The organism is Asticcacaulis sp. P4_H10 (genome assembly GCF_056400965.1).
Genome location: NZ_JBFUKH010000011.1, coordinates 111,550 through 167,170, shown reverse-complemented (window position 1 = coordinate 167,170; position 55,621 = coordinate 111,550). Strand labels below are relative to the sequence as shown.

Genomic DNA, 55,621 nt, shown 5'->3' with positions numbered 1-55,621 from the left:
GGCGATCAACAAGAAGATCAGCGCACTTTCAAAAGGCATGTCGCAGAAGGTGCAACTGATCTCCTGTCTGGTTCACGAACCCGAACTGGTCATCCTCGATGAGCCGTTTTCAGGCCTCGATCCGGTCAACCAGCAGAGCCTGGAAGAGGTTATCAAGGACATCGCCAAACGTGGCGGGACGGTCCTGTTCTCGACCCACGTCATGGCCCACGCCGAACGCCTGTGCCAGGACGTCGTCATGCTGTCCAAGGGGCGCAAGGTGTTCGATGGCACGCTGAAACAGGCGCGCGGCGCGGCACTCCGGTCGCTGGAACTGGAAGGCCACGTGTCGGAAGCCGACGTTCGCGCGCTTCCCGGCATTCGCCATGTCGAAGTGGCCGGGCCGGGCGAAGCGGGGGCCACGCTCTGGCACTGCGAACTCGAGCCGGGGGCCAGTCCCCACGCCGCACTCAAGGCCGCCTTTCAGAAGGGGCTCGACATCACCCGTTTCGAAGCGCGCGAACCCAGCCTGCATGACGCCTTCATCGTCCTGACCGGAGGCAGCCATGTCTAAAACCTTCCTGATTGCCCGGCGCGAATACCTGGCCTTTGTGCGGACGGTCGGCTTCTGGCTGTCGCTGTTCACCCTGCCGACCATCTTCGCCGCCAGCGTCTTCATTCCAATGATGATGCGCCAGTCCGAACCGGTGCAGACCGTGGCCGTGCTCGACCTCAGCGGCGACAATATTCGCAGCGACATGGAGGCGCTGATCACTGCCCGCGCGCCCAAGGGCAAGGACCGCGGCATGTTCGACAGCGGCGGGCTCAAGCTGGTTGCCACGCCACCGCAGCTGAGCGGCGTCACGACGCTTGCCGAGGCCGAGGCGAAGATGCCTGAGGTGCTGGCGTCCGGCCGCGCCGACACGGTGCTGATCGCCAGCGACACCGGCGACAGGCTGACCTTCCGTATCTGGTCGATCAGCGCCCGCAAGGGCAGCGTTCAGGACCAGCTGCAATGGGACCTGCACGGCCTGCAATATTATAAGATGGCGCGGACGAACGGCATCGACCCGAAGCTGGCGCACGATATGCGTGAGTCGCGCGCCGAACTGGTCAGCCTGACGCCGCAAAGCGCCGCAGAGCCTAAGAAAAAGGACAGCCTGGCCGAAGGTTTCCGCGACAATGGCGGCAAGTTCATCGGCATCGCCTTCAGCTACATCACCTGGATTTCGATCTTCTCGTCGTCGATGATCCTGCTGGGCTCGGTCATCGAGGAAAAGTCGAGCAAGGTGCTTGAGGTCCTTCTGTCCTCGGCCTCGGCCGAAGCGATCCTGCTGGGCAAGGTGCTGGGCGTGGCCGGCGTCATGCTGACGGTGGCGGCGCTGTGGGCGGCGACGGCCGCGACGCTCAGCTATTATGGCTTCAGCGTCATGCCGGCGGAAACGGCAAAGGAGGTCTCGGCAGTGCTGACGGGCCTGTTCTCTCCGGCCCATATCGTCCTGCTGCTGGCCTATTTCTTCGGCGGCTACCTGATGTTCGGTGTCTTCTTCGCCGCGGTTGGCGCCTTCTGTGAGACGCAGAAGGACGCCCAGGCGATCATTGGCCCGGTGACCATCGTACTGATGATCCCGATGATGACCATGCAGGTCGCCTTTACCTCGCCGGACCTGCCCATGCTGAAATACATGTCGTGGTTCCCGCTGTTTACGCCCTTCCTGATGCCGCTGCGCTTAAGCCAGCCCCTGCCGTGGTGGGAAATCGCCGCGACGCTGGCCGGCATGGGCGTAGTCGGGCTGTTCATGATCAATATGGGCCGCCGCGCCTTCCGCCATGGCGCACTGTCGGGCGCCAAGCTGTCGTGGGGCAACCTGCTGGGGCTGGGCAAGCGGGAGGTTTAAGGCCGAGTGCTTTCCAAAAAGTGTGAAGCAGTTTTTGGATTAAAGGCGCGACAAGGCTTAAGGCAAGCGTCTCGCCGCTACGCCTTCCTTTGTCATCACCACCGGTTTGATCGTTCCATCGGCGTTGAAATAAAGGTGCTCGATCGCGACTTCGCGGTGGTTGCCGTTGTCGGTGCCAAGCGGGCGGCGGTGGTAGACGATGTACCAGTCGTCGGTGCCGGGAATATTGACGACCGAATGGTGGCCGGCGCCCCTGGCGATGTGCGTATCCTGCTCCAGGATCGTGCCGATCCGCTTGAACGGGCCGAATGGTGACGGGCTCATGGCGTAGGCGACCTTGTAATCCGGCCCCGTCCATTCGCCTTCCGACCACATCAGGTAATAGACGCCCTTGCGCTTGACCATGAAAGAGCCTTCGACATAGGCCGGGTCGGGCGTGATCTCCTTGTAGGTCTCGCCATCGGGAAAGGGGACAACGCTGAGCAGGTCGGGCGCCAGGCGGACGACATTGGCGTGCTTCCAGCCGCCGTAATACATGTAGATTTCGCCGTCATCGTCCTTGAAGACCATCTGGTCGATCGGCTGGGCGCCATTGTGTATCTGGCCGATCAGGGGGCGACCGAGCGCATCCTTGAACGGCCCTTGCGGCGTATCGCTGACCGCCACGCCGATGCCACCCAGTTGGTTGTTGGTCTTGATGTCGTTGGCGCCGAAGAACAGATAGTATTTGCCATTGTGCGCGATGGCCGACGGCGCCCAGACCGCATAGGCCGCCCAGGACACGTCCTTCACATCCAGCACGAAGTCATGACGCTGCCAGTGGACCAGGTCGTCGCTGGAGAAGGCATCGAGGAAGGTCTGCGGCAGGAAGGGCGGGTAGATGTCCTGCGCGCGCTGCCATTTCTGGCCGGCGGTCAGCGTCTTCGAGGCGCGCGGCGCACCATAGTGATCGGAATAGGTGGGGTAGATCCAGTACTGGCCGTTAAAAATCCGGACCTCCGGATCGGCGTACCAGCCTTCAATGACCGGATTGGCTGCCTGCGCTTCGGCAGTAAAGGACAGCAGTGCGAGAAGCGCCGTCACGGCAGGTTTGAACATGGGCCACCTCCTGATCATGGCCAATGCTATGCCATCTCTTCAATGACAAAAAGCCTCCCGCGTGAGCGGGAGGCTTTTTGTGAGATCGAAGCCCGGATTTACTGGACTTCGGGCTTGTCGCCTGCGTCGGTCGGGTTGGTATTGCTGCCCGGCTTGCCTTCCTCGGGGAGCGACTCGACTGTGCTGTTCGGCAGGGCAGGCGTTTGGGTCTGTGACGGCGGCAGGGTCGAATCGTCTGTTGGTGCAACCGTATCGCCCGTCGCCGTCGACGGGGTCGGCGAGGCCATCGAACCGGCAGCGACCGAGCTGTTGTCAGTGGTCCGCAGACCGGTATCGGTCGAGGCCGCCAGACTGTTCGACGGCAGGCCCTGCAACTGCTGCTGGTTCAGATCGGCAGTGATCTTGTTGGCGGCGGTGCGGGTCATGCGGTTGTTTTCGGCCTTGCTGCGGACCGGGGCCGAAGCTTCGTCAGCAGAAGCGACGGTTGTAACGCCGGTGCTGGCCGGAGCCGGTTCGGCGGTGGTTGCGCTGGCGTCAGCTTGTGCTGTCGCAGAAGCGTCAGGGTGCGCGGAGACATCGGGTGTCGCCTGAGCATGGGCAGCGCCGGCGACGGTCAGGGTCAGTACGGCTGCGGCCGTCATCAATTGGGTCTTGAACATGATCTTACCTCTATTATGCGCAGTTCGAATGCCACAGGGGAGGCGGTGGAACTCGGGAGAGGGCTGCGCGACAAAAGAAAAACTCAAAATTTGCCCCGCCATGACGGCATGCCAGCCGGGGCTCTACACTGCCCGCCAATTGCCAGCAGGAGTGGTCACAGTCTCTCCGGTCGCGGATAAAGAGTTAAGCCGCATCGCGCCGGGCGAGACAAAATCCGGGTAAAGAAAAGCCCCGGCGCCATGGAGGCGCCGGGGCTAGGGATCCAGAGACTTTGGCAATCACCAGACGTCGTAGATGACGTCGAGGATTTCGCCACTGCGGAGGTCGATCAGGACCGCGTCCTGGCCGACGAAGAACCATCCGCACCCGTAAGGCGGGCTGGGTAGGCCGTAATAGTCCCAGTCATAGATGCGGTAGCTGTAGAAGTAGCTGGGCAGGACATCGCCGCGCGACCAACGCTGGTTGTAATAGCTGTCGGGCACCCGGTAATAGCCACGGCCCGGGAAGAAGTAGAAGCCCAGGCGGATGCCGGTGTACGACCGCCAGCGGTTGTCGTTGCGGTAGTCGAAGCGCCGGCCGCCATGGTTGCTGCCACCGCTCCAGCCGCCGCGATCACGGTCGCGGTTCCAGCCATCGTTATTGCGGCCTCCGCGGTCCCGGTCGCGTCCGTAGTCGTTGCGGCCATTGTTGTCACGATCATGCCGGTCGCGGCCATTGTTGTCGCGTCCACCGTTATTGCCGCGACCGTCGTTGTCGCCGCGATTGCCTTGCCAGCCACCGTTGGGCCGGCCATCGGGCCGTCCGTCATTGTTACGGTCGCGGCCGCCGGCATTGCCACGGCCATCATTATCGCCGCGGTTACCTTGCCATCCGCCACGGTTTCCGCCATCGGGCCGTCCGTCATTATTACGGTCGCGTCCGCCGCCGGAATTGGCGCCGCTATTGCCGCCGGGGGTGGGAACAGCCACGGGCGGGGTATTGTCGTTGCCGCGATTGCCGCGCCAGCCGCCGTCCGGCCGGCCACCGCCATTATTGTCGCCACGGCCTCCACCGCCGTTGTCGCCGCCGCGATTGCCCTGCCAGCCACCACGGCTTCCGCCATTGCCGTCACCACGCGACGGGCGGTCACCCGAATCAGCGCGGCGTGATGGTCGTCCGCCATCCGAATTGCCTTCCGACCGTGACGGCGCCAGCTGCGATGGGGGAGGGGTATAGGTGTTGCTGCTGTCGCGCGCGGTCTCGCTGCGCCGTGGGGAGCCCTGGCCGCCGTGCGGACGGCGTTCGCGCTCCTGGGCAAAGCTGTAGGACGGCGGGACCGCCAGGGTCATCATCAGGATGAATGCCAGTCCGGGCGCGGCCAATTTGGCCTTTTTTCCGTTCATAGGTTTCCTCATTGTCCAGCCAGGTCACCGGAATTACCGGTTTTACGCGTACCTGGGACGCTGGGCGATAACCATTATCGTCTTACGGTCTTTTATGACTCTGGTGATGTGAACCGAAGCTGAACGGATTGCGGCGGGTTTTCGGCGGTTAAGCAAGGATTGATTTTGCCGTTGTTGTTGGTCGAGGAGGGGATTCAATTGCGCTATTAACGATGCCCTTAACCCCGAGGCTCGCGACACGTCGTGTATAAATGTGTGTATTGACGTTTCATAAGTAATTTATACTGGAAAATTCATAGGAAAGTAATAAATATTGATCCAATTATTAATCTTAATTTTAATATTAATCATCAGTTTACATAAAAAATTCAGTGTAAATTCCGCTGTTAACTTTAATTTCATGAGGGGGTGTTGAAATCGTCGTTATCAACTCTTGTGGAGACGCGCCAGAACGGCGCGGCATCAAAACGATGAATACGACCGAAGTCCAAACCCTTCCCCTGCCGACCCCTGACATGTCGGGCGATGATCTTTTCCGTCTGGGCATGATGTACTCGACCGGCCAGGGCGGCGCCCCCGTCGATATGATCTCGGCGCATATGATGTTCAACCTGGCGGCCATGCGCGGATCGATGGAAGCCAGCGTCTATCGCCGTGAACTGTCGCGTGAAATGGATCGCGAAGACATCGCCGAAGCCCAGAAGGCTGCCCGCCAGTGGATCGACGCCGGCCGCATCGGCCTGGCCGCTTAATAGCGATCAAGGATCGCTATTAAGTCTTTTTTGCTTGGCGCTCAATCGCCGCGCAGACTTTCCTCGCATGAGCTCGGGCGCGCAGTCGCGCTTGCCAAGCCGCTTCGCGGCTTGGAGATCAGAGTTTGAATGATAGGAATGCTGGCGTTCTTAATTGAACGTGCGGTACATAAAGTAGTTCAGAATCCCGCCGGGGATCAGCTGGTTGACCCACTGGTCGACGAACAGGCCCGCCTCGGCGATGCTGGTGCGCGGGACGAACAGGATATCGAAACGGCGCAGCGCCGTCATCTGGCTGCGCTGTCCGGACAGAATCGATTTCAGGTCGATCGTCCGGCGCATGGCCCGGCCGTCATGGCCGCGTCGGATAATCACAACCTTCTTTGACCGTGCCGATGGCATGAAGCCGCCTGCCGCCATGATGGCCTGCAGCGCATCGATGTCGCCCTGGATCTCGACCCAGCCGGGCGTGCGCACCTCGCCGCCGACCAGGACGCGCGTCGGCGCCGTGTCGCCGGGAAATACCGTCACGTCCGGATAGCGCAGCACCTGCGCGTAACGTCCCGAAATCTCCGCCTGAAGCTGCGGCACGGATTTATAGGCGGCCATGACCTGGCCGATCTGGGGCAGGGTAATGCGCCCGTCCGTGCCGACCTGGGTCTGGCGGTTCAGCTCGGGCGCCGAGGTCACGCTGACCTCCAGCTTGTCGCCGGGAAAGAACAGATAGAGCGGTTCGTCGTCCTGCCAGTCCGAGAATTCGATCAGCGGCGCCTCTTGTTGACGCTGCGCAGCGCGCGTCACCGCTGGCGCCAGGGCCATGGCGGTCACGAAGGACATAAGAGTACGGCGCGTCAGCATGGCGGGAAGCTAATGCCAGTCGTTCGATCGGAAAAGCAAAATTGCTCGGTAGGAATGCTAAACCGGTAAAGTGGTAAAGATTCATTAATCGCGACCAAGATAAGGTTAACAACACTCCGGAATCGGTGGTGAAGCGATTGAACAGGCCCCCAGACTCACGGCATCAGGAACGAGAGCGGAGGGCCCAAGGAAGCGTATGGCGAGCGTAAAACGACAGCTGCGGCTCGATCCGGCCGACATCCTCCCGCGCCTCAGGCGCGAGGTGTGGCTGATGCTGCTTGTCTTCGTCGTCCTGTTTGGCCTGGGGATGGCTGTCGCCATGTCCATGCCGTCAACCTATACCGCCAATGCCAGCCTGCTGATGCAGGTCAGCAAGGACTATGTCTACGATCCGCTGGCGGGCGACGCCGCGCGCGGCGCCATTGCCGATATCGACCAGGTCGTCCAGTCCGAGGTCGAAATCCTCAACTCGAATGAACTCAAAAAGCGTGTCATCGCCAAGGTCGGTTACCGCACCGTCCTGCCCGATGCGCCGGAACTGTGGTCCCCGAAGGGCGACGCCCAGGTGCGTGCAGCCGATGCCGCGGCGCTCAAGGTCCTGCAGGGCGGTTTCGAGGCCCAGACAGCGCCCGACAACAATGTTGTCCGCCTGTTGTTCAAACACTCCGACGCCATGTCGGCGGCCCTGATCCTCAACGCGATCATCGATGAATATCAGGTCTACCGGCTTGAGGTCTATCCCGACACCATCGGTCCGGCCCTGCAAAAGCAGAAGACCGACTTCGACCAGAAGCTGGCCGATACCGACATGGCCTATCAGAACTTCCTGACCCAGCATGGCGTCGGCGACTTCGCCAGCGCGAAGGCAACCTGGTCGAAGATTTACGATAATGTCGTGGCCGACCTCTACGCCACGCGCTCGCAGATGGCGACCAATCGCGCCAAGCTGGCCGAGGTCAGTTCGAACCTGAAACGCCTCAGCCCCGAAATGAGCGTCGAGCGCAATCTCGACCTGTCGGTGCCGACGCGTATCCTGGCGCTTCAACAACAACGGCAGGAGATGCTGGCGCGTTACCTGCCCGAATCTCAGCCGATCCGCGATCTCGACCAGCAGATTGCCTCGCTGCAGGCCCTGATGAAGTCGGGCGCCGGCGTCGGCGAGAAGGATCACCGCATCGGCGTCAATCCGATCTACCAGGACCTGGTCACCCAGCGCCTTAATCTCGAGGCAGAAACGGCGTCGCTGTCGGCGCGTGCCGCCCAGCTCCAAGCCCAGGCCGATGAGGCGACGCATAAGATGCAGGAGCTTTTGAGCATCGAAGCGCGCTTCACGACCCTGTCGACCGAGCGTGACGCGCTGCAGAACAACATCAAGAACTTCACCCAGCGCATCCAGGAAAACGAAGCCCAGCGCCAGATGACCAAGAACAGCGACGAGGCCGTACGCGTCGTCGAAATGGCCTCGCTGCCCGACAAGCCCAAGAGCCTGAAGCGCATCGTCATGATCATGGCCTTCCTGTTCGCCGCCTTTACCGCCCTGTGCGCCGGCCTGTTGCGCACCGTGACGCGCCGGGGCTTTGTCGATGCCGACATGGCCGGCCGGTCGCTGGGCCTGCCCGTGCTGGCGCGCGCCGAGAACAAGATCGCCTGATGATCGACCTCACCCGCGAAATGGCTGAACTGATGTCGGCGCTGGGGCGTCCGTCGGGGCGTGGCCGCGCGCTGATGTTCGTGTCGGCCTTGTCCGGCGAAGGGGTATCGACCGTCGCACGCGAATATGCCCGCTGCGAAGCGGCCTTTGCCGCTAGGCCGGTCTGGCTGGTCGACGCGGATCTGCGCGAACAGTCACAGATGGATGCCATGGGACGCGAACCCGGGCGATTCGGCCCGCCGGGTGCTTTGAGCCAGGCGTCACCTGACGGCTCAGCCTTCTTCACCCTGGCGCCGCCGTCGCGTGACGCCCAGGGCCGGCCTGTTGGCGACGACCGCTACCTGGTGGCGCAGCCCTTCCTCGACAAGCGTCTGTGGGTGACGCGTTTCTGCGCCGAGAAGCTGGCGCCGGGGCAACGCGTCAAGCTGTTCGAACAGACCGGCTACTGGACCGCGCTGAAGAGCCACGCCGACACCATCGTCGTCGATGCACCGGCAGCGGACCGGTCTGTGCACGCCCTGCAACTGGCGGGGCTGATGGATGGCATCATCATGGTCGTCAGCGAAGGCGAGGGCGACACACAAAGCCGCCTGGCGCTCAAGACCGAGCTTGAACAGGCCGGCGGCAAGGTGCTGGGCATCGTCTATAATCGCGCCCGGCCCAAAGGCCACTGGACGCCGCCGTGGACGGCCGGCGCACGCGCGTCGTGAAAAACTTCACGGACGACTGGCGCGGCAACTGGTTGTCGCTGTTCTGCGCCGTCGCTGTTCTGCTCGTCTTTTCGCAGGCCTGGCAGGCGCCTCTGTTCGGCTACACGACCGGCAATACCGAAGCCGGGATGCTGATTCGAAACTTCTACTATCCCTTCTATCTGCTGGGCTTCGTTCTGTGCGCCATCTGCTGGCGGCCCTTGCTCGACGCGACCTGGCGGACGGCGCTGCTGATGACGCTGCTGACCCTGTGCTGCGTCTCGGTCCTGTGGTCGATCGATCCATCGGGCACGATGCGGCGCTGCGTCGCCATGCTGGTCACCGTCCTGTGCGGCTATGCCATCGCTGCGCGCTTCAGTTGGAAGCGCCTGTCGGAAGTTCTGGCCATTACCTTCACCATCGCCATGCTGGCCTCATATTTCCTGGCCGTGTTTGTGCCGCAGATGGGCAGGATGCAGGAGCTGTTTCCCGGCGCGTGGCGTGGCGTCTGGCTGGAAAAAAACAATCTCGGCGCCATCATGGCCATCGGCTTCGTCTCATCGGTTGCGGCGGCGATGCACAATCCGTCGCGGCGCGTCTTGTGGTGCGGGATCGCTGTGGCCATGGTCGGACTGGTGATCATGTCGCAGTCCAAGACCGCGCTGGTGTCGCTGATGCTGGGCGGCGCGGGGATCGTCTTTGTGTATTTGACCCAGCGCGGACCGGTTCTGGGGATCCTGCTGACCTGGGTGGCGGTGACGCTCCTGCTGTGCCTGGCGGGGTTCATGTGGTTCGCACCTGAAAAGATATTCCTGCTGCTGGGCAAGGACCCGACGCTGACCGGGCGGACCTTCATCTGGGATGGTATTGAGCGTGTGGTCCGGGCGCGGCCGTTGCTGGGCTACGGTTATGGCGTCGTCTGGACCGATGAGAGCGCCTATGCGCCGCTGGCCAAGATCACCAAGGTGGCGGGCTTCCGCGCCTATCACGCCCACTCCTGCTGGTTCGAAGTGTGGGTGGGGCTGGGCCGGGTCGGTCTGATCCTGTGGGCCTGTGTCTTTGCAGAGGCCTGGGGCAAGGGGCTGTGGCGCACCTGGCGTGGAGATTCCGGTTATTTCGCCTTGCCGATGTTGGCCATTTACAGCCTGTCCAGTATCACCGAAAGCATGGCGCTGGGCTGGAACGACCTGCGCTGGGCGCTGTTCGTCATGGTCATCGTCAAGCTATCGTTGCCAAAGGACCGGGACAGTACCCAAGGTTGACGTTACGTTTGGTTAAATGTCGGCCAAAGGTTGCAAACGATTGGAATACGCCTCGATATGAGGTATTTATGACGCTTGTCATGTGAAGGAGTTGCGTGTGAGTACCGAAGACAGCCATCCTGTAGACGTCAAGGTTGGGGCCAATATCCGCAAGCGCCGCAAGGAAATGGGCCTGACTCAACAAAACCTGGCCGAATCCATCGGCCTGACGTTTCAGCAGGTGCAGAAATACGAACGTGGCAGCAATCGCGTCAGCGCGTCCATGCTGTTCGAAATCGCCCGGACACTGAAAATGCCGCCGGCCTATTTCTTTGAGGAAGTGGCGACGGATGCCGAGGATATCGGGCCGCTGGAAGCCGGTGTCGGCAAGTTCCTGCAATCGGGCGAAGGCATCGAACTGGCGCAGTGGTTCCCCAAGCTGACGCCTTCCCGGCGCCGTGCAGTGGTTACCCTGGTACGCTCGATGCTGCCGGAGCAGGACTGAGTCTCCGGCGCTTCAGGGTCGACTGGTAATCCAAGATGCCGAAGGCCAGGCAGATGAGCTGGGCGTAGCCCAGCCAGAAGCCGATCGCGGTCATGAAGGCATACAGACCGAACACCTTGTGGCTTATCGCGAAATAGGTGACGAGGCCGTTCAGCATGCACATGCACAGGACGAAGACCCAAAGTCGCCGTGAATGCAGCGCCAGGCCAACCCAAATGAAAAAAGTCACGACATCAAGCGTCTGGACGTAGATACCTGGGCCTGGGCCGTCGTACCGTGTCAGGATAGGGGACAGTATCCAGCCAAATGCAAGGAGGGCGGCGCCTTGTTTTTCGGTCGGCCCGCCCTTCCAGATTGCCCATATCCCGCACAGGATGCCAGCCAGATAGCCGGCATATACATATACGAGGTGTGCCAGATACCAGTACCATCCTCCCGTCATATAGCTACGGCGGATTGCGTTTTCTGGCGCTTCAATGTGTTCTGATAATCGATGATACCTGCGCTCAGGCAAATCAGCTGAGCGTAGCCAAGCCAGAATGTGGTCGCTGTGACGAAGGCGTACAGCCCGAACACCTTGTAACTGGTAACGAAGTAGGTAATGAGGCCATTGAGCGCGCACATACAGAGGGCAAAAACCCATAGACGACGCGATTGCAGCGCCAAGGCGACAAAAGCAAAAAATATAAGGATATCCAAGGCCTTGACGTAGGCACCGGGGCCAGGGCCATCAAACTGAGATACGATTGGAGAGAATATCCATGTCGTAGCAATAAGGGCGGCCCCCGCCTTTTCAGTCGGCCCACCCTTCCAGATGGCCCATATACCGCAAAGGATGCCGGCAATAATGCCGGCATATACCCATACGAGATGCGCCAGATACCAGTACCAGCCCATCAAGCCGCTTCGTTACTTCCAACGACGTGTAAAAATCCGGTCACTGGAGGGGGGGATCCCTTGTCTTCCACCGGTCCACCCATAAACGTGCCGCAGCCGATGCGTGTCTTGACGTCATCCAGGTGACTATGGACGCGGATGATCGAGGCGCGGGCGCCCGTCAAAATCGTCAAGGTCTGAGCCAGCTCTGTCATAGCCTCTTGACCTATCACGGCTGAGAGTTTGGAGTCCATGCGCATTCGTTCCAGCATGCTCATCAGATTCGCGGTCTCGCAGATGCCGCTCGCAATCATGTTTTCGGTCGCACGCAGTTGCTCGGTGCCACGGAGCACCAGTTCCGTTCGCTTCATTTCGATATTCCCGCCAGGTAAAAAGGTTGGTTTGCCAACCCCTAAACGGCTAATAGGGTTGGCCGGTTATATTATGAATGGCCTGCACCATCGTCATGGCCGTGATAATCATCAGGGTAACGGCAAATCCCAGAACTGCGGTGCCGCCAATGATGAAGATCAGGCATTGTACGATCGTCAGGCTTTTCAGCCGTCCGCTGACCCAGTCCCATCGTCCGTTAGCCACGCTACGGCTGTCACCAGGTTGAACAGCGCCTTTTCCGGTCCATCCGTCCGGTAATGGTGCTGTATCCCCGCGACTGCGTCCGTCACGTGCGGTTGTTTCACTGAGGCCGCCATCATTTTCAGGACTGTCTCCAGTTGGTTCCAGCTGATCATCATGACGTGTTGATTTGATAAGGTTTGCTCGGTCATGTTGCGGAATTTGCTCCGTTTTTTTGGGCTCCGCTATCACCTCCGTCGGGGGTCCCCCCTGAGGCGTTTGATCTATTTGCGCTTCGTATGACACAAGCGTTTGCGCGGCGTCGCGCATGGTCGGTGCATTCAGCCGCCGCCGGGCTTCGTCGACATGCGTCTTGACCGTGTGCTCGCTGATTTTCAGGATGCGCGCGATTTCTTTCGCCTGGTACTGGCGGGCAGCCAGGCGCAGAATCTCTTTTTGGCGCTTTGACAATGTCTCGACGGCGGACATGGGCGAGGAATCCCCCTCTCACTCAACTCGGTGCCATGTTAACAAGGGTAGCCAGAGGTGCAATCGATATTATGCGCGACTTCGGCGTGCATATACTAATGTATCTATGACGACAGATCAGGCGGCCCGGGCGGTACCGGCGTCCAGCGCGCGACGGGCGCCGTCTTCAAAAGTGACGATTTCAAAGCCCTTTGCCACGGCATCGCGCACCAGCCGTTCGAGAACCTGCGGCGTGCAGCCCCAGCTCGACGGTGTTTCGCGGACATCATGTGTGTAGAGAATCAGCCAGCTGTCGGGCGTGGCGGTGGCGCGATCCAGCCACTGGTGCGCGACAGCTTCGCCATCTTCCCCTTCGATGCCGACGGCCGGCGCCTGGTTGAGGTCGGTGCCGGTGGTGATCAGGCCGTGGTGCAGGGCGCGTGAGGCGATAAAGCGATTATCGAGTGCCGTTTTCGCCGCCGGCGAGACATCGCCATAGGGATAGGCAAAGGTACGCGGGGCGGGGACGCCAAGCCGCAGCAGTGCTTCGCGGTTGCGATCAAGCTCGGCGGTGATCGCGGGGCCGCTGGCGCGGCCGCAGTCGAGATGGCTCAGGGTATGGCAGGCGATTTCGTGGCCGGACTTGGCCAGCGCCTGGATGTCGGCGCCTTCGGTGTAGCGGCCGAGATGGCTTTCCTGGCCGCTGAGCCCCGCCGATATGAAATAGGTGCCGCGTACGCCGTGGCGTTCCAGGATGGCGGCGCCTTCATGGGCGGCGGACACGGGTGCGTCGTCGAAGCTTATGGTCAGCAGCGGCTGGACCAGGCCATTCAGGCGCGCAGGTTTCGTCGTCATCAGCCTGGCAAGGCGGCGGCGCAGTTTCCCATACAGCGAGCGGTCGGCGCTATAGGGCTCCATCAGACCACCTGTGCATAAAGGGCGGCGCGATAGACGCGAAGCGCACCGGCGCGCAGGCGGGCAGGCAGGGCGCTGTTGAGTGCGGCGGCCTTGAGAACCGAACGCGCGACCGAAAGCAGCGGGACGAACTTCAGAAGTTTCGCCGCCTTATAGCTGGCATATTGCGACACGACCTGGGGATGCTTTTTGATCACCCGGGCGAAATTGCCGACCGATTGTTCGTACTTGCGCGCCAGGGTTTCGGGGCGGTCGAGGCCCATATGGGTGGCGGTATTGTCGATATGCTCGACCGGGAAGCGGCCGGCGACGCGCATAGCCCATTCGACGTCCTCCCAGCCCCAGCCGGTGAATTCCGGGTCCAGGCCTTCGGCGGCGAAGACATCACGGCGGATCAGCAGGTTGGAGGTAAAGACGTATTTTTCTGGCATCAGGGCGCGGTCGGCGGCGTTCAGGCAATCGCTGTGACCGGCCAGGGCGCGATGAACATCGAAAGCCGGATCGGCCGGCGCCTGATCGAGTGAAAAGCCGCCGAAGACGACGGCCGCGCCACGGCGGGCGGTATCAAGCCAGGTGTCGAGAAAGCCGGCAGAGTCCGGCAGCATGTCGGAATCGAGGAATAGGAAGTATTCACCGCGCGCCGCCTCAGTGAGGCGATTGCGGCCGCGCGACCGGCCCTGGTTCTGGATCAGGGTGATCAGTTCGCAGGCCAGCGGCGAAGCATCGATGAAGGTCCGGATTTCGGCGGTGATATCGGGGCGGCGTGAGCCGTCGTCGATCAGTATGACCTCGATCTCATGGGGATCGCGCGTCTGGAGCGCCTGTAAAAGCGCCAGCGGGCTTTCGTTATAGAACGGGATCAGCACCGACAGGCGTGGTGCCGCCGTTTCAAATGCGGCATTGTGGAAGGGCGAGGCCTCGGTCATGCGGCAACCCTTTCTCTCAGCCTTTGGTAGACGCGCGCCGAGAGGTCCCGGACATTGTTGAGATTGAGCAGCCACGCCAGGCCGGCATACACGATGCCACCGCAGGCCGACTGTGTGATCAGGTCGATCGGCTGACCCGTCGTCGGGATCAGCGAGACCACGGCCATCATGAACAGGGCGCAGGCGGCGGTCATGAACAGATCGAGCCACGGCATGGGCAGGGCCAGCGCCTTGTGGCCAAGCAGCCACGAGGCGACAATGCCGAGCCCGAAGCTGAGCGTGCTGGCAAGCGCCGCGCCGGTCAGCCCCATGCCTGGGATAAGCAGGAGGTTGAGCGCGATATTGCTGACCGCCGGCACCGCCATGGCGGCAACCAGCAGGCGTGTGCTCTTGGCCAGGGTAAAGGCCTGCAGGAAGTAATAGCTGTTGAGACCCGAGAAGAGCGCGCCGAGGCTGATCAGGGCGGTGACGCTGAGCGCGTCCTGACGCAGGGCCTCGCCGATCATCAGCGTGCCGAAGGCGGGGGCGACCATGATCAGGCCGGCGGTGGCCGGGAACATAACAAAGGCCATGGTCTTGATCTGCTGACGGGCATTGTCGCGCAAGGCGGCCGCGCCGCCGGTTTCCAGGGCGTGGACCATGGCGGGGCCACCCGCGGCGCCCAGCCAGATGAACAGGACGTCGAGGATGCGCGAGGCCAGGCTATAGCCGGCATGATAGGCGCCGGCCTCGGCCTCATTGAGGAAGCCGGCAATGAGAAAGCGGTCGACCGTATAGAGCGCGAGCGTCAGGATCAGGCTGAGCGATACCGGAATGCCGTACTGGGCATAGGCGCGGGCGCGGACAGGATCGAAGGTGCCGCGCATCGCCCGGCCGAGGTCTTCGCGGGCAAACAGGGGCAGGGTCAGAAGCGCGATCAGGCCGACACCGAGTACGGGGGATCCGCCGCCGAGGCCAGCGAAGGCGCAGATGACGCCGATAGCGAAACCGCCGGCCGTCTGGGCCATGTCGATCATCGATGCCTGGCCAACGCGGCCTTCGGCGCGGCGCTGCTCCTGCACGGCCTTGATCAGCGATTTGAACACGGTCGTCGCCAGGCCGAAGCCGATGGCGAGTTTAAGCGCGCCATTGCCCGGCCACATCCACAGGCCGACGGCGCAGAGAACGGCGAAGGCCGCGAACACCCAGGCATAGAGTCGCCACAGCGTGCCATAGAGTTGCGGGGCGTCGGGATTGTCGCGCGATTCCGAGACATAGAAGCGCGCCATGGCGGCTTCGATCCAGGTGAAAAAGATCGTCTGGGCCAGGGTGGTGATGCCGAAGGCCAGGGCATACTGGCCGTACTGTTCGGGCGTCAGCAGGCGCGTAAAGACCATGAGGGTCGCGAAACCGACGACACCCTGCAGGATATTCGCAGGGAGATATCCCCATAAGCCTCTGAAAAACATTTACGAAACTGTCCTTGATTACGGGCCTGCCTGCGGGTCGGCGGGCAGGGCATTCGGCATAATCAACGCACCGTCTTGGCGTCGCCAAGCAGGCAGGGAATTGTCATGGCCATGATGCGCAGGTCAAGCCACAGCGACTGGCGCTCAATATATTCGACATCGAGCGCGATGCGGCGTTTGACGTCTTCGGCCGAGTCCATCGGACCGCGCGAACCGTGGATGGCGGCCCAGCCGGTGACGCCCGGCTTCATGCGGTGGCGCCAGGCGTATTCGGCGACCAGTTGCGCGCTTTCCTCAGAGCCCGTCTTCATGCCGATGGCGTGAGGGCGGGGGCCGACCAGCGACATTTCGCCCATCAGCACATTGAACAGTTGCGGCAATTCGTCGATCGAGGTCTTGCGGATAAAACGGCCGATTTTGGTGACACGCGGGTCGCCCCTGGTCACCTGCTGGGACGCGGTGTGGTCGGTCAGGTGGGTGTACATCGACCGGAACTTCCAGACCATGATGGCTTCGTTGTTAAAGCCGTGGCGGCGCTGGCGGAAGAAGATCGGGCCGGGGCTGTCCATCTTGATCATGATGGCGACGGCCAGCATGATAGGCGAGAAGACAATCAGCGCGACCGTGCCGATAATGAGGTCGGCGATGCGCTTGACCAGGGCCTTGCGGCTGTCACTGGCGACGCCAGAAACGCGCGCCAGTGGCATGTCGGCGACGCGCGACCAGGCGGTCTTGACGTCTTTTTCGGTCTCGACATCGACGAAGAGGGCGACTTCGTTGGGCAGGGCGCGCAGCTTTTCGACTATGGCACGGACGCGGGTGCGGGCGGTGGTGTCGAGCGCGACGACAATCTGGTCGACGTAAGGTGTGATCTTGTGACCCAGCAGCGACTGGACGTCACCCAGCACCGGCACGCCCGCAATGGCGTCCGGATTGCGCGCCAGGCGGTCGTCGAAGATGCCGAGCACATTGACGTCGCCTTCGGCCTTGGCCGCTTCGATCAGCTTGTGGGCGTGCTTGGTGGCGCCGACGATGACGATCGATGGCGTGAGCTTGCCGAGGCGGCGCCAGCGCTGGATGAAGCTCCACCAGACGATGTGCAGGCCGGCGACGACGGCCAGGGCCAGTCCAACCCAGCCCGGCAGGAGGGCGGTGACGGCCGGATCAGGCGCCAGGAAGCTGAGGGCCCAGGCCGCGATAAAGGCGGCGGCAAAGGCGCCGGCCAGGCGGGCCAGATGGACCGGCAGGCCTTCCTTGCGGCCAAAGCGATAGAGGCTGAGCGCGGGCAGGGCCCAGGCCAGGACCAGCACACCTGCAACGAATGGCAGGACATTGCCAAGCGGCGCGGCCAGCAGGCCCGAGGGCAGTACCGTCGCGGCACATATGGCTGTCGCGGCCAGTACCGCCAGGCCGTCGACGGCGCGGAACAGGCGGACATACATGTCGCCATCGCCGCGCTGGCGCGCTGATAAAAGCTTTTCGGGACGGAAGGGGCCGCGACGGTCGCGGCCTGTCTTCGGCAGCACGGCGTCAGCTGTGGAATCGGCGAGGATGGCTTGGGCGAGCCTGTCGGGGGGTACGGCGGCGTTCATTCTGGTTTTGCTCTTAAGGGCGTTCTGTCCTGAGCCTCAGCATAACCGAATGCATTTAGGGGCCGGTTAACAGCCGGTCTTTTTTATGGCGGAGTTGGGGCTTTTCCGGGGTTTGGTACGGAATTTTCGGAAATGACAGCCAATTCGAACGCCGTTCTTATGCGCGACACCGTAGTCTTACGCTAACGTCAACAGCATGATGGGGTGCGCGTGAGCACATTCGAAACGGACGACGAACCGGCCTTTGCGCCGACGCTTCACAATATTTTTGACCGCTATCGTCACGCGGCAGTCGACCGGCTGAATGCCGTCAAAGCGCTGACCGGAATCACACTGGCCCTGGCGCCGGAGGCGTTGTTTGGTGACGGCGCAGAAATCCTGCTAAGCAACTTCTTTGAGGAACAGCTTGATCTCTATCGCGTCGCCGATGGTGAGGGCGAGGAGATCCGCGACGGTGTCGTGGCCTTTATCTGGGCGGCGGCTCAGGGTGAAAGCGATGTGCGTAGGATACTGGACGGGCAGGATAAGCCGGGGCTGTGAACATTTTCGCCTTCGGCGTTGCGTTTCAAAGCGGAATTGGCTAAGCAAACCCCGGATGGAGACGTGACCGAGAGGCCGAAGGTACTCGTTTGCTAAATGAGCGTACCCCAAAAGGGTACCGTGGGTTCGAATCCCACCGTCTCCGCCATTTAAAAAGCCAGGCATCCTTGGGATGCCTGGCTTTTTAAATTCCGGGCCGGTGCGGCTTCTCACCCACCGGGTTCGAAACGAGTGACATGTGGAACATGTCGCGAGTTCGGCGGAGCGCAGCGTAGCCAATCCCACCGTCTCCGCCACCTTCATTTCCCCTTTGTTCTTTATATGATCGCAACCCCTCCGGGGGGGCAAAGCGATGCGCATTTTACCCTTGCTGCTCTTATCTGATCGCGCCCATAGTAGGGGGAAGGGGTAGGGGAAGCGTTGCGAATCGATAGCCTGGCCGGCATTATGTTAGCTTCCGAGCCACATAGCTGACTACCCAGATAGGGGGCTGCGCCGTTTGCCCGGCCTGCCTACTGCTTCAACCAAATAGGCGCGGATGTCTGAAATCTGAACGTCGGATAGCACCCGTTTCGGCAGGTAGAAGTACGCCCGGTCGCTTTGCCAAAGCAACAGCCCGGCCGGACTCTCTTGCCATCGACGGAAGTCCCCCCAAGGCCACCGGACTTCGCCATGGACGGCCTTAAAGACAATACGCTGGGCGTCCCAAGATACCACTTTTTCGCCTTGAAGGCTTTTGTCCTGTGCCAGCTGTTTGCGTACCGAAGGCGGCAGCAGCCAAAGATTGCCTACGACGGACCAAATGGCCAGTCCCAGGTCAACCAATAACCAGCCGCCCAAGCTGATCATGCCGTTCCAATCCTTATGGAACGCCAGATAAACTTCGCCCAAGATGCATCCCGCCAGTACTATAAATATTGCAAGCTTGATCATTTTTACGAACGGCATGCTGCTATGAACGTAGCCACGGGCGTCGACCAGATCGTTGACTGAGAAATGATAACTCACGGTATGCATCTGCCCCCTCTGTTAACAAAGCTTGACCGTATCTCGCCCACCAGTGGAACTTAACTGCCCGGATAACCACTGTCCAGCAGCCTCAGACGTTCCCAACGTCAGCGCTTTGGCTGGTCAGGCCGGTCGCGCCTATGGAGGCCTAATGAACTGGAAGGCCACCAGCTCGTTAGCCAATTTGGGTATGCCGAACTTGGTCTATCATGACCCCCTAGCCAAAAATATCGCCCGCTGCCGGTCACTATTGAGCAGCGGCACCAATGTGCGGAAACGCGTATGGGGGACGTAAGGATCTTTGGGTCCCTGAATTCGATCCCAACCCCGTTTTCCATGCGCGCGCCGTAGCGTCTTAGTCCACAAACGGGCCAGGGAAGAATTGGGGGAAACCATGCAGCAATCTTATTAAAATGCATGTAATTCAAAGCGTAAGGTTTATTTTTCGGGAGTCCACCGTCTCCGCCATTTTAAAAAGCCAGGCATCCTTGGGATGCCTGGCTTTTTAAATTCCGGAACCGGCGGGTGTTCGAACCCACGGGTTCGAAACGAGTGACATGCGAAAGCATGTCGCGAGTTCGGCGGAGCGCAGCGGAGCCAATCCCGCCGTCGTGCCGCAGGGCCGAGAAAGGGGGCACTCAAACACGGATATGAATGGTCAAGCCCTGACGGATCAGACTATGCTGTCGTCTGCCCGCGCTTGCTCACCATCTCGCGCACGCCCAAGAAAAGCGCAAGAACAAGAGCCAGGGGCAGGAGCGCCATGCCGCGCGCAATATCCAGTACCGTTGTCATTTCTGTTTTCCTCCACGGTGGTGCGGAGACACACAGCAAGTTCTACGCCAGCTCGGACTCGAGGGTCCGGCGAGGCTGATGAGGCTCCTGCCGCGCTACGCGCGCCTTCGGCCGTTTGGGCACCCGCAAACGGATGCGGTCAAACGGTTCCATTATAAGCAAACCCACCAGAACAAACGGCAGGAGTGCCAGTACGGCCACGACCTGAGTGGTTTCGACAATAGACGTCATTTTCACATTCCAACCCTGAACATACACTATGCTGATGTCTGTCATCAGCACCATGGCCACCTTGTTTTGCGGCATTTTCGCTCTGTGAGCGGCAACCTTGTACCATTCTGGTGCAAATGGGCGGACGGGTTTGGATTGCCGGTAAGACATAAGCCCGTCCGCCAGGAAGATTGCCTTGCAGAGCTCCGGATTGATGCGCCTAAACTTATAAGAGAGCGATGTGGTTTGACCCATTTTGGGCTAACTTTTGCCATAATGACGCAGTTTGACACGCGTCATGTGATCACGATTGACGTCGCTGAAGTGCGTTAATGTGCTTATGGGATAGGTTTTTCTTCAAAACTGTAGCTTGCCAGTCCCTGCGCAGTCATATGTTCTGAAGCTGGTGAATTGCGGCTAAATCGCGGGTAAATTGTGGACAGACAGATCGCGGTCCATGTATCGACACAGCCACTGATTGTGTGCGCAACCCTACCGTTTCCGCGACAGGATCGGGACAATTCTCCCTTGAGGCGCGATAGCTTTCGTAAGCCGAGGGAATCCGGGTAAAATACAAGGGTTTGCAAACGTACCAGGTCAACAGCTTGCCGCTTAAGTCCTATTTCCCGAACGATTCGAGCGCATTCCGCCCAGAAGGCGGAGGCGTGGGCGCGGCCGTGATCGCCTGGCACCTCGGCTGGTCGGGATGCCTGCTGCTGGGACTGGTCGGGCTTTTGTTCCTGCCGGCGTCATTGTTCGTCCTGGCGGCGATTGTCGTCATGGCTTTTCCGGGCATCGGCGCCATTGCGCTTTTGAGTCGCGACACGCCTTTGACCCGGCGCGTGCTGCTCTGGGGCTGGAGCCTGGCTTCGCTGACCGCGGTGTCGATCACCGGCGGCATCTCCGGACCGCTGGCTGTCTGGGTCGCCATGCCCATGGCGGCCGCCATCGTCCTCAATCAACGCTCCTTGATTTCGCTCGGCGTGGCTCTGTCGCTGATGGCCGGGCTGTTCTCCGCCCTGGTCAGTCTGTCGGGGGCGGTGCACATGCCCGACGAACAGGAAGGTTTCTGGCTGTCGCTGATCGCGGTATTGCTTACGCTGACGGCGCTGGGGATTGGCCTGCTGCCGGCGCTGCGGGTGCGTACCGAGCGTGCCGTCGACAGCGAGGAGGCGCGGGCGCGCCTGCTCAAGGTCCTGACCGAACAGCCGCATCTGATTGTCAGCGTGGATGAAGCCGGGCGTGTCCAGTCGGCCTATGGCGAGGCCCCCCCGGGCCTGGACCTCAACCAGTTGATGCAGAACGGTCTGACCGGCGCGGTCCATGTTCCGGATCGTCCGGCCGTTCTGGGCGCCATCGAAACTGCCCTGACCCGGGGCCGGGCCGATGTCGGCTTCATGCCGCACGCCGCGCTCGACCACTACCTGCTGCTGTCGTTGCGCCGGGCGTCTGACGACCGGCTTTATGGCGTTCTTTACGATGGTTCATTACAGCACGCCCGCGAAGCCGCGCTGGAAGCCGCGCGCGCCGAAGCCGAGCATTCGAGCCACGGCAAGACGCGCTTTCTGGCCAGCATGAGCCATGAACTGCGCACGCCGCTGAATGCCGTTATCGGCTTTTCCGACATCATGCGTCTGCAGATGTTCGGGCCACTGCCGACGAAATACGCCGAATATGCCCAACTGATCTGGGAGTCTGGCCAGCATGTGCTGGACATGATCAACGACGTGCTCGACATGTCGAAGATCGAGGCCCAGAAGTACGAATTGCAGTTAGAGACCTTCGATATCCGCGAGCCGGTCTCGCAGGCCCTGCGTCTGATGCGCGGACAGGCGCACGACAAGGGCATCGAGATATTCAGCCAGTTACCGCAGCAAGGCGTGCCGGTCACGGCCGACAAGCGCGCCATCAAGCAGATCGCACTGAACCTGCTGTCGAACGCCGTCAAGTTCACGCCGCGCGGCGGCGACGTCCGGTTGACGCTCGAGCCGGGCGAAGAGGCGGTGACGCTGATCGTCGCTGACACCGGCATCGGCATCGCACCCGATGACGTCCACCGCATGGGCCTGCCTTATGAGCAGGCAGGCGCCGCCGATATGAAGGCGCAGGGAACGGGCCTTGGCCTGTCGATCGTCAAGGCGATGACGCATCTGCACGGCGGGGCCGTCGCGATCCATTCCGATGTCGGCGAAGGCACGACGGTGACGATACGCTTGCCCGTTGTGGCGCAGCAATTGTTGCTTGAACTGCCCGAGGCTGAGCCGGCTGCGCGGACAGCGGCGGAACCCCCGCAGGCGCCATTGGCCCGCGCCGCCGATCCTCTGGCGGATTATAACGCCACGCCGGAAGCGCTGCGGCACTTCGGCGATTTTGTCGTCCGGCCGCCGAAGAGTTAGCCGCGCGCTCGGGCTTAGAAGCGCGACAAGCAAAACCTACAAGGGTTTGCCGTAGACCGACGGCATGCGGACATAGCCGAGGCCGGTGATGAAATCACCGACTTCGAAGCGCGCGTATCTGGTGCCATCACGGAAGTCGAAGGCGATGACAATGTCCTCGCGCGGGTCGAGCGGGGCGATGGCCCGCCAGGCGCGGCTGGGGAAGTCGAAGCGCTTGACCGACACCGGCCCCTGGTCGCCGACATAGGCGCCGCTGGCCGATACGCCCAATAGATTGGCCTTGACGCGCGGCTTGAGCTCGGCCTCGGTCTCGAGGCTGTCGCTGGCCAGGTAGGTCAGGACGCCGGAGCCAAAGCCAAGCGGAATCGTATTGTTCAGGCTCTCGGTGGTGCGGCCGATCAGGCCGTTCGTGGCGATCTGCGGGTCGCGGACGATCAGGCGGGCCGCGTAAGGCATTTCGCCGTCGTGGAAATTGGCCATGACGGTAAAGCGATTGTCGTTCAGCGTGCCGTAGAGCCCGAGCGCCAGATAGGCGTCGGCGTTCGATTGATACTGGGCCAGCCGCCAGTCGATGTCCTCGCCATGGGCGCGGGTGCCGATCCATTCGGCGCGGGCTCCGGGCAGGCTCAGCCGCGTTTGGGTGGCGAAGGTGCGGTAGGCATTGGCGGCGGCGGCGGCTTCATTCAGCAGTTGCGGCGCATCGCAGGCGACGGACTGGGCGGCGGCGCGCGCCTCATCCAGATAGGGCGTCAGGCTCTGCATGCCGCCGGTTGAACGGATCAGGGTGTTGCGCGCCTGGACATAGCCCGAGGTCACGGCCATGGCGGTCGCGCTGTCCAGCAGATGGCAGCGGGCATTGGCCTCGGCCAGGAAGTAGCGCTTGACGGCGGTGGTGGTCAGGTCATCGGAGCCGGCGCCGGCAGGAAGCGCGCAGAGAAGCGCTGCACTGACAAGCGCGCCGATCCTTATGCCCCGCAACCGTTCCATTCGCGCCTTCTGCCCGGAAATTGATAAGCCGGTTATAAGGCAACAGGGTTGAGAGGCAGTGTCCAGACAGGGTTAAAAGCTTATAAACCCGTCAGAACGGCCTTCATTTTCTTGAGATGGCCGGTAAAAGCGCCAAGCTCGGCATCATCCAGGCACTCAAAGGCGGCTTCGACAGCCGGGTAGCTGGCCTTGCGCGCTGCATCCAGCGCCGCCAGGCCCTCAGCCGTAATTTTAACCCGTTTGACGCGCGCATCGCCGCCGGCCTCGATCTTTCGCAGCAGGCCTTTCTCAAGCAAACCGGCGACCGCCTTGGTGACGCCCGGCTGGTTGATGGCCATGACGCTTGTCAGTTCGGTAATGCTGGCGGCCGTCTCGGGCTGCCACGCAAAGTGATTGAGCAGGCTCATCTGGGTGAGGGTGAGGCCAAGTGGCCGCAGCGCCGTCTCCAGTTGGAAGCGCAGCAGGTCGGTCGTGATCATGAAATCAACGATGCCGCGCTGGATCAGGGGCGCCCGGGCAGGGTGGGTCATTTGCTTTTCCGGTAGGCGAAGTGATTCCGGCGAAGATAGCATGCCTAGCTTGACATAATATTCCTCAGAATATAATTAAACATTCCTGGGAATAAAAATCAGGAAAGAAACATATGTCAAAGCCATCCTTCGTATCGTCACTAGCGTCCCGGTTTCCGCTTGCCGTGTGGTGGCTGTTGGCCATCGCCCTGGTGGCCTTAAGCCAACTAACCCAGAATCTCCTCGGTGAGTTCTACGCCGCTACGCAGTTTCCGGTATCGTTCTTCGAAGGGCAGACCGCCTTCGATGCAATCAAGATCAAGTCCTGGTACGCTTTCCTGGTCGAGCGCGGCACACTGGACCGCTATGTCTGGGTGCAGATCGCCGACTATGGTTATATGGCAACCGTCCTCGCGGGTTTCTTCGCGCTGACCGCCGCCATCTACCGCAGCCTGCCGGCCGGGCACTGGCTGAAGGGCGCAGCCTACGTCATGATCTTCGTGGCCTGCACGGCGCCTGCCTTTGACGCGTTGGAAAACGCTGTGTCGTTTGTCATGCTGGCCGATCCGCAGGGCTTCGCCGACTGGCTGGTCTATCCCTATTCGGGTTTCGCCTCCGCCAAGTTCTGCGTCTATGCCGTGACCTATCTGTGGGCACCGTTTGCCGTCGTCGTCGCTGTTCTATCCTGGCTGATCGGTCTGGTCCGGCCGCGCGTCCGTCAGGCAGGGTGAGATTGTCATTATCCTGAATAATGCAGCGGATCTTGCGGCCCGTTGTCGCCGTTGAAAAAACGGCAATATGCGGATATCGTGAACGCAACGCTTCGGGGGAGGGGATTATGCGATTTTCGGTGTTTGGGGCAGTTGCGGCAGCCGTCATGCTGTTTGCCGGACCCGTGGCGGCGCAGACGTCTCCCTCAACGCTCAAGCCGGAATTTTTCACCCGCGACGCCTATGCCAGCGCGCCGCAGATTTCGCCGGACGGCACGCACCTGGCCTGGGTGCGGGGCAACCAGGTCGTCGTGCTCGATCTGGCCGACGAAAGCGAAAAGACCATGGCCGGCGGCGTCCTCGACCTGGAAGGCGTCGACTGGATCAATAACGACTACCTGGCGGTCTACGTAAAGTCGCAGGAACTGGAACGGAACACCTATGTCCGTGTCATGGACTATTCGCCCATGGTCGTGACCAAGGATGCGATCTACGTCCGGCCGCTGCTGGCGCGCGGCGGCGATACCATCGAAGCCGCCGACATGATGCCGATCATCCGCTTTGTCGATGCGCCGGAACCCTATGTCATCACCTTCGGCGGCAAGACAACCTACCTGACCGAAGTCCGCACCGGCAAGTGGAAGGTCGGCCCGGTCCTGCTCGACGGCAGCCTGCACTTTTTCGACAGCAAAGGGCGCGAACGCATGTCGGCCGACGCGCCGGACGGCAAGGTCAGCTACGGCGCCACCAACATAATCTTCCGTTACCGCGCCGAGCCCGGCGGGAAGGTCCAGACGCTGAGGCTGCCCAAACAGGACAAGCTCTACTACGTCAATTTCGACTATTCGGAGTTTGAAAACGCCCTTTACTGGAGCCAGTTCGACTACAGCAAGGGCGAGGGGGCGATCTACAAGTACGACTTTGTGACGGGGGCAACGACGCTGTTTCGCACCGGCACCAACAAGGACATGGACATCCGTTTCGACAGGACAGGGCGTGTCATCGGCATTACCACGGTGACCGATCGCGTCCATACCGAATGGATCGATCCGTACCGGCTCAAGGTCACGGCGGCTGTCGAAAAGGCCTTCCCCAAGGCGACGGTCAGCATTGTCGACGTGTCACAGGATGAAAAGAGCGTCGTGCTGATGGTGTCGGCGCCGGATGCGCCCGACAGCTACTATTACTACAGCGCCGAGGCAAAGGATCTGGCCCAGATCGAGGTCAATTACCCTGAACTCGAAGGCCAGCCTTTGGCGGAAATGACCTATGTGACCTACAAGGCGCGTGACGGTCTGGATATTCCGGCCTATGTGACGAAGCGCAAGGATACGCCGTCCAATGCGCCGTTGATCGTCTTGCCGCATGGCGGGCCAGCGGCGCGCGACGTTTATGGCTTCAACTATGAAGCCCAATACCTGGCCTCGCGCGGATATGTCGTGCTTCAGCCGCAGTATCGCGGATCAGCGGGCTTCGGGGACGCTTTCCAACGCGCCGGCAACAAGAACCTCGACAAGATGACGACCGACCTGGAAGACGGCGTGCGCTACCTTAACGCCCAGGGCCTGATCGATCCTAAGAAGGTGTGCATCGTCGGCTGGTCGTGGGGCGGATACCTGGCCCAGGCCTCGCTGGCCTTTGCGCCGGACACCTATACCTGCGGCGTGTCGGGCGCCGGGATCTCGGACTTGGCCCAGCAACTGGAAGACGCCAACGACTTCTGGTGGGGCGGTTACACCATCGAATACTGGCGCGAGGTGATCGGCCAGCCTTTGATGGACGCGAAGATCATCCACGCGACCTCGCCGATCAAGCATATCGACGCCATCAAGGCGCCGCTGTTCCTCATCCATGGTGAGGCGGACCCGATCATCAGCTACCGCCAGAGCGAGAAGATGAACGACGCGATGAAGAAGGCCGGCAAGACGGTCAGCTATATGCCGATCAAATTCATGCCGCACGGCCCCCGCAATGCCGAACAAAAGCTGGCCATTCTCAAGGCGATCGACGAATTCGTGGCAAAATCGTTCGCTGCGAAGACGAACTAGGCGGTTTGTTGACTCAAGGGCCATGGCCGTTACTTTAAACGCCTAAGCGATTCCGGGAGCGTGTCATGGACCCAGTGCATACTTTTGAACTGGTCATAGCGATGCTGCTGGCCATCATCGCCCTGCATTATGCCGCGCATAAGCTCAAACTGCCGCCGGCTGTGGCGCTCCTGACCGGGGGCGCCCTTCTGGCCTTCGTGCCGGGCCTGCCAGTCATTTCGCTCAATCCGGAACTGGTGCTGGTGATCTTCCTGCCGCCGCTATTGATGGACGGGGCGTGGTTCATCGCCATCTCCCAGCTCAAGCGGCACATGATCGGCATCATCTCGCTGTCGGTCGGGGCGGTGATCTTCACGACTGTGGTCGTGGCGGTGGTGACGCACATGCTGCTGCCCGGATTGCCGTGGGCGGCGTGTGCGGCCTTGGGCGCCATCGTGTCGCCGCCCGACGCCGTGTCGGCGCGCGCCATCCTTCAGACCGTGAAGCTGCCGCGCCGCCTGTCGATCCTGCTGGAGGGCGAAAGCCTGCTCAATGACGCCACGGGCCTGGTCCTGTTCCGCTTTGCGATTGCCGCCGGCATAACCGGGGCGTTCAGCGCGGTCGACGCGGTCGGCAACTTCGCCATGCTGGCCGCCGGCGGCGCCGTGGCGGGCGTGATCATCGCCGCTGCCTGGGTGCTGCTGGTCAAGCGGCTGGGCGATGACTACCTGATGATCTCGGCGTCGATCCTGGCGCCATGGGCCGCCTATCTGCTGGCCGAAATGTTCCACGTCTCGGGTGTCATTGCCACCGTAGTGACGGGCCTGATCTGCGGCTGGTACCAACACACGGTTTTTACCGCCGCAGTACGCATGCGCGGCGTCTCTTTCTGGCAGGTCATGATCTTCCTCATGGAAGCGTTCGTCTTCCTGTTGATCGGCTCATCCCTGCGCGATGTCGTCGATCGCGCCGGCGGCTTCGGCGTCATTCTCAACACTATGGCCGTGCCGATCCTGCTCATTATCCTGGCTATGACGCTGGCGCGCTTTGCCTGGGTGTTCGGCGCCGACGCCATCACTGCGCTGATCCGCGCCCTGGGCATCAAACGGTACTCGCCGATCGGCCCCAAGTGCGCGACGGTCCTGAGCTGGGCCGGGATGCGCGGCGTGGTGACTCTGGCCGTAGCCTTGAGCGTGCCGGCAACCTTTCCCGGCCGCGACTTCATGGTGGTGGCGGCTTTTGCCGTTATCCTGGCGACTGTACTCATTCAGGGCATGAGCCTGGGCAGCGTGATCCGGTGGGCCAACATAACTGACGGCGCGGGCGAGGCGGCGCGTTTGAGCATGAGCCAGGCCGAGGCGTCGATGGCCCAGGTCCAGGTCAGGATTATCGAGGCCCGCGCCTATGACGACAAGGGTGAGCTGATCCATCCGCGCCTGCTCGACCGCTATCAGCGCAAGGCAGCCATGTCCACGAAGTACGCAGCCGAGGAAGAAGAGCACCGGCCGATGCTGCACGCCCACTTCGACCTGGTGCTGGAAGCCGTGACGGCGGGGCGGGCGGAACTGATCCGCCTGCACCGCGCCGGCGAGATCGACGACGAGACCCTGCATGAACTTGAGCGCGACCTCGATCTTGAGGAGCTGAGTGCCATCTCAGCCATGGCGTAACGAAAATGCTTCTGTCCTCCGACATCTGGGTCAGCGCTCTGATACGCCGGGTCGAACAGGCCGGGTCGTTTGCCTTCATCGCACGCAAGGGCCACGCGCAGTTCGGCGCTGTCCTGGTCAAGGTCCTGAACCTGCGGACCCGCGACGCCTATGTGCTGCGCGAGGTCCAGACAGGCGAAGGCGACGAGGGCGGCAGCAAGTGGATGCGGCCGGTCGAGACGCTCAATGAACCCGATATCGACGCCTGGATCGCGCGCCAGGTCAAGTACGATCCCGACCTGTGGGTGGTCGAGATCGAGGACGTCGAAGGGCGTCATTTTCTGACCGAGCCCGTCGTGTAGACCGCAACATGGTCAACGCGGGTTAACTGTCTTCCTTGACGGAATCCACAACCCTTTGTGTCATTATGGCGTCCTGTTCACGCTTTCAGGGTGCCGCTTTGTACTTTCTTCTCAACGACCACATCTTCGATATCGACTCCAACCGCATGATCCAGCCGTTGGACGCCGAACGTTTCCAGGCCCTCAGCCCGGAATATATCGCGCTGCTGGGCCGCGAGATGTTTGCCGAAGACCCGCAGGTTCATAAACGCAATCCGGAACGCGCCCGCCGTCTGGCATTGCTGATCCACCTCAAGATGCCGCGCATCAATGCCGCGCAGTTCTTCGTCCTGAAGGCTGACGGCAATCCCAACAGCGTCGACGCGGACTTCAAGTCGGTCAATCCCGACGATGTCGGCGCCCTGTACCAGCAACAGATGGCCGGCATGCTGAGTGCCTCCAAGGTCGACCAGGAAGTCTGGCACAGGATGGCAGCCTAAGTCTTACGGCGCGCCGAACCAGGCCGCCAGGGCGTCATGCAGGCTGTTCGGCTGCCCGTCATCGACCCACGCCACATAGCCGTCGGGCCGGATGAGTACGGCGGTGGGGGCAGCAACCTCGCCAATCGCCGGCAATTCCCACGACCCGTCATATGTCGCGTAAACGTGTGGAACCCGATCCGCCCATGGCGTAATATCGAAACGGCCAGGCGCACCAAGGTCCAGCAAGACCGGCCGCGCAGTCTCTAAAAACGTAAAGACGCGCACAGGCCCGCCGGGCGTGACCAGGTCGAGATCCGGCATGCGCCGTCCGACCAACGGATGCTCGCCGCCCAGATCGTAACGGATGCCCAGTCCGGACATTTCAGCGGCCACCGATTTGCGAAGCACGTCCATGCCGAGCCATTCCGTCACGATGTCGCGGAGGGCTTCGGTACGATCGTCTGTCCGTTGCAGCGCCACCTGCGCCATGGTCGTGCGCAGCACACGCGCCGCGACCGGATGCCGCTCGGCGTGATAGGTGTCGAGGAGGCTGTCGGGCGAAACACCTTTCACCACCTGGGCCAGCTTCCAGCCGAGGTTGACCGCGTCCTGCACACCGGTATTGAGGCCTTGCCCGCCAACTGGCGAATGGATGTGCGCGGCGTCGCCGGCCAGCAGGACCCGGCCCTGGCGATAGGTCTCCGCCTGGCGCGACATGTCAGTGAAGCGCGATATCCAGGTCAGGTTATGAATACCGTAATCCGTTCCGCAGGCGGCGATGAGCTCTTCGCGAAGATCGTCCAATGTCGGCTCGGCCGTGGCGCCGGGTGTTTTCTCGGTCACCATGATGCCGACGGGGCCTTCGCTGGCATAGACGACCTGGCCGTCACGGATTTCGTATGCCTCCCGGCCGAAAGCATGGATGCCATGCGCTGTGCGGTGAACGCCGAGCGGTGGTTCCTGCGTCATCTCGGCTTCCGCCAGGATATTGCTGGTCATCGCTTCCCAGCCGGGAAAGGCAATGCCGGCGATTTTCCGGACCAGGCTGCGGCCGCCGTCACAGCCGACAATGTAGCGGGCGCGTAAATGCCCGCCATCGGACAGGGTGACGGTGACGCCGTCGTCGTCTTGCGCGAAAGACGTGACGTCATGGCCGCGATAGACCGGCACGTTCAGTTCGCTGACCCAGCCGGCGAGGATGCGCTCGATATGCTTTTGCCGCAGGGCCAGGCCGTAATTGTGTCGGGTCGGAAAGTCGCTGATGTCGAGGCGTGTCACGGCAAAACCCGTGACCTGGGCGATCTGGCCTTCGGCCAGGAAGCGATCGGCAATGCCGCGCTGGTCGAGCACTTCCAGCGTGCAGGCGCTTAAGCCCCCGGCGCGCGACCCGATAAGCGTCTGGTCCGGACGGCGTTCGACTATCGCGGCGTCGATGCCGGCCAGGGCCAGTTCCCCCGCCAGCATCAGGCCTGTCGGGCCTGCGCCGGCGATCAGAACATCGTGCCTACCCATGTTCATCTCCCTGTTTGGACAATTCTTTCAAGCAAGGCATTGTTATTTAAGGGAAAGATTTTTGGCGGGCAATTCTTGTAATGAATAAGTTCAACCCCAGATAAGAACTGTGGGCATGGGCACGGTTTTAATCGTCGCGCGCCACGACGCCCTCCAGTTTCTCCAGCATTTGCCGCCAGCCGTGCATCGCGCCGCCAAAGGCCTGCGGCTGGTTCGGCCGGAAGCCCGCTTGCTCGACGCGGAGGTGCGTGCCCGTATCGGTCGGCGTCAGCGTGAAGGTCACCACGCTGTCGAGATTATAGGCCGGATCGTCGTGGGCGAAGTTCCACGTATAGGACAGCGCCTTGCCGGGCTCGATCGTCAGGACTTCGCAGTCCAGCACGCCGCCCCAGTCGCCGCGCAGATTGAAGCGGTGCCCGACGCTGGGCTGAAAATCGTTCTTCATCAGCCATTCCTCCATCAGGTGGGGCTGGGTGAGGGCGCGCCACAAGCGCTCCGGAGGATGCGGAAATTCGCGCTCGACGGTGACGGTCTTGGTTTCGGTCATTTGCTCTTCTTTTTCGCGGGCGGGTTGGCGGCGTTAAGCACCGCAGCGGCGCGGACCAGCGCCTTGAAGGCGTCGGCATTGATTGCTTCGCCCCGTTTGAAGTCGATGGCGCGGCGGGCATTGCCTTCCAGGCTGGAATTGAACAGGCCGTGCGGATCTTCGAGCGACGCCCCCTTTGGGAAGGTCGCCTTGACCGCGGCCTTGTAGGTCTCGCCGGTGCACAGGATGCCGTCGTGCGACCAGACAGGGATGCCCCATTTCCATTCTTCGACCACGTCGGGATCAGCTTCATGGATCAGGGCGCGGACGCGCGCCAGGGTTTCGCCGCGCCAGTCGGCCAGGTCGCCTATGGCGGCATCGATCTTTTCGGGAACACTGAGATGGTCTCGACCAGGAACAGGCTGTTTCATGAGGAAGTCCCTTCTTCATTATGGTTTGCCGCAAGGACATGCGGAAAATATTTGAGATCCCATTCGTCCGGGCGCAGCAGGATTTTGCCGTACTCGAGGATCTTGTCGTCGGCGCGGTAGGGGATGCCTGACAGGGCGACATCCGTGTCCAGGTCCGGATCGTCGTAGTGGTCGAGGTGAAAATGGTCGTTGTGATGATTGAGCCGCTGCATTTCCTCGACCATGAGATCGCGTCCGGCTTCGTTCATCAGGATTTCAAAACTGCCGTCGGCAAGGACGCAGACCGTGACTCTGGGTTTCATGGCTACAGCTTCTCGCCGGGCAATTGGCTGGCCTGTCTGATCCAGTCGGCAAACTGTGCTTCGTCGAATTGGCCTTCATGGATATCGTAATAACGCACGGCCGGGTATTTCGACTTTCCCTTGGGCGCCGGTTTCAGCGACGCGCCCTGGAAGAAGGTCACCTTGATGTATTTGGTGAAGCAGTGGAACGAGGCGAACCACAGGTCGTCCTCAAGGCCGTAGAACGGTGTGTTCCACTTCACTGCCTTTTTCACGCCGGGCACTGTGTCTGCGATAATGGCGTCGATCCGGCAGCCGACAGCGCGTTTCCAGTCCGGCATGGCGGCGATATAGGCTTGTACGACCGCATCGCCATATCCCTTGGCGATCTGCGGATTGCCGCCGGACAGAAGCTTGGGGGCGGACATCGCTATTGCGCCCGGGCGGCTCGCCCCTTGGCCATATAGGGCAGGGCAAACATGTACAGGCCGGTGAACAGCAGCAGGAACAAAGGCGGCAGCGGCGCGTAAGTGACCCACATGATCTGGTGGCCGAAGCCCATGACGACGAAGTTGGCGGCGACGGTCAGGGTGAAGATGATCGACACCCAGCGATGAAACTGGCGTATTCCGTTGGTCATTGGTCCATCCTTTTCAGCAGGTCATCCAGGTCGTCGAAACGATTCTCCCAGAATCCGGTCATTTGTTGCGCCCAGTCGGTGAGCGGTGACAGCGCGCCGGGCAGGGCGCTGTAATGGGTCTGGCGGCCTTCCTGGCGATCGCGCACCAGTCCGGCCTCTCTCAGCACACCCAGGTGTTTCGAGACGGCCGGCTGCGAGACACCGGCCTGCGCCGTCAGCGCCGCGACGGTCTGTTCTCCGTTGCGGCACAGCCGTTCGAAGATGGCGCGCCGGGTGGGATCACCCAGTGTGCGAAACAGAATTTCGGGTCCGGAAGGCAACAACTCATAACTCCTCGGTTATGAGTTGACATATAACTGACGAGTTATGAGTTCGTCAATAGCTAATTTCGCACAAAAAAGGCCGCCCCTTGCGAGGCGGCCTTTCCGTTGGAAATACTCGGGAGCTTAGTACTTGTAGTTGACGCCGAAGGTGATCGTGCGGCCGTTACGCAGCTCGAACAGGGTGTCTTCGCGGACGCTGTCGATGAACAGGCGGTTCTGTTCGTCGGTCAGGTTCTGCGCTTCCAGGATCAGCTTCAGGCGGTCGCTGAGGTTCCACGATGCCGACAGGTCGACATAGAGGGTGTCGTCATTGCCTTGCAGGTTGGAGCCTGCCGACGCCGGAATGCCGCGGATATACTTGCTGCGGTAATTGGCCGTCGTGCGGACGCTGAAGGTATCGTTTTCCCAGTAAACAGTACCACTGGCCGAGTCGCGCGACAGGCCGATCAGGTCCGCCGTCGTGGTCGCCGTGGCGCTCAGCACGTAGTCGATTTCGGATTCGACGTGCGTGTAGTTGGCCAGGACGCCGAAGTGGCTCCAGAAGCCCGGCAGGAAGTCGAGCTCAGCCTGAACATTGGCTTCGAAGCCCTTCAGAGGACCGCCCGGCGTGTTCTGGAAGCGGCCGACGGTGAAGATTTCGGTCGGCAGGGTGTTGGTGTTGTCCAGCAGCGAGTCCGGCAGGCCCAGCGAACGATACGGGACCTGTTCGGTCACGCGCTGGATGTAGGACTCGATGTCCTTGTAGAAGTAGCCGATCGAGACGACCGAGCCCGGACGGTAGTACCACTCAAGGCCGGCATCGAAGGTCTTGGCCTTGATCGGATCCAGGAACGGGTTGTTGACGTTGCCGGTACGGGTGGTGGCGGTAATGCCGCTGCTCGGGATCAGGTTACCCAGTTCCGGACGCGACATGACCTTCGCGGCGGAGACGCGTGCCAGCAGGTTGGGTGTTATTTCCACAACGACATTGGCTGACGGCAGGATATCGTCATAGGAGCGCTCGACGACGTTCCGCTTGCCCATCTGGGCGTATTGCGATCCGGCAGGCGCGGCGACGGCGATATGGCCGACGGCCAGCTGATCTGTCTTGTAGTAGCGGAAGCCGACGTCGCCGCGAACCGGCAGGCCCAGGCGTTCGGTGTCGAACTCGGCCATCAGGTACGCGCTGCGGGTGGTTTCCTTGATCTGGGATTTGGCCGCGCCGCATTCGACGCCGCAATAGGTGAAGCTGTCGAAATTGACGGCTTCACGCCACTTGGCGGAATCGATGGCGACCCAGCTTCCCGGAGCGCCCTGGCCCCACAGGTCGTCAAGACCATCGATCGTCCGGCTGATGCTGGCGACCGTGGTGCCGGCTGGCAGCGGCTTGAAGGCCGATGTCGCCGGCGTCGGGCTGAGGTTGTAGGACTGGAAGTCGATGACGCGCGACTGCACGCCGGCCTTCAACGTCAGTTCGTCCGTCGCGTGCCACTTCGCATCCAGATTGACGGTGTCGTTGGTCGTCGTGTTGTTGGCCGGCTTGCCTTGCAGCGAGAAACCGCCGTAGACGGTCGTCCAGTTGAGCGGCGCCGTGCCCTGCGTCACGCTCGGTGCGTAAGACCAGTTGGCGGGATTGGAAACATCGACGCCGAAGTTGATTTGAGGTGTCGTCTCGCCACCCCGGAAGTCGATCGAGAAATTGTCGGCGTCGATGATGTCCAGGAAGGTCTGCAGGCGCATCGGGTCGTCGCGGACCGACTTCGATGTGCCGAAGTAACCCGACACTTCGAACTTGTCGTTGAACTTGTGCGTCACAGCGACATTGACCTGATTGTAGGTCGTGGTGAACTGGTCGACCAGGCCTTCCGAGCGCAGATCGACGCCGTCGAACAGGCCGTAGACCAGCGAGCCATTGGAATCGAATTCGATATCCTTGACGGAGACCATCGGCTGGCCAAGGTTGCTGGCCGAGCGGGCGAAGGACAGGCCGGCGATATAGTTGTCGCGGCGCTCAACTTCGAACTGCGAGTAGATGTAGTCGACAGCGATGTTGGTATCGTCTGTCTTCCACTGCAGGCTCAGCGTGCCGCCGAAACGCTGCGAATCCTGTTCGGAGTTCACGTAGCGCGGGATACGCGGCAGGAAGGCGCCGGAACCGGCAACGGTCGGTGCGTCCGCGCGGCGCAGATTGATGATCTTGTTCCAGGCCGCGACCGTGCCGGTGCGCGGGTTGTTGGTCGAACAATTCGTGCTGGATGCACCATGCGCAGCGTGCGTTGTGGAAGAGGGCGATTCCGGCGTTACGCCGATCGGCGTACAGAACGGGTTGCCGTTCAGGCCGTTGGTGTTTGACGACAGGATGTCCACGGCCGAATAGCCCACTTCGCGCAGGTTGCGATCGGCATAGGACAGCGAGCCGACAACCCCAAAAGTACCATCTTCCGACTTCCAGCCGGTGACCATCGAGACGCGTGGATCGACCGACTTGGAGATTTCGTTATAGACGCCGCGCGCCGTGACCGAGAACAGGGTCTTTTGACGGAAGTCGAACGGGCGCGGGGCGCGCAGGTCGACGGTTGCGCCCAGGCTACCTTCTTCGATATCGGCCGAGGCCGTCTTGCGGGCGCTTAGCGACGAGAAGATTTCCGTCGGGAAGGCGCTGAAGTCGAAGCTGCGGCCGCTGTTGCCGGCGCCGTAGATGTCGGAAGAGCCGGTTTGCGATGCGCCTTCCAGGCCGTTCACGCGGACGCGGGTGAACTGGGCGCTGAGGCCGCGGACCGAGACGTTACGGCCTTCACCGCCGTCGCCGCGCGACAGGGTGACGCCGGGGATGCGCTGCATCGATTCGGCCAGGTTGCTGTCTGGGAACTTGCCGATGTCTTCACCGACGATCGCATCGACCGTACCGGCACTGCGCTTCTTGATAGCCAGGGCGCTCTGCAAGCTGCCACGGAAGCCCTTGACGACAACCACCTGGCTATCGTCGCCGGCTGGTTCAGCCGCGGGCGCCGCATCCTGGGCGAAGGCCGCGCCGGCCATGGCAGTAAGAAGAACGGCCGCCGCCGTTGTCGCGCACAGATGCGCTCTCTTCGAGAGTAAAAGTTTCCTGGTCATTGTCTTCCCTGACATTTGTAATTGCCGCCGGCGCATACGCGACGCATGTATGGAGATTGAAAGTGAACGAGGCCGGCGAGTCGTTCCCTTTTCAGACGGTAAATTTGTCAGACAACCCCGTTATGCGCAATATTAATCGTACAAATTTGATCCATTGTGACCTTTCCACGTCATTTTCGATCAATTGTGACAAAATGTGCTGGTTTAGATAATCATGGCTCACGAACATTCTCATGCGCACGGCCCATCCGGCGGCCATTCCCACACGAAGGGACACGACCATGGTCACGGCCATAATCATCCTGCGCCGACGTCCTTCGGTGCGCGGTTTCTATGGGCGGCGGGCCTCAATGCAGCCTTCATAGGCTTCGAAGTAATCTACGGCCTGAAGGCCAATTCCTTATCCCTGCTGGCGGACGCCGGACATAATGTCAGCGACGTGCTTGGTTTGCTGATGGCGTGGGGCGCCTGGGCGCTGGCACAACGAAAGCCAAACGCCTCCTTCACCTACGGCCTGCGCGGCGCGTCTATCCTGGCAGCGCTGTTCAATGCCCTTCTGCTGATGGTCGCGGTCGGCGGCATTGTCTGGGAAGCAGCCCAGCGCTTTACGCTGATCGAGGCGGTCGAGGGCGGAATCGTTATGTGGGTGGCAGCGCTCGGCATCCTCGTCAACGGCTTTACCGCCTGGCTGTTCGCCGGCGGGCAGGGCGACCTGAATGTCCGGGGCGCCTTCCTGCACCTGGCCGCCGACGCAGCCGTATCGGCGGCTGTCGTGATCAGCGGCCTGGTTATCGTCCGGACGGGTTGGCTGTGGGTCGATCCTGCATTGTCGATCGCTGTGTCGGTCGTCATCGTCTGGGGGACGTGGGGGTTGATGCGAGAATCGATCCGCCTGGCGCTGCAAGGCGTACCCAGAGGTATCGACCTGGCCGCCGTGAAATCCTATATAGCCGGACTTCCCGGTGTAAGTGACGTTCACGACCTGCACATCTGGGGGATGTCGACTACCGAGGTGGCGCTGACGGCGCACATTACCGTCCCCGACGGCCATCCCGGCGATGGTTTCCTGCATGAGGCCGCGGAGGAACTGGCGCACATCTTTGGCATCGAGCATGTGACGATCCAGGTCGAGACCGGCGATGGCGCGCACGCCTGTTCCCTGTCCTCCAGCGACAGTCTTTGAGGTTTGCCGTTATCGCGTTTCCGCGCGGCAAGAGGATGGCCTTCGGCGGGAAGTGCTTCAGCCTTCCCTTACGGACATTTTTGTTACTTGACGTTCACGTAAGTTGAATTGGATTTCTCACATCCGCGACTATATTGGCGACATGACCGAAACACCCGCTCACTATCCGTCCCTTGGCGCGCGTTATGCCGATCTCGTCGTGCATATTGTCGGCCTGGCCATGGCACTGTTCGGCGGTGGCCTGGCTCTGGGCCTGGCCGTCAGTCAGGGCCTGCTGGGACAGGTCGCAGCGGTGACGGTCTATGCCCTGGGCTTCATTGCCATGCTGGCATTCTCGTTAGCCTACAATTTCGCCAAACCGAGCTGGCAACCGTTTTTGCGGCGCCTCGATCACGCGGGTATCTTCCTGATGATCGCCGCCTCCTACACGCCGTTTACGACCCAGGCGCTGACGGGTGGCTGGGCTTGGGGCATGAGCATCGCCGTATGGTCGCTGGCCGGCCTGGGTATGCTTGGTAAGCTATTCCTGCCGGGATTGGGCAAGATCTTCTGGATCCCGCTTTATCTCGTTCTGGGCTGGCTGATCATCATCGCCATTCGTCCCATGGTTCGTGAAGTGCCGATGGCGGCCATGATCCTGTTGGCAGCGGGTGGCGTGGTCTACAGCGTAGGGACCATCTTCTATATGATGAAGACGCTCAAGTTCCGCCGCGCCATCTGGCACGGTCACGTACTGGCCGGCGCCGCGACCCACTATGCCGCCGTACTGGTCGGCGTGGTACTGGCCACTTCGCATTAGGTTTTCGAACGTGGCTTAACCGCCGTTCTCGATCTTGTGGATCAGCGCCGCCTTGCGCGCCTCTTCCGGCGTGCGAATCAGCGACGCGCCGTCGCCTAAGGTGTCGGCGACCTTGTCTTTCAGCGCCCGGGCGCTATCGATATCCTGGGTGTTCACCGGTTCCTGTTCAGCCATGACGGCCTCCTTTGCAATAAGAGGTGATTGTGCGCGTGTCGCCGTGCCAATGTCGATAAGGAATGGACCGTCACGGATAAGGGAAGGATAGCGCGCGTCCTTACCGGAAACTGACACGTGGGCCCAGGCGTCCGCATTGCGGCGAAACCCTGCGTTAACCGAATGTCGGTCCGGGGCAAAAACGCATCGGCATCCCTATGGACGACAGGCAAGAGCAGCATTCCGGTGACCCGGCGGGACGCATTTCCTGCATCATTTGCGCCTACAACGAAGCCGATAAAATCAACGACATCCTCAAGGCTGTGCACGGTCATCCGCTGCTGTCCGAAATCATCGTCGTCAATGACGGGTCGACCGATGATACCGCCGTATTGGCGCAGGCCTTTCCAGACGTCACGCTGATCTCCTACCCGCACAACCGGGGAAAGACCTATGCGCTAAGCCAGGGCATGGCCGCGGCGCGCGGTGACTATTTCATGCTGATCGACGCCGACCTGGCCGGACTGACGGCAGCCGACATATTCGCCCTGGCCGCACCGGTCAGGAGCGGGACCGCTGGGATCAGCATCAGCCTGCGTGCCAACAGTCTGGCGCTTTACCGGGCGCTTGGCCTCGACTTCGTGTCGGGTGAGCGGCTCATCCCGGCCTGGCTGGTCAAGCCGCATCTGGAGCAAATGACCCGCCTTCCGCGCTGGGGCGGTGAAGTCTTCATCAACAACCTGATCACCGATGCCCGCCTGGCGGTCGCTGTGGTCGACTGGCCTGCCGTATTCAATATCCGCAAGGCCCAGAAGGTCGGGGCGTGGCGCGGTCTCCTGGCCGAACTGACGATGACTGCGGATGTTTTTCGCGTCTTGTCGCCGGTCATGGTTGTCCGGCAGAACCTGGCTCTGCTGTCGCTTGTGCGGCGCCCGGTTCGGCGCATCAGCCTGCGTTTCGACATGCCGTGGAGCGGTGTGCGCGGTCTCTTTTCGCGCGGCCGGCCGGTAGCCTGATAGCGCTCACATTATTGTCTGACGATTGTAACATGAGTTGACATAAAAACCCGCAAAAGGCTTTGAATTGTGCTGCATTGCAGCATATATTGAGGGTGTTCGGCGCTTTCGCGCTGATTGCCCTTCCTGGGCGTTTCCTCCCTGTAAAACTTTTAGCCGCGCCGCAATGCGCGGCTTTTTTTTGCCTTCGCTGTCCGGGGGCGAGGACGGTGCCCGAACCATGTCGAAACTGATATAATCGTGTTAAGCGGGCATCTTTTCCCGCTTTTATGATTCATGGCGTGAGGTTCCCCGGATGCAAGTCAGTGTTTATAAGGGGAAGGCCTTCATCGGTACGGCAATGCTTGAGCATCTGGATGCGTCAATGGGCGTTGCTTTCGGTCCCTTTGTGCCGGCGGACCGATACGATCGCCGAAAGCACGCAAATACGATTGATGGGTTGGATGCCGGTGACAACGGGAAGTCACTGTCTGTACGTGTTGGCCAAAATGAAATTCTGGAAAATGCTGCAATCGCGATCCAGGATTGGGATGACCCTGAGGTTGGTCAGCACCTAACCCTCTTCTTTAGCGATAGCGCTGACTTTAAGGCGCGTTTTTCCAATCACAGCGATTACAGGGAGTAATCAGAAGCGCAGGAACAGGTTCTTAAGCCACAGCGGGCCGCTGCGTGACACGTCCTGCCAGTCGGCTTCGGCATCCTCGTCTTCGGCCGTGTATCCCCAGGGATTGAACAGCTTGACCTTCGAAAAGCGATAGGCCGACAGGCTGCGCGTCACTATAGTCAGGCCGTGCGTCAGGGCGGTGGCCGCCAGCAGCGCGTCGCGGTCCTTGCCTTCGGCGAACGACAAGGCCGCACGCCGTTTCGTCACCGCCAGGTCGACGCTCAATATCCGGCCTTCGAAGGCCGCAGGTACCGTCTCGTCGATCCAGGTGCGCAGGGCGGCCCCCAAAACCTTGTCCTTGCGCTGGACCTCGGCGATACCGCCTTCCAATTCCAAAAGGCTCATCACCGAGATGAAGAGATTTTGCGCGGGAACGTTCGACGCCCAGCGCGTAACGTGTTCGTCGGCGCGCCCGGATTTTGCGCTGCGCAGTTCGGCAATAACAGGGGTGTCGAGCAAATACATACCTAGAAACCTTCCTCGCGGCGATCCCAACTGCCGCCGCGTCCCGTATCCAGGTCGACCACCTCCGCGCCCGGCTCGGGCATGGCCAGCAGATCGACAATCGACTCGGTCCGGCCTGTCAACTGGCGAAAGGCATCGAAGCTCATCAGTACATGGGTCGGTCGGCCGCGGTCAGTGACGAAGACCGGCTCAAGCCTGGCATCGCGTTTGGCCTTGCCGACATCCTGGTTGAATTCGCGGCTCGTCATGGTGCTCATTTGATGCTAGGTTCCTACAATTGCTCACTCAAATTACTTTTCTACATTACTACAGTGTTGTCTGTCGGCAACAAAAAAAATCCTAAGCAAAATAAAAGGGTTGGTATGTACCCTTGTTGAAAATTTATGCTTGCCATAACGAAAATATCAACACAACGCTCGGGCCAAGACGGCGAAAATAGTCCGTCCTTCTGAAATCAGAGTCCGGGAGAATTCATGATTACCGCAACGACGGCGCCCAGTATATGGGACGCCACTCTTCACGAAATCACCAACGTGTTGTCGCCGCACGGCGCTTTAGGCCCCGACGGCATAACAAAGCTGTACGCGCCGAGTGACTTTTCGATCCACTTTTTCCTGCAGTTGGCGGTGATTATCGTGACCTGCCGCGTCGTGGGCTGGCTGGGTCAGAAGCTTTTGCACCAGCCGCAGGTCGTCGGTGAAATGATCGCGGGCGTCATCCTCGGGCCATCGCTGTTCGGCCTGTTCCTTCCCGAAATCCAGGGCGCAATCTTCCCCAAGGAGATGAAGAATGTCCTTTATACCGGCGCGCAGTTTGGCGTCGGCCTCTACATGTTCATGGTGGGCTGCACCTTCCGCGCCGACCACTTCAAGAGCAAGGGCAAGAGCGCGATGATGGTGTCAATGGCCGGTATTGCCGCGCCGTTCGCGCTGGCCATCCTGATCACGCCGTGGCTGCTGACCGTGCCGGGCTTGTTTACACCAGGTATTTCACGGTTCAATGCGACCCTGTTCATGGGCGCCTGTATCGCCCTGACCGCCTTCCCGATGCTGGCGCGCATTATCAATGAACGCGGCCTGGCCAACTCGTCGCTGGGCACCCTGTCCCTGACCGCCGGCGCCTTTGACGACGCCGTGTCGTGGTGCGTCCTGGCTGTTGTGCTGGCGACCTTCGGCGCCGGTCCTGGCGTGGCTGTGCTGGCGATCGTCGGTGGTGTGGGCTTCGCCCTGTTCGTCATTTTCTTCGGCTCAAAACTGCTGGCGCCGCTTGGCCGCATGGTCGAGAAAAAGGGCGAGATGACCTACACGGTCCTGGCCATCACCATGATCTGCTTCTTCCTTTCCGCCTTTATCATGGACGCCGTCGGCATCCACGCCATCTTCGGCGGCTTCATCCTCGGCACGGCGATGCCGCGCGGCAAGTTCGTCGAAGAACTGAAGCTTAAGGTCGAACCGTTCGCGGTCATCGTTCTGCTGCCGATGTTCTTCACCTATTCCGGCCTGAACACGCGGATGGATATGGTCAATTCATGGTCGATGCTGCTGGTGGCCGGCGCAGTCCTGGCGGCTTCGGTCGTGGCCAAGTTCGGCGCCTGCTACCTGGCGGCCCGCGCGACCGGCGAAGACAACCGCACGGCTCTGGGTATCGGCGCCCTGATGAACTCGCGTGGTCTGATGGAACTGATCATCATCAATATCGGCCTGCAGAAGGGCATTATCGGCCTGCCTCTGTTCGCTATGCTGGTCATGATGGCCATCATCACCACGGTCATGGCCTCTCCGATCTTCGAAATGGTCTACGGCAAGAAGGCCCGTGAAAGCGGCGAGCTGGACGCCGTGCCCGACAATACCACTGCCTGATCCCCCTTGGCCGGGCTGCTTCATCCCTAAGGCAGCCCGGCTTTTTTTTCTTCCGGACAACCTAATTTTGGGCGCGGGATTTCCGCGAAAGCCTTTCTGCGCGGCAGCCTCTGTTATCACGACTACACTTCGGCGCGCCTCGATCAGGACCTCGGCAAGGAACGCGACGTCGTGACCACGGAGGCCTTGACGTCCAATGAATCTGACTCTGAAACACGCCGATTTCGGTCGCTGCATCGCCTGCCTTCCCGACCAAGATCTCAAGCGTGCTACAACATGAGCTTTAGCTTTTTACCTGTCCCTGGTGCCTCTCCCATGTCCGTCCCCGCGGGCATGGGATTTTTTGTGTGCCCTTGCCCGCGAGGCCAGGATGGATTCTTTTGTTGTCATGTTGCGATGCGGCGTGACATAAGATGTAGACATTGAAGGGGAAGAGGGCATGAAGCGAAGCCTTTTCGTCACGGGCGTAGTCAGCACGTGGATGGCGGCAGGCCTGGTCCTTGCCCAGACGCCCACCGTTATCCCGAATTCCACCGCAACCACCAGCTACGACTCCGGTGCGGGCTTTCCCGATCGCAACGGGCCGTTTTCAGCCATATTGATCGTCATCCCGGAGACCGAGCTTGCGGAATTCGCCAAGCCCGCGACCGCCAATCGCAGCCTGAGCCGCGTCGCCCGCGCCGAGCCGGGCGCCAAGCTGGCCATCAAGGTACTGTTTACAGGGCCTGCGGGTGATCTCAATTCCGTCGGCAAGGTGACAATGGACCTGAAGATCCTGGCGCCCGACGGCAATATCTACGCCAACAGCGATTACAAGGACCTGCCGGTCTGGTTGGGCAGTATCGGCCAGGGCAGGGGCGTGTTCGATAACCGCGACCGCGTGCCGGTGGTGACCTTCGAGTCCAAGGACGCGCCAGGCGTCTATACGATCAAGGCGACGCTGCGCGACCGTTTCTCCCAGCGTGACATCGCGCTTCAGCAGACTGTCGAGCTTCTGCCCGTGCCGGTGGCCGGCGCGCCCGCTGGACCAACCCAGGCGGCGGCAGCCGAAGAGGCGCCCAAGGCGGACGCGCCGGTCAAAAGCAAGAAAAAGTCGCGCCGCAAGCGCCGCAGATAATATGATCGCCCAACACTAATCCGGAGACTTTGAATGCGCGAATTGGAACTGCCGGCTTCGATTTCAATGGTCATTCCGGCGCGGGAAAAGGATCTGGGCGGATTTCACGTCCGCCGCCTGCTGCCGTTCGCCAAGCGGCGCATGGTCGGGCCATGGATATTCTTCGACCATATGGGACCAGCGGTGTTTCAGCCCGGCATTGGTGTAAATGTCCGGCCGCACCCGCACATCAACCTGGCGACCGTCACCTATTTGTTCGAAGGCAATATCCTGCATCGCGACAGCCTGGGCACACGCTCTGTCATCGCGCCCGGGGACATCAACCTGATGGTGGCGGGCAAGGGCATCGTCCATTCCGAGCGTGAGGAGGACGAAGCCCTGGCGCGCAAGCGCAATCTCGACGGGCTTCAGCTTTGGCTGGCCCTCCCGGAAGCCGATGAGGAGATCGACCCGGCGTTTTACCATTATCCGTCAGACGTCATTCCCGGGATCAACGACAATGGCGCCCGCATCCGGGTCATGATGGGCGACGCCTACGGCCTGACGTCACCGGTGAAGACCTATGCCCGGACGCTTTATGTCGAGGTGCACCTGAAGGCCGGTCATGTCCTGGAGGCGCCCGACACCGCCGAAGAGCGCGCGCTCTATGTTTGCGACGGCGAGGTAACAATCGACCGGCTGCGCATTCCCGCCCATACCATGGTTATCCTGACGCCCGGCGCCGAGGTCAGGATGCAGGCCGGCGAGGATGCTCACCTTGTTATCATTGGCGGCGAGCATTTCAGCGAGCGGCACCTCTACTGGAACTTCGTGTCGTCCGATCCGGCACGTATCGAAAAGGCCAAGGAAGACTGGAAAGCGCAGCGCTTCGCCAAGGTTCCCGGCGACGAAGTCGAGTTCATTCCACTGCCAGAGTAGCCGGTCTGGCCAAGCCCTCTAACTGTGTTACAGTGAACACAGGGGTTTTGGCAGGCTTGGGGCTTGGGCATGAAATGCGCGATCGTTTCGGCGATGATGGGAATGGCGGCGGCCTCAGTGCTCTTGGTCGCACCCGTCGGTGCATCCGCCGAAATCGTCAAGACCACCATGCTCGACAATCCCAAATGCGCTGGCCTGTGCCTGCGGTGGTGGCCCAAGGTGACGCCGCCACCGAAATGGGTGCAGGATACCCGTCTCAGCCAGACCTATAATGTCGCCTTCCTGGTACCGAAGGACGGCCGCGACGACGTCTTCATATACGCCAATGCCCAGCCGCTGAAGGGACAGGCCGTGACGGCGGCCGGCTTCATGGCTGACGACCAGGTGACCTTCGAGCGCGCCCACCCCGGCCTCAGGGTTCGCGCCGGCGGCGATTTGATCACGGCTGACGGTCAGGTGCTGCGCAGCCGCGTCTTCGACCCGGCCCCGCAGGACACGAACGGCATATGGGAGACGGTGGCCTATGGCGAGGAGGCCGATGGCGACGGTGTGAAATACTACCTCGTCTTCATCCTGGGCGCGCGGACCCAGGCGGCGCGCGAGGAATTCCAGCCGGCTTTTCAGTCGCTTGTGGCGAGTTATCGCCAATAAACGCCTGATACGGGTGTCGTTTCCATCTTTACAATGGTGACATTCTGGGCTTGGCTGCTCTGCCGGATAGCGTACCCAAGGATCTTTCATGCGTCTTCTTCGTTTCGCCAATGCCGCCGCGCTGGCTGCCTGCCTGTCTTCGCAAGTTTTGGCCTTCCAGGCTTTTGCCCAGGCCCCGGCCGTTCAGCCTATTCCGGTCTCGCAGGACATTGCCTATCCCGGCACCTTAAAGGTCTTTGTCGACGCTACCGACACCCAGCAGCGCGTCCTGCGCGTTCGCCAGACCGTCCCTGTGGCCAAGGCCGGCGACCTGGTTCTGGTCATGCCGCGCTGGATGCCTGGCAAGCACGCGCCGCGSCCGCAAGCCGACAAGATCGCCAATGTCCGGTTTTCGGCGGGCGGCAAGACGCTGACATGGCTGCGTGACCCGGTCGAGGTCACGGCCTTCCACGTCACCGTACCCGACGGCGTGACCGAAGTGACGGCAGAGTTCGACTTCCTGTCGCCGATGACGACGACGGCCGGGCGGGTGGTCGTGACTGACGTCATGGCCAACCTGCAGTGGGAAAACCTGTCCATGTATCCGGCGGGCTATTACACAAGCCGTATTCCTGTAGAGCTGTCGCTGAAACTGCCGGAGGGCTGGAAGCACGCCTCGGCGCTGGATGTGGCGGGGCAAGGGCCGGACGGCGCCGTGAGCTTCAAGCCGCTGTCCTATGAGGCCTTTGTCGATTCGCCGATGTTCGCCGGCAAGTATTATCGCCTGATCGACTTAACACCTCAGGGTGGGGCCCCGGGCGCCGCAACGCCCGTTCGTCTCAATGTCTTTGCCGACAAGCCGGGCGATCTGGCGGCGACCGACGATCAGGTCGCCATCCACCGCAAGCTGGTGACCCAGGCGCTGAAGCTCTACAAGTCGCAGCACTACGACCATTACGACTTCCTGCTCCACCTGTCGGAAGAACTAGGCGATATCGGCCTTGAGCACCATCGCTCGTCGGAAAACGGCCACGTCTCGAACTATTTCACCGACTGGCCGACGGAATATGTGGGTCGCGACCTGCTGGCCCACGAATATACCCATTCGTGGGACGGCAAGTTCCGCTGGGGCGCAGATTCCTACAAACCCGACTTCCTGCAGCCCATGCAGAACAGCCTGCTGTGGGTCTACGAAGGCCAGACGCAATACTGGGGTTATGTGCTGTCGGCGCGTTCGGGCCTGTACACGGCCGACATGACGAAGGAGTCGCTGGCCCTGACAGCGGCGCTTTACGACAATTATACCGCGTCGAAGTGGCGACCGGTGCTCGACACCACCAACGACCCGATCCTGTCGGCGCGGGCGCCCAAGAACTGGACCAGCCAGCAGCGCAATGAAGACTATTACAGCGTCGGCTTGCTGATCTGGCTCGATGCCGACACGCTGATCCGTGAGAAGACCGGCAACAAGAAGTCGCTCGATGACTTCGCCTCTGCCTTCTACGGCATCAAGGACGGTCAGTTCACGCCCGAAACCTATACCTTCGAAGACGTCGTCGCGGTGCTCAACAGCGTCTATCCGTACGACTGGTCCAGCTTCCTGAAAAAGCGCGTCGGCGAGACATCCGAAGGCACCTTCCTCGACGGCTTCGAGCGCGGTGGCTACAAGCTGGTCTACAAGGACAAGCCGACCAACTGGTTCAAGGCGCGCGAAAAGAAGCTGAAGATCGTCGACCTTACCTATTCGCTGGGGTTGACCGTCAACGCATCGACAAATGACATCTCCAGCGTCTTCTGGGACAGCGCGGCCTTCAAGGCAGGGCTGGGGCAGGGGATGACCGTCGTCGCCGTCAATGGCGAGGCCTTCGATGCCGACGGCATCAAGGCGGCGGTCACGGAGGCGGCGAAACCCGACGGCAAACCGGTCGAACTGCTGATCAAGCGCGGCAAGACCTATAAGACTTACACGATCGACTATAGGGGCGGCCTGCGCTATCCGCAGTTGGAACGCATCGAGGGCAAGCCGGCCTTGCTCGACGCCATTCTGGCCGAGAAGAAGTAGGTTACGATAAGGGCGGTTCGCTCTTAACCACACCCCACGGCGCCGCGTGGCCAGGGGGCGTGGAAGCTGCCCGCGATCTTGCGGCCCCCTATCTTGCGGTTCTCTGGCGCCGTCAGATCGTAGCGGCCGGACAGGTGATCGCCGGGTACGACTTCGCTCAAGGCCAGGGTGCCGGACAAGACCGTGCGCCCACCACCGCCCACCCACGCCGCGCGAGCCAGATAGGGGGCACCGGGTGTCCTCCGCCCCGTCGTCATACGCAATACCGGCGGCACCTGCCCGCTGCCCAGCCCGGTGACTTCGAACTCGACCTTTGGTTCGCCGCCCTCGGACACGGTGATGATGGTGGCCGGCAGGTCCTCCTGCGAACAGCCAGCCTCTGCGCGTGCCTGGAGAACGTCCACGCTGGCGCAGGCGGCTGGGGTCGCTGCCAGCGCAAGAAGCGCCAGCAGAGCGATATGTCGAAAAGTGTGAAGCGGTTTTCGACAAAATATCGCGACAAAGCCAGAACTTGGATCGGAATGGTGTTTCCATCTAAACTCATTCCGATCCAGCGGAGGCAAGACCTTACGGCTTCGGTTGCACCACGGCGGTCTTGGCCACGGTCTTGGGGAGGGTCGTTGTCGCGACCGGTATGCGGCGCTTACGTTGAGCAGCATCGATGACCCTGTCCTTGTTGGCGTCGAGGCGCGGATTTTGCGCGATCTCGACGAAATCGTCGATACGGTTCTTGTTCAGGTCCGGATGGATGCCGGCGACCTGATAGAAGATGCGGCTTTCGACGGGCCCTACAGCATAGGCCTTCTTCTCCGCGTCCCAGTGCCTGGCCTGGGGATCGATGATCGTGGCCGCCATATAGGTCGTGGTCGACGGGAACAGCGACGCCACTGTGCCGGCGCGGCAGCCTGCCGTGTCGGGATGGTCGTCGTTGCGGTCGGCGCGCTGCCCGCGCTGGCCTTTGCAGTCCGCCTCGGTCAGGGTTTCGACGAAGTGCGGGCGATCCGACAGTTTCGCGATTGGGATGCGGACGGCCTGGCCGCGCTTGAGTGTCGTCTTGGTGACGCCGATGCGGGCCTCGCGCCACGGCTTCAGCGGCTGGCCGAAGATGTCGGTCAGCTTCTGTTCGCCCGGCAGCATGGCGTCGATCGACAGCAGGCGCGGCAGGAAGACCGCCCGGATATCCGCGAGGATCAGAGGCGCAGCTTCGAAGTTGATCGCCTGGAAGGCGAAACTGCCGTCGCTGGCGTCGAGCGCGCCGGTATCGAAACCAGTGATGCGCGGGTGCAGGGTCAGGACGTTGTTCGACGCGTCGATCAGGTCGACGCTGGTGATGATGATCGGGTTGGTGGTGTTGTAATTGACGCCTGAAAATCCGGTGCCGACGTGGAAGACCTGGCCGCCGGCGACCTCGCCGGCCGCTCCGCCCGTCCACGCCTTGGCTGTCGACCAGGTGACGGAGAATTTGTTGTACGACGTCCCCTGGAAGCTCTGTGAGCCCAGAACGCCCGATACGGTTGGCGTGTTCCACGGCGAACGGTCACCCAGATATGGTCCGTTTACGGTCATCGACGCCTGGCTGCTGAGGAAGTTGATGCGGACCTTGACCGCCGTTTCGGCATTGGGATTGACGAAGTCCCAGTTCCACATGGTTTGGACCGACAGGCCGACATTGGCCGCCAGGACCTCGTATTCGTGGTTGCTGAAGTGGCGGCGATAGGCGGCGCGCTGCTCATCCGAGTAGTTCGAACCCTTTGCCATCAGGTGGTGCGTAAGCACGTCTTCGCCGGCCGCCACGGGCAGGCCGTCATTGTGGCTGAGGCCGTAATTGTGGCCGGCTTCGTGGGCCGCCGTGCCGCCGATCGAATGCGCCCAGCGTTCCAGGGTCGAATTGGCGCCGTTCAGCGCTCCACCCGCGCCGCCGGCCGTAAACTGATAGGTGCCCGCCCAGACTTTAGAGTAATCGATTGCCGTGGCGTCGCCGGTATCGACGTCCTGGGCCAGACCCCAGGCCCAATGAGAGCCCTCTGCGTCCGTCCATTCCGCCGTATCGGTGCCGATGGACACGACGTTACGCCGCGCCGGCCCGCTGGTCGGCCGCGTCGTCGTTTGCAGGACCTCGACATTGAACTCGCAATAGTCATCGCTGACGACGTCGAAGATGGCATTCTTCAGGGCCGTCGCCGTGCCCGTGTAGCTTGTCAGTTCGCTGACATCGAAACGGTGCGCTGGCTGGGTTGGCGTATTGCTGTCACCGAAGCTGGGATAGGTGGCGTCATCGGTCGTCGGGAAATAGAGATAGAGCTTGTTGCCCTTGGCGCCCGGCAGGCTGCCATAACCCAGGTCGACGCATTGCGGCGTCGCCATGGCTGCGGTTGCGGCCAAGGACGACAGGGCCGTGGCCAATAGCAGGCTTCGCATGAGTGTCATGAGGATATCCCTTTAGGACGGAACGTCGCGGCCGCCCGGCGCGGCCGGCTCAAACGTCCGGTCATATCGATAGTTAGGTACAGGGGGACGCAATCCGCATCACATTATGATGCAGGTATTTTGAGAAATGACATAAGAAATACATGACCGGTTCACGTGGGCCGTGCCGGAATACTCACCGTGATATTTTTTGAACTGAATTTACAAGGTACACAAAAGCACTTCGACTTTACGCGTACATCCGGCGATTATACGGAGGCCGATTTTTTACCAAAATTGACCAGAACCACCATACATCAATGGTGTCACTTTGAAAATATAATCTTTTATGAATCACACGTTACTGGCGACTTGTCCTTAATGCCGCGTTACCATATGGCCTGATCGCACCCCGACGCGGCGCGGGCCGGCCAAGCCCGCCAACATGCAGTGGAACAAAGGGTCCGATCTACTCCGAACGGACAAACTGGCTGGCGAATTTCACATTGTAGGCGTGGAATTCGCCATCAGGCGTGAGGAACAGTCCGGTGACATTGGCGCGTTTAAACGCATCTTCGGTGGAAGGATCATTGACCTTCAAACTGACCGCCAGCGCGCCGTCAATGGTTTCCACCAGCTTATAGTCGTAAGCGACCGTCGCGCCAAAGCAGGTGATTTCGCCGCCGTGGATGACCAGTTCTGCGTCGGGGTGATCCATCTCGATCCATCACCCCTGCATTCCGGCGGGCAGGGGGGCGTCGCGTTCAAGCCGTTCCATGGTTCACCGTCGGGATCTGTCAGATAGCGATTTTTGCATTTGAACACCTGAGGGGTCAACCTATGGTTCAATAACGATCAGGACGATACGGCCCCATTGAACGCGAGGTTGGCGATGGCCCGGGACTGTGCTCCATATCGGACGATCAGCACGAGGAACAAGCCAAATTCATTTTTACTTTCACAGGTAAAATTTAGTTTCACAACTTCTTGTAAATGCCGTCTGAGGTGGTATTAACGCACAAAAAGGGATGAATCACGCTTGGTCAAAATCGTCTGCGATCGTTATTCGGCATAGTGTCATGCCCGGCGCCAGGTTTCGCGCAGACAGGAGACGCCGTCACCGCGGCCGAACACGGCAGTAGCTGAACACCGGCAAACGCTCACGCGTTAAAGAATTACGTTGTTTCACCTGCGACGTGGCAGGAGATAGCCGCGTAATTTTTATAACCCGGTCTCCTGAAAACCCAAGCAATTCAACCCGGCAAGTCGCGACAGGAGCATCGAATGATTAACCGGATGAAATCGAACCGAAGGCAATTCCTCCTGGCGACAACCAGTGCATTCATTGCTTCGGTCGGCATTTCACACGCTGCGCCAGCGGCATTGCCCGCGCTTCGTGAACCCCGTCCGCGTCTGGTGCCTTTCCGCCTCGATCAGGTGCGGCTTGGGGACGGGCCGTTTAAGGATGCGGAGACCTGGAATCGCGCCTTCATGTTGCGCATTGCGCCCGATCGGCTCCTGCACACCTTCAGGATAAATGCCGGCCTGCCGTCGACGGCGCAGCCCTATGGCGGGTGGGAAGCACCGGACTGCGAACTGCGTGGACATTTCACGGGGCACTATCTTTCCGCATGTGCGCTCGCTTTTGCCAGCCGTGGCGATAGCGAACTGAAGACGCGGGGCGATTACCTTGTCAAAAGCCTGGCCGAATGCCAGGCAGCCTTGAACCAGAAGGGATATCTGAGCGCATTTCCGCAGAGCCTTTTCGTCCGGCTCGACGCGCGCCAACCGGTTTGGGCGCCCTTCTATACCTACCATAAGATCATGGCGGGTCTGCTCGATATGCACGTACACGCGGGTAATGCGCAGGCCCTTTTGATTGTCACGGCAATGGCGGAATGGGTCGATACATGGACCGCCGCCCGCACGCCTGCGCATATGCAGAATATCCTCGACGAAGAATTCGGGGGCATGAACGATCTCTTCTTCAGGCTGGCGGCGGTAACGAAAGACCCGCGTTGGATCGCGACGGGAGACCGGTTCAACAAGGAACGGCTTTTCACGCCTTTGGCGGCCCGGTTCGACGCCTTGCGCGGCTTGCATATGAATACCCATGTCGCCCAGGTCCTCGGCGCGATGCAACGTTACGAAGTCTCCGGAGACCTGCGTTATCGCGAGATCGCCGAGTTTTTCTGGGACACAGTCACGACGTCCCGGACCTACGCTACAGGCGGGTCGAGCAATAGCGAGCATTGGAAGACCGAGCCCTACAAGCTCGCCGAAGAATGGAAGCAGGTGCCGTTCCATCAGGAATGCTGCTGCTCCTATAATATGCTCAAGCTTACGCGCCAGCTGTTCGCCCAGCAGCCAGACGCGCGCTACATGGACTATTACGAGCGTAACCTGATCAACCATCGGCTCGGCACCATAGAGCCTGAGACCGGCCAGACGACCTATTTCCTGTCGCTGGCGCCGGGAACGTGGAAATCGCTGGGGACTGACGATAGCACCTTCTGGTGCTGCAACGGCTCGGCCACCGAAGAGTTTTCCAAGCTCGGCGATACCATCTACTATCACGACGACAAGGGGATTTACGTCAATCTCTTCATCGCGTCGGCCCTGGACTGGTCGGAGCGTGGTATTCGTCTCCGCCAGGTGACGGCCTTCCCGAAATCGGCTGAAACCACGCTGACGGTTGAGGCGGCACCCGGCGGAGAATGGCCAATCCATATTCGCATTCCAGGCTGGACGACCGGCGACACCAAGGTGCGTGTCAACGGCAAGGTATTGGAGGCAAGCGCCGATCCGGGGGGGTATCTGCGGATTTCGCGGGCGTGGAAAGCCGGCGACCGCATCAGCCTAAGCCTGCCCATGCCACTCCACGTCGATCGTTTCCCGGACGCACCGCAAATCCAGGCCCTGATGGTTGGGCCCGTGGTCCTGGCCGCGCAGCACCCGCGCGGCGACCTGCCTCCGGCGCTGCTGAACAATAACTGGGTGGCACTGGACAAGGCGCCCCTGACGCTGCCCGTGATCCAGACGGACGGCAAGTCCCTTGACGAGGCTGTTCGCCCCGTGACCGGAAAGCCATTCGATTATGAGGCTGTCGCCACGGATGGCAGTACGGTTAGGTTTCAGCCGCTTAATATGAGTTGGGACCGATATAGCGTGTACTTTAACCTGTCCTCGTGACGCCAAAGCGCGAAAGCCGAACCAAATAATTGGGCTTTGTTATCAATTCCTGTGGTCGAGCTTGCGGTTCAGCACGCTTCTGATCTTGCGCGCCAGTTCGTCGGGCATATAGGGCTTGTAGATCGTTTCGAAGGCCGCCGAATTGGTGTGGCCGTGCACGTCGTCGGCAAAGCCCGTGGTAATCAGCACAGCGATGTCCGGCACCTTCTGCTTGATCTCTTTCGCCAGGGTGACGCCGTTCATATGGCCCGGCATGATGATGTCGGTGAACAGCATGTCGAAGCGGTCGGGGTGGTCATCCAGGACGGCCAGGGCCTCGGTCGCATTGGCGGCCTCGACGACGGTATAGCCTTCCTGCTCCAGAATGGCCGAGGCCAGTTCGCGGACCTCGCGGTTGTCCTCGACGATCAGCACGCGCTCGCCCTTGCCCTGGCCGCGGACGACCTCGTCGGCGGGGCGTTCGTTGTGCGGATCGGCCAGGCCATCGTTGACCGGAAAGGTCATACGGATCGTCGTGCCCTTATCGACCTCGCTGTCGACGCCAAAGCCGCCTTCGGACTGTTTGACGAAGCCATAGACCTGGGCCAGGCCAAGCCCGGTGCCCTTGCCGACCTCCTTGGTGGTGAAGAAGGGCTCGGTGATATGCGCCAGAACGTCCTGCGTCATGCCCTCGCCATTGTCGCGCACCGCCAGTTCGACATAGCGGCCGCTGCGGGCGTTGACGCCGCCTTGGACGACGGTGACATTGCTGGTGGCGATCGTCACCTTGCCGCCGTTCGGCATGGCGTCGCGCGCATTGGCCAGGATATTGATCAGGGCCATCTCAAGCTGGACGATGTCGATCTGGGCGTTGGCGAGGTCAGGCGCCAGGTCAAGCGCGATTTCGACATGTGCGCCCAGTGTCTTGGACAGCAGTTCGCGCAGGTCGGTAATGATGCGGTTGAGATTGACGACGCGCGCCTCCAGCGGCTGCTGGCGCGAAAAGGCAAGCAGTTGCTGGGTCAGGGTGCGGGCCTTCTGGGCGGCAGACATGACGGCGTCGTGATAGCGGCCGATCCTGTGGGGCTTGTCGACCACCGTCCGCGCCATCTGCAGATTGCCGATAATGACCTGGAGCAGGTTGTTAAAATCGTGGGCAATGCCACCGGTCAGTTGGCCGATCGCTTCCATCTTTTGCGCACGCCTGAGCGCCGTTTCGGCCTCACGCCTGCGCGTAATGTCGAGTTGGGAGCCGAAGAAGTAGAGCAGCTTGCCGTTTCGGTCGAAGATCGGGCTGACAAACAGCGCGTTCCAGAACATGGTGCCGTCCTTGCGGTAGTTCTGGATTTCGACGGCGATATCGGTCTGTTCAGCGATCGCGCGGCGGACATTGCTGATCGCGTCGCGGTCGGTGTCCGGCCCCTGCAGGAAACGGCAGTTGCGGCCGACGATCTCGTTCATCTCATAGCCGGTGGTATTGAGAAAGGCCTGGTTGGCGAAGATGATCGGATTGTCGGGCTTGTTCGGATCGGTAACGACCATGGGCATGCGCGTCATTTCGATCGCGGCGAAGAACAGGTCATGGCGGTCGTCGCTGTCGGTGATGACGGCGTGGCCATGGTCGCTGCGAAGACCGGGGGCAAAAGCGGGCTGAGCGGGGGCGCCGCGCCGCGTGCGATAGGCGACAGCCAGGTAGTCGCGGATATTGTTGACGCTGGTGAGCGAGCTTGAGACGATCTCCTGCGTCTTCAGGTCGTCGCGATAGCGCATGCTGAGCAGTTGCAGGCCGCCGATGACCGAGGCGAACATGTTGTTGAGATCGTGAAGCGTGACCGCTTCGTCCCTGGGCTTTTCCGGAATCTTTTCCTGGATTTTTTCAGGGGTCTTGTCGGGTGGGGTGTCGAGGCCGCCGCTTTTTTTGCTCACGCCGTGATCCTTGTGTGGATGGAGCATGATAAAAAATCGCACATAAAAAAGTGATTGGTTTGCGTGTGTCCTTGTACAACCTTGGCGTTGGCCGGCTGTGGTGACGCTATTCAACCGGGCGTACGGCGGCGATGCCCAGCCTGGCGTGGCATCCAGTTTTGAGCGTGACGGCTTCGCGCGGCCTGATCTTTGCCATTGAGACAAGAGCCTTTTCGAAAGCTTTGCGGGCGTGGACTTGCGGTAAGGGCCACAGACGCCTAAACGCAACCTCATGATCCGCCTTTACCTTTCCGACAGTCCCGACCTGACGCCCGGCTTAGGACTCACCCTGCCGCCCGAGCAAGGCCGTTATCTTGCTGCCGTGATGCGCAAGGTTGTGGGCGATGAAATCAACGTCTTCAATGGCCGTAACGGCGAATGGAAGGCGACGCTGATCGAAGTCGGCAAGAAGACGGTGCGCCTCGCCCTGATCGAGCAGACGCGGCCACAGCCGGCAGGGCAGGGGCCGGTGCTCCTGATTGCGCTCATCAAGCGCTCGCGGCTGGAAACCATCATCGAGAAAGCCACCGAACTGGGCGCGGCGAAGATCCAGTTGCTGATTACCCGCCGCTCGAACGCCGATCATACCAATGTCGACCGGCTGCGGTTGATCGCCCAGGAAGCCGCCGAACAGACCGAGCGGCTGGACGTGCCGGAAATCCTGGCGCCGGTGAAGCTTGAAAAGCTGCTGGCGGACATGCCCTATGATGCGGTATTCTTCGGTGACGAGGATTCGACGCACGAGACGGACAAGGCCACGCGGCCAATGCTGGAGACGCTTACCTCAGTCGGGAGTTCTAATCCCTCTCTGTCCGCCATTTTGGTTGGACCGGAGGGCGGTTTCGATGAGGTCGAACGCAACGCACTGCGCGGCTTCGCCAATGTCCATCCCGTCAATCTGGGGCCACGCATTTTGCGCGCCGATACGGCCGCGATCAGCGCGTTGACATTATACCAAGCTCTAATTGGGGATTGGCGTTAAATGGGGGAGAGCTGTCGTCTGTGACGCTGACGGCAATGCCCCTCACCCTGGCCCTCTCCCCGCAAGCGGAGAGAGGGGATTAGAATTTAGTATTGCTGACTTGTTTGTGCGCTGGGGCCGTCCCATATAGGCGGCGGATTGTTTAGACTGTAACAGGGACTGAGACGGATGGCTTATAATTCAGAAGCGGAGCCCGTTCAGTCATTTAGCGAGCTGGTCGGCTATTTCGAAAAGGGCAACAAGCCCAAAGACCAGTGGCG

The 55,621-nt window shown here is 61.0% G+C and carries 57 protein-coding genes and 1 tRNA gene (2 of these 58 running past the window's edge); 27 read left to right on the top strand and 31 right to left on the bottom strand.

The annotated features are described in order from the left end of the window. Both AC1DON_RS20260 and AC1DON_RS20255 read left to right on the top strand, forming a co-directional pair. Window positions 1–553, top strand: partial view of an ABC transporter ATP-binding protein gene (locus AC1DON_RS20260; protein WP_476936634.1) — the 3' portion only. It extends 374 nt beyond the left edge of the window; the window shows 553 of its 927 coding nt (coding positions 375–927); its start codon lies beyond the left edge, outside the window; the stop codon is at window positions 551–553. Next, window positions 546–1,877 carry an ABC transporter permease gene (locus AC1DON_RS20255; RefSeq protein ID WP_476936633.1) on the top strand — a complete coding sequence of 444 codons (1,332 nt, stop codon included), beginning with the start codon at window positions 546–548 and terminating at the stop codon, window positions 1,875–1,877. Before AC1DON_RS20260 ends, AC1DON_RS20255 begins: the two co-directional genes overlap by 8 nt. A gap of 57 nt (window positions 1,878–1,934) precedes the next feature. On the opposite strand, the gene AC1DON_RS20250 is transcribed toward AC1DON_RS20255, so the two are convergent. The 3 genes from AC1DON_RS20250 to AC1DON_RS20240 all read right to left on the bottom strand — a co-directional run bounded on the left by AC1DON_RS20250 (window position 1,935) and on the right by AC1DON_RS20240 (window position 5,017). After that, window positions 1,935–2,975, bottom strand: coding sequence for a glycoside hydrolase family 43 protein (locus tag AC1DON_RS20250; RefSeq protein ID WP_476936632.1), 1,041 nt, complete (start codon window positions 2,973–2,975; stop codon window positions 1,935–1,937). A gap of 98 nt (window positions 2,976–3,073) precedes the next feature. Then, the gene (locus AC1DON_RS20245; RefSeq protein ID WP_476936631.1) at window positions 3,074–3,634 is read right to left on the bottom strand and encodes a hypothetical protein; all 561 of its coding nucleotides are present in this window, start codon (window positions 3,632–3,634) and stop codon (window positions 3,074–3,076) included. A 279-nt stretch (window positions 3,635–3,913) separates the two neighbouring features. Beyond that, on the bottom strand, window positions 3,914–5,017 hold the full coding sequence (locus AC1DON_RS20240) for an RcnB family protein (protein ID WP_476936630.1): 1,104 nt from the start codon (window positions 5,015–5,017) through the stop codon (window positions 3,914–3,916). Between the two features lie 470 nt (window positions 5,018–5,487). Between AC1DON_RS20240 and AC1DON_RS20235 the strand changes: the two genes are divergently transcribed. Then, window positions 5,488–5,769 carry a sel1 repeat family protein gene (locus tag AC1DON_RS20235; protein WP_476936629.1) on the top strand — a complete coding sequence of 94 codons (282 nt, stop codon included), beginning with the start codon at window positions 5,488–5,490 and terminating at the stop codon, window positions 5,767–5,769. 150 nt (window positions 5,770–5,919) lie between these two features. On the opposite strand, the gene AC1DON_RS20230 is transcribed toward AC1DON_RS20235, so the two are convergent. Continuing rightward, complete coding sequence (locus AC1DON_RS20230; RefSeq protein WP_476936628.1) at window positions 5,920–6,606, bottom strand: polysaccharide biosynthesis/export family protein; 687 nt, start codon at window positions 6,604–6,606, stop codon at window positions 5,920–5,922. Window positions 6,607–6,823: 217 nt separating this feature from the next. Here AC1DON_RS20230 and AC1DON_RS20225 point away from each other — a divergent pair, with 217 nt between their 5' ends. From AC1DON_RS20225 to AC1DON_RS20210, 4 genes are all read left to right on the top strand, one after another. Then, window positions 6,824–8,278, top strand: coding sequence for a GumC family protein (locus AC1DON_RS20225; RefSeq protein ID WP_476936627.1), 1,455 nt, complete (start codon window positions 6,824–6,826; stop codon window positions 8,276–8,278). Further along, on the top strand, window positions 8,278–8,988 hold the full coding sequence (locus tag AC1DON_RS20220; protein WP_476936626.1) for a P-loop NTPase family protein: 711 nt from the start codon (window positions 8,278–8,280) through the stop codon (window positions 8,986–8,988). The genes AC1DON_RS20225 and AC1DON_RS20220 overlap by 1 nt, the downstream gene beginning before the upstream one ends. Beyond that, on the top strand, window positions 8,961–10,229 hold the full coding sequence (locus AC1DON_RS20215; RefSeq protein WP_476936625.1) for an O-antigen ligase family protein: 1,269 nt from the start codon (window positions 8,961–8,963) through the stop codon (window positions 10,227–10,229). The genes AC1DON_RS20220 and AC1DON_RS20215 overlap by 28 nt, the downstream gene beginning before the upstream one ends. A 97-nt stretch (window positions 10,230–10,326) precedes the next feature. After that, window positions 10,327–10,713 (top strand): helix-turn-helix domain-containing protein, encoded by a 387-nt coding sequence (locus AC1DON_RS20210; protein WP_476936624.1) that lies wholly within the window; start codon window positions 10,327–10,329, stop codon window positions 10,711–10,713. On the opposite strand, the gene AC1DON_RS20205 is transcribed toward AC1DON_RS20210, so the two are convergent. From AC1DON_RS20205 to AC1DON_RS20170, 8 genes are all read right to left on the bottom strand, one after another. Further along, window positions 10,676–11,155: a hypothetical protein gene (locus tag AC1DON_RS20205; RefSeq protein WP_476936623.1), complete on the bottom strand. Its 480-nt coding sequence runs from the start codon at window positions 11,153–11,155 to the stop codon at window positions 10,676–10,678. The genes AC1DON_RS20210 and AC1DON_RS20205 overlap by 38 nt on opposite strands. Next, window positions 11,152–11,610: a hypothetical protein gene (locus AC1DON_RS20200; protein ID WP_476936622.1), complete on the bottom strand. Its 459-nt coding sequence runs from the start codon at window positions 11,608–11,610 to the stop codon at window positions 11,152–11,154. Before AC1DON_RS20200 ends, AC1DON_RS20205 begins: the two co-directional genes overlap by 4 nt. Further along, window positions 11,610–11,960, bottom strand: coding sequence for a hypothetical protein (locus AC1DON_RS20195; RefSeq protein WP_476936621.1), 351 nt, complete (start codon window positions 11,958–11,960; stop codon window positions 11,610–11,612). Before AC1DON_RS20195 ends, AC1DON_RS20200 begins: the two co-directional genes overlap by 1 nt. A 49-nt stretch (window positions 11,961–12,009) precedes the next feature. Beyond that, window positions 12,010–12,651 (bottom strand): helix-turn-helix domain-containing protein, encoded by a 642-nt coding sequence (locus AC1DON_RS20190; protein WP_476936620.1) that lies wholly within the window; start codon window positions 12,649–12,651, stop codon window positions 12,010–12,012. A gap of 117 nt (window positions 12,652–12,768) precedes the next feature. Further along, on the bottom strand, window positions 12,769–13,548 hold the full coding sequence (locus AC1DON_RS20185; RefSeq protein ID WP_476936619.1) for a polysaccharide deacetylase family protein: 780 nt from the start codon (window positions 13,546–13,548) through the stop codon (window positions 12,769–12,771). Next, window positions 13,548–14,471: a glycosyltransferase family 2 protein gene (locus AC1DON_RS20180; RefSeq protein WP_476936618.1), complete on the bottom strand. Its 924-nt coding sequence runs from the start codon at window positions 14,469–14,471 to the stop codon at window positions 13,548–13,550. The genes AC1DON_RS20185 and AC1DON_RS20180 overlap by 1 nt, the downstream gene beginning before the upstream one ends. Next, on the bottom strand, window positions 14,468–15,919 hold the full coding sequence (locus tag AC1DON_RS20175) for a lipopolysaccharide biosynthesis protein (RefSeq protein WP_476936617.1): 1,452 nt from the start codon (window positions 15,917–15,919) through the stop codon (window positions 14,468–14,470). Before AC1DON_RS20175 ends, AC1DON_RS20180 begins: the two co-directional genes overlap by 4 nt. A gap of 62 nt (window positions 15,920–15,981) precedes the next feature. Continuing rightward, window positions 15,982–17,511 carry an undecaprenyl-phosphate glucose phosphotransferase gene (locus AC1DON_RS20170; RefSeq protein WP_476936616.1) on the bottom strand — a complete coding sequence of 510 codons (1,530 nt, stop codon included), beginning with the start codon at window positions 17,509–17,511 and terminating at the stop codon, window positions 15,982–15,984. 210 nt (window positions 17,512–17,721) lie between these two features. Here AC1DON_RS20170 and AC1DON_RS20165 point away from each other — a divergent pair, with 210 nt between their 5' ends. Both AC1DON_RS20165 and AC1DON_RS20160 read left to right on the top strand, forming a co-directional pair. Further along, window positions 17,722–18,051, top strand: a complete 330-nt coding sequence (locus AC1DON_RS20165) for a hypothetical protein (RefSeq protein WP_476936615.1) — start codon at window positions 17,722–17,724, stop codon at window positions 18,049–18,051. A 57-nt stretch (window positions 18,052–18,108) separates the two neighbouring features. Further along, a tRNA-Ser gene (locus AC1DON_RS20160) sits at window positions 18,109–18,199 on the top strand. 326 nt (window positions 18,200–18,525) lie between these two features. Here AC1DON_RS20160 and AC1DON_RS20155 read toward each other — a convergent pair. Beyond that, on the bottom strand, window positions 18,526–19,068 hold the full coding sequence (locus tag AC1DON_RS20155) for a YcxB family protein (RefSeq protein ID WP_476936614.1): 543 nt from the start codon (window positions 19,066–19,068) through the stop codon (window positions 18,526–18,528). Between the two features lie 828 nt (window positions 19,069–19,896). Further along, window positions 19,897–20,319 (bottom strand): hypothetical protein, encoded by a 423-nt coding sequence (locus AC1DON_RS20150; RefSeq protein ID WP_476936613.1) that lies wholly within the window; start codon window positions 20,317–20,319, stop codon window positions 19,897–19,899. A gap of 410 nt (window positions 20,320–20,729) precedes the next feature. Between AC1DON_RS20150 and AC1DON_RS20145 the strand changes: the two genes are divergently transcribed. Continuing rightward, window positions 20,730–22,460, top strand: a complete 1,731-nt coding sequence (locus tag AC1DON_RS20145) for a sensor histidine kinase (protein WP_476936612.1) — start codon at window positions 20,730–20,732, stop codon at window positions 22,458–22,460. A gap of 36 nt (window positions 22,461–22,496) precedes the next feature. Here AC1DON_RS20145 and AC1DON_RS20140 read toward each other — a convergent pair whose 3' ends face one another. After that, entirely contained in the window at window positions 22,497–23,447 is a 951-nt protein-coding gene (locus AC1DON_RS20140) for a hypothetical protein (RefSeq protein WP_476936611.1), read from the bottom strand. Window positions 23,448–23,527: 80 nt separating this feature from the next. After that, a complete protein-coding gene (locus tag AC1DON_RS20135) occupies window positions 23,528–23,977 on the bottom strand; it encodes a MarR family winged helix-turn-helix transcriptional regulator (RefSeq protein WP_476936610.1) in 450 nt (149 codons plus the stop codon). A gap of 113 nt (window positions 23,978–24,090) precedes the next feature. On the opposite strand from AC1DON_RS20135, the gene AC1DON_RS20130 reads away from it, so the two are divergent. The 5 genes from AC1DON_RS20130 (at window position 24,091) to AC1DON_RS20110 (ending at window position 29,183) form a co-directional block, all read left to right on the top strand. Further along, window positions 24,091–24,687, top strand: a complete 597-nt coding sequence (locus AC1DON_RS20130) for a hypothetical protein (protein ID WP_476936609.1) — start codon at window positions 24,091–24,093, stop codon at window positions 24,685–24,687. A 107-nt stretch (window positions 24,688–24,794) separates the two neighbouring features. After that, window positions 24,795–26,714, top strand: coding sequence for an alpha/beta hydrolase family protein (locus AC1DON_RS20125; protein ID WP_476936608.1), 1,920 nt, complete (start codon window positions 24,795–24,797; stop codon window positions 26,712–26,714). Between the two features lie 65 nt (window positions 26,715–26,779). Next, window positions 26,780–28,363 (top strand): Na+/H+ antiporter, encoded by a 1,584-nt coding sequence (locus AC1DON_RS20120; RefSeq protein WP_476936607.1) that lies wholly within the window; start codon window positions 26,780–26,782, stop codon window positions 28,361–28,363. A 5-nt stretch (window positions 28,364–28,368) separates the two neighbouring features. Continuing rightward, on the top strand, window positions 28,369–28,704 hold the full coding sequence (locus AC1DON_RS20115; protein ID WP_476936606.1) for a DUF1491 family protein: 336 nt from the start codon (window positions 28,369–28,371) through the stop codon (window positions 28,702–28,704). Window positions 28,705–28,802: 98 nt separating this feature from the next. Then, a complete protein-coding gene (locus AC1DON_RS20110; RefSeq protein ID WP_476936605.1) occupies window positions 28,803–29,183 on the top strand; it encodes a hypothetical protein in 381 nt (126 codons plus the stop codon). A gap of 3 nt (window positions 29,184–29,186) precedes the next feature. On the opposite strand, the gene AC1DON_RS20105 is transcribed toward AC1DON_RS20110, so the two are convergent. The 8 genes from AC1DON_RS20105 to AC1DON_RS20070 form a co-directional block, all read right to left on the bottom strand. After that, window positions 29,187–30,677 carry an FAD-dependent monooxygenase gene (locus AC1DON_RS20105; RefSeq protein WP_476936604.1) on the bottom strand — a complete coding sequence of 497 codons (1,491 nt, stop codon included), beginning with the start codon at window positions 30,675–30,677 and terminating at the stop codon, window positions 29,187–29,189. Window positions 30,678–30,804: 127 nt separating this feature from the next. Continuing rightward, entirely contained in the window at window positions 30,805–31,224 is a 420-nt protein-coding gene (locus tag AC1DON_RS20100) for an SRPBCC family protein (RefSeq protein ID WP_476936603.1), read from the bottom strand. Continuing rightward, the gene (locus AC1DON_RS20095; RefSeq protein ID WP_476936602.1) at window positions 31,221–31,634 is read right to left on the bottom strand and encodes a DUF1801 domain-containing protein; all 414 of its coding nucleotides are present in this window, start codon (window positions 31,632–31,634) and stop codon (window positions 31,221–31,223) included. The genes AC1DON_RS20100 and AC1DON_RS20095 overlap by 4 nt, the downstream gene beginning before the upstream one ends. Further along, the gene (locus AC1DON_RS20090) at window positions 31,631–31,936 is read right to left on the bottom strand and encodes a hypothetical protein (RefSeq protein WP_476936601.1); all 306 of its coding nucleotides are present in this window, start codon (window positions 31,934–31,936) and stop codon (window positions 31,631–31,633) included. The genes AC1DON_RS20095 and AC1DON_RS20090 overlap by 4 nt, the downstream gene beginning before the upstream one ends. Window positions 31,937–31,938: 2 nt before the next feature. Next, a complete protein-coding gene (locus AC1DON_RS20085; RefSeq protein ID WP_476936600.1) occupies window positions 31,939–32,343 on the bottom strand; it encodes a DUF1801 domain-containing protein in 405 nt (134 codons plus the stop codon). A 2-nt stretch (window positions 32,344–32,345) separates the two neighbouring features. Further along, complete coding sequence (locus AC1DON_RS20080; RefSeq protein WP_476936599.1) at window positions 32,346–32,555, bottom strand: hypothetical protein; 210 nt, start codon at window positions 32,553–32,555, stop codon at window positions 32,346–32,348. Continuing rightward, entirely contained in the window at window positions 32,552–32,875 is a 324-nt protein-coding gene (locus tag AC1DON_RS20075) for an ArsR/SmtB family transcription factor (protein ID WP_476936672.1), read from the bottom strand. The genes AC1DON_RS20080 and AC1DON_RS20075 overlap by 4 nt, the downstream gene beginning before the upstream one ends. 126 nt (window positions 32,876–33,001) lie before the next feature. Further along, complete coding sequence (locus AC1DON_RS20070) at window positions 33,002–35,971, bottom strand: TonB-dependent receptor (protein WP_476936598.1); 2,970 nt, start codon at window positions 35,969–35,971, stop codon at window positions 33,002–33,004. Window positions 35,972–36,185: 214 nt separating this feature from the next. Here AC1DON_RS20070 and AC1DON_RS20065 point away from each other — a divergent pair, with 214 nt between their 5' ends. Beyond that, on the top strand, window positions 36,186–37,154 hold the full coding sequence (locus tag AC1DON_RS20065; RefSeq protein WP_476936597.1) for a cation diffusion facilitator family transporter: 969 nt from the start codon (window positions 36,186–36,188) through the stop codon (window positions 37,152–37,154). A 142-nt stretch (window positions 37,155–37,296) separates the two neighbouring features. Continuing rightward, the gene (gene trhA, locus AC1DON_RS20060; RefSeq protein ID WP_476936596.1) at window positions 37,297–37,953 is read left to right on the top strand and encodes a PAQR family membrane homeostasis protein TrhA; all 657 of its coding nucleotides are present in this window, start codon (window positions 37,297–37,299) and stop codon (window positions 37,951–37,953) included. 15 nt (window positions 37,954–37,968) lie between these two features. Here trhA and AC1DON_RS20055 read toward each other — a convergent pair whose 3' ends face one another. After that, window positions 37,969–38,127, bottom strand: a complete 159-nt coding sequence (locus AC1DON_RS20055) for a hypothetical protein (RefSeq protein WP_476936595.1) — start codon at window positions 38,125–38,127, stop codon at window positions 37,969–37,971. 197 nt (window positions 38,128–38,324) lie between these two features. Here AC1DON_RS20055 and AC1DON_RS20050 point away from each other — a divergent pair, with 197 nt between their 5' ends. After that, on the top strand, window positions 38,325–39,122 hold the full coding sequence (locus AC1DON_RS20050) for a glycosyltransferase family 2 protein (RefSeq protein WP_476936594.1): 798 nt from the start codon (window positions 38,325–38,327) through the stop codon (window positions 39,120–39,122). A gap of 295 nt (window positions 39,123–39,417) precedes the next feature. Next, window positions 39,418–39,747 (top strand): hypothetical protein, encoded by a 330-nt coding sequence (locus AC1DON_RS20045; protein ID WP_476936593.1) that lies wholly within the window; start codon window positions 39,418–39,420, stop codon window positions 39,745–39,747. On the opposite strand, the gene AC1DON_RS20040 is transcribed toward AC1DON_RS20045, so the two are convergent. Both AC1DON_RS20040 and AC1DON_RS20035 read right to left on the bottom strand, forming a co-directional pair. After that, the gene (locus AC1DON_RS20040) at window positions 39,748–40,251 is read right to left on the bottom strand and encodes a PIN domain-containing protein (RefSeq protein WP_476936592.1); all 504 of its coding nucleotides are present in this window, start codon (window positions 40,249–40,251) and stop codon (window positions 39,748–39,750) included. Window positions 40,252–40,253: 2 nt separating this feature from the next. Continuing rightward, complete coding sequence (locus tag AC1DON_RS20035) at window positions 40,254–40,508, bottom strand: type II toxin-antitoxin system Phd/YefM family antitoxin (RefSeq protein ID WP_476936591.1); 255 nt, start codon at window positions 40,506–40,508, stop codon at window positions 40,254–40,256. Window positions 40,509–40,724: 216 nt separating this feature from the next. On the opposite strand from AC1DON_RS20035, the gene AC1DON_RS20030 reads away from it, so the two are divergent. The 5 genes from AC1DON_RS20030 (at window position 40,725) to AC1DON_RS20010 (ending at window position 46,837) form a co-directional block, all read left to right on the top strand. Next, window positions 40,725–42,110, top strand: a complete 1,386-nt coding sequence (locus AC1DON_RS20030; RefSeq protein WP_476936590.1) for a cation:proton antiporter — start codon at window positions 40,725–40,727, stop codon at window positions 42,108–42,110. A gap of 439 nt (window positions 42,111–42,549) precedes the next feature. After that, a complete protein-coding gene (locus tag AC1DON_RS20025; RefSeq protein WP_476936589.1) occupies window positions 42,550–43,227 on the top strand; it encodes a hypothetical protein in 678 nt (225 codons plus the stop codon). A gap of 33 nt (window positions 43,228–43,260) precedes the next feature. Further along, window positions 43,261–44,145 (top strand): pirin family protein, encoded by an 885-nt coding sequence (locus AC1DON_RS20020; protein WP_476936588.1) that lies wholly within the window; start codon window positions 43,261–43,263, stop codon window positions 44,143–44,145. Window positions 44,146–44,214: 69 nt separating this feature from the next. Beyond that, window positions 44,215–44,796, top strand: a complete 582-nt coding sequence (locus AC1DON_RS20015; RefSeq protein WP_476936587.1) for a hypothetical protein — start codon at window positions 44,215–44,217, stop codon at window positions 44,794–44,796. An 88-nt stretch (window positions 44,797–44,884) separates the two neighbouring features. Then, window positions 44,885–46,837 (top strand): M61 family metallopeptidase, encoded by a 1,953-nt coding sequence (locus AC1DON_RS20010; RefSeq protein ID WP_476936586.1) that lies wholly within the window; start codon window positions 44,885–44,887, stop codon window positions 46,835–46,837. A gap of 23 nt (window positions 46,838–46,860) precedes the next feature. Here the strand turns inward: AC1DON_RS20010 and AC1DON_RS20005 are convergent, their stop codons facing one another. The 3 genes from AC1DON_RS20005 to AC1DON_RS19995 all read right to left on the bottom strand — a co-directional run bounded on the left by AC1DON_RS20005 (window position 46,861) and on the right by AC1DON_RS19995 (window position 49,961). Next, window positions 46,861–47,241 carry a hypothetical protein gene (locus tag AC1DON_RS20005; RefSeq protein WP_476936585.1) on the bottom strand — a complete coding sequence of 127 codons (381 nt, stop codon included), beginning with the start codon at window positions 47,239–47,241 and terminating at the stop codon, window positions 46,861–46,863. 163 nt (window positions 47,242–47,404) lie between these two features. Continuing rightward, entirely contained in the window at window positions 47,405–49,264 is a 1,860-nt protein-coding gene (locus AC1DON_RS20000; protein WP_476936584.1) for a hypothetical protein, read from the bottom strand. A 448-nt stretch (window positions 49,265–49,712) separates the two neighbouring features. Further along, window positions 49,713–49,961 carry a hypothetical protein gene (locus AC1DON_RS19995; protein WP_476936583.1) on the bottom strand — a complete coding sequence of 83 codons (249 nt, stop codon included), beginning with the start codon at window positions 49,959–49,961 and terminating at the stop codon, window positions 49,713–49,715. A 566-nt stretch (window positions 49,962–50,527) separates the two neighbouring features. Between AC1DON_RS19995 and AC1DON_RS19990 the strand changes: the two genes are divergently transcribed. Next, window positions 50,528–52,435, top strand: coding sequence for a glycoside hydrolase family 127 protein (locus tag AC1DON_RS19990; RefSeq protein WP_476936582.1), 1,908 nt, complete (start codon window positions 50,528–50,530; stop codon window positions 52,433–52,435). Between the two features lie 42 nt (window positions 52,436–52,477). On the opposite strand, the gene AC1DON_RS19985 is transcribed toward AC1DON_RS19990, so the two are convergent. After that, window positions 52,478–54,340, bottom strand: coding sequence for a histidine kinase famiy protein (locus tag AC1DON_RS19985; RefSeq protein WP_476936581.1), 1,863 nt, complete (start codon window positions 54,338–54,340; stop codon window positions 52,478–52,480). A 271-nt stretch (window positions 54,341–54,611) separates the two neighbouring features. Between AC1DON_RS19985 and AC1DON_RS19980 the strand changes: the two genes are divergently transcribed. Further along, window positions 54,612–55,361 carry a 16S rRNA (uracil(1498)-N(3))-methyltransferase gene (locus AC1DON_RS19980; protein ID WP_476936580.1) on the top strand — a complete coding sequence of 250 codons (750 nt, stop codon included), beginning with the start codon at window positions 54,612–54,614 and terminating at the stop codon, window positions 55,359–55,361. 168 nt (window positions 55,362–55,529) lie between these two features. Next, window positions 55,530–55,621: the beginning of a glutamate--cysteine ligase gene (locus AC1DON_RS19975; protein WP_476936579.1), read on the top strand. Its footprint extends 1,279 nt past the window's final position; the window shows 92 of its 1,371 coding nt (coding positions 1–92); the start codon lies at window positions 55,530–55,532; its stop codon lies beyond the right edge, outside the window.

Bases quoted from the DNA above. Each gene is read 5' to 3' on its own strand.
- AC1DON_RS20255 (WP_476936633.1), top strand. From the start codon at position 546: ATGTCTAAAACCTTCCTGATTGCCCGGCGCGAATACCTGGCCTTTGTG.
- AC1DON_RS20250 (WP_476936632.1), bottom strand. From the start codon at position 2,975: ATGTTCAAACCTGCCGTGACGGCGCTTCTCGCACTGCTGTCCTTTACT.
- AC1DON_RS20245 (WP_476936631.1), bottom strand. From the start codon at position 3,634: ATGTTCAAGACCCAATTGATGACGGCCGCAGCCGTACTGACCCTGACC.
- AC1DON_RS20240 (WP_476936630.1), bottom strand. From the start codon at position 5,017: ATGAACGGAAAAAAGGCCAAATTGGCCGCGCCCGGACTGGCATTCATC.
- AC1DON_RS20235 (WP_476936629.1), top strand. From the start codon at position 5,488: ATGAATACGACCGAAGTCCAAACCCTTCCCCTGCCGACCCCTGACATG.
- AC1DON_RS20230 (WP_476936628.1), bottom strand. From the start codon at position 6,606: ATGTCCTTCGTGACCGCCATGGCCCTGGCGCCAGCGGTGACGCGCGCT.
- AC1DON_RS20225 (WP_476936627.1), top strand. From the start codon at position 6,824: ATGGCGAGCGTAAAACGACAGCTGCGGCTCGATCCGGCCGACATCCTC.
- AC1DON_RS20220 (WP_476936626.1), top strand. From the start codon at position 8,278: ATGATCGACCTCACCCGCGAAATGGCTGAACTGATGTCGGCGCTGGGG.
- AC1DON_RS20205 (WP_476936623.1), bottom strand. From the start codon at position 11,155: ATGACGGGAGGATGGTACTGGTATCTGGCACACCTCGTATATGTATAT.
- AC1DON_RS20200 (WP_476936622.1), bottom strand. From the start codon at position 11,610: ATGGGCTGGTACTGGTATCTGGCGCATCTCGTATGGGTATATGCCGGC.
- AC1DON_RS20195 (WP_476936621.1), bottom strand. From the start codon at position 11,960: ATGAAGCGAACGGAACTGGTGCTCCGTGGCACCGAGCAACTGCGTGCG.
- AC1DON_RS20190 (WP_476936620.1), bottom strand. From the start codon at position 12,651: ATGTCCGCCGTCGAGACATTGTCAAAGCGCCAAAAAGAGATTCTGCGC.
- AC1DON_RS20185 (WP_476936619.1), bottom strand. From the start codon at position 13,548: ATGGAGCCCTATAGCGCCGACCGCTCGCTGTATGGGAAACTGCGCCGC.
- AC1DON_RS20180 (WP_476936618.1), bottom strand. From the start codon at position 14,471: ATGACCGAGGCCTCGCCCTTCCACAATGCCGCATTTGAAACGGCGGCA.
- AC1DON_RS20175 (WP_476936617.1), bottom strand. From the start codon at position 15,919: ATGTTTTTCAGAGGCTTATGGGGATATCTCCCTGCGAATATCCTGCAG.
- AC1DON_RS20170 (WP_476936616.1), bottom strand. From the start codon at position 17,511: ATGAACGCCGCCGTACCCCCCGACAGGCTCGCCCAAGCCATCCTCGCC.
- AC1DON_RS20155 (WP_476936614.1), bottom strand. From the start codon at position 19,068: ATGCATACCGTGAGTTATCATTTCTCAGTCAACGATCTGGTCGACGCC.
- AC1DON_RS20150 (WP_476936613.1), bottom strand. From the start codon at position 20,319: ATGGGTCAAACCACATCGCTCTCTTATAAGTTTAGGCGCATCAATCCG.
- AC1DON_RS20140 (WP_476936611.1), bottom strand. From the start codon at position 23,447: ATGGAACGGTTGCGGGGCATAAGGATCGGCGCGCTTGTCAGTGCAGCG.
- AC1DON_RS20135 (WP_476936610.1), bottom strand. From the start codon at position 23,977: ATGACCCACCCTGCCCGGGCGCCCCTGATCCAGCGCGGCATCGTTGAT.
- AC1DON_RS20130 (WP_476936609.1), top strand. From the start codon at position 24,091: ATGTCAAAGCCATCCTTCGTATCGTCACTAGCGTCCCGGTTTCCGCTT.
- AC1DON_RS20125 (WP_476936608.1), top strand. From the start codon at position 24,795: ATGCGATTTTCGGTGTTTGGGGCAGTTGCGGCAGCCGTCATGCTGTTT.
- AC1DON_RS20120 (WP_476936607.1), top strand. From the start codon at position 26,780: ATGGACCCAGTGCATACTTTTGAACTGGTCATAGCGATGCTGCTGGCC.
- AC1DON_RS20115 (WP_476936606.1), top strand. From the start codon at position 28,369: ATGCTTCTGTCCTCCGACATCTGGGTCAGCGCTCTGATACGCCGGGTC.
- AC1DON_RS20105 (WP_476936604.1), bottom strand. From the start codon at position 30,677: ATGGGTAGGCACGATGTTCTGATCGCCGGCGCAGGCCCGACAGGCCTG.
- AC1DON_RS20100 (WP_476936603.1), bottom strand. From the start codon at position 31,224: ATGACCGAAACCAAGACCGTCACCGTCGAGCGCGAATTTCCGCATCCT.
- AC1DON_RS20095 (WP_476936602.1), bottom strand. From the start codon at position 31,634: ATGAAACAGCCTGTTCCTGGTCGAGACCATCTCAGTGTTCCCGAAAAG.
- AC1DON_RS20090 (WP_476936601.1), bottom strand. From the start codon at position 31,936: ATGAAACCCAGAGTCACGGTCTGCGTCCTTGCCGACGGCAGTTTTGAA.
- AC1DON_RS20085 (WP_476936600.1), bottom strand. From the start codon at position 32,343: ATGTCCGCCCCCAAGCTTCTGTCCGGCGGCAATCCGCAGATCGCCAAG.
- AC1DON_RS20080 (WP_476936599.1), bottom strand. From the start codon at position 32,555: ATGACCAACGGAATACGCCAGTTTCATCGCTGGGTGTCGATCATCTTC.
- AC1DON_RS20070 (WP_476936598.1), bottom strand. From the start codon at position 35,971: ATGACCAGGAAACTTTTACTCTCGAAGAGAGCGCATCTGTGCGCGACA.
- AC1DON_RS20065 (WP_476936597.1), top strand. From the start codon at position 36,186: ATGGCTCACGAACATTCTCATGCGCACGGCCCATCCGGCGGCCATTCC.
- trhA (WP_476936596.1), top strand. From the start codon at position 37,297: ATGACCGAAACACCCGCTCACTATCCGTCCCTTGGCGCGCGTTATGCC.
- AC1DON_RS20055 (WP_476936595.1), bottom strand. From the start codon at position 38,127: ATGGCTGAACAGGAACCGGTGAACACCCAGGATATCGATAGCGCCCGG.
- AC1DON_RS20050 (WP_476936594.1), top strand. From the start codon at position 38,325: ATGGACGACAGGCAAGAGCAGCATTCCGGTGACCCGGCGGGACGCATT.
- AC1DON_RS20045 (WP_476936593.1), top strand. From the start codon at position 39,418: ATGCAAGTCAGTGTTTATAAGGGGAAGGCCTTCATCGGTACGGCAATG.
- AC1DON_RS20040 (WP_476936592.1), bottom strand. From the start codon at position 40,251: ATGTATTTGCTCGACACCCCTGTTATTGCCGAACTGCGCAGCGCAAAA.
- AC1DON_RS20035 (WP_476936591.1), bottom strand. From the start codon at position 40,508: ATGAGCACCATGACGAGCCGCGAATTCAACCAGGATGTCGGCAAGGCC.
- AC1DON_RS20030 (WP_476936590.1), top strand. From the start codon at position 40,725: ATGATTACCGCAACGACGGCGCCCAGTATATGGGACGCCACTCTTCAC.
- AC1DON_RS20025 (WP_476936589.1), top strand. From the start codon at position 42,550: ATGAAGCGAAGCCTTTTCGTCACGGGCGTAGTCAGCACGTGGATGGCG.
- AC1DON_RS20020 (WP_476936588.1), top strand. From the start codon at position 43,261: ATGCGCGAATTGGAACTGCCGGCTTCGATTTCAATGGTCATTCCGGCG.
- AC1DON_RS20015 (WP_476936587.1), top strand. From the start codon at position 44,215: ATGAAATGCGCGATCGTTTCGGCGATGATGGGAATGGCGGCGGCCTCA.
- AC1DON_RS20000 (WP_476936584.1), bottom strand. From the start codon at position 49,264: ATGACACTCATGCGAAGCCTGCTATTGGCCACGGCCCTGTCGTCCTTG.
- AC1DON_RS19995 (WP_476936583.1), bottom strand. From the start codon at position 49,961: ATGGATCACCCCGACGCAGAACTGGTCATCCACGGCGGCGAAATCACC.
- AC1DON_RS19990 (WP_476936582.1), top strand. From the start codon at position 50,528: ATGATTAACCGGATGAAATCGAACCGAAGGCAATTCCTCCTGGCGACA.
- AC1DON_RS19980 (WP_476936580.1), top strand. From the start codon at position 54,612: ATGATCCGCCTTTACCTTTCCGACAGTCCCGACCTGACGCCCGGCTTA.